This is a genomic window from Novosphingobium sp. BL-S-21 (assembly GCF_055521655.1).
This window is the reverse complement of sequence record NZ_CM145495.1, coordinates 215,001-271,122: the sequence shown is the minus strand read 5'-3', so window position 1 is coordinate 271,122 and position 56,122 is coordinate 215,001. Positions and strand designations below refer to the sequence as shown.

Here is a 56,122-nt window from a genome sequence, read left to right as displayed (position 1 = left end):
GTAGTGTTCATCGATCCGCCCGGAACCGGCTTTTCCAGCCGCCCGGAAGGGGCAGCCGCGGCGCCCTACAACACCGTGGAGGGCGATGCCAACGCCGCCGCCGACCTCGTGCGGCAATGGCTGCGCGGCCATGACCGCCTGGGGGCGCCGGTCTATATCCTGGGCGAGAGCTACGGCACGATCCGCGCCGTGGCCATGCTCGATGCGCTGGACCGGCAGGGCCTTGGGAAGAACGTGCGCGGGGTGGTCCTGCTGGGCCAGGCGCTCAACATGATCGAGACCTCGCAGCGGCCCGACAACGTGGTGACTTATGCGGTGTCGCTGCCGACGCTGGCCGCCATCGCCTGCTATCACGGCATGGTGAAGGCCCCCTGCACGCCCGAAAGCGTGACGGCGCAGGCCGCCCGCTTCGCCCGCGAGGAATACCTGCCCGCGCTCTACCTTGGCCGCGACCTGCCGCAGGCCGGGCGTGAACGCCTGGCCGCGCGGCTGGCCGAACTCACCGGCATTCCCGCCGGGTTCTACCTCGCCAACGACTTGCGCATCTCCAAGGAGCACTTCCGCGTCGAACTCCTGCGCGCGCAAGGCAAGGTCATGGGTCGCTACGACGCGCGCTACCTGGCCGACCGGCCCGACAACGTCACGACAATGATGCCCGGCGATCCGTCCTCGTCGATCTCCGAGGCTTTCGGCCAGGCGATGAAGGACTATCTGGCCGGCACGCTCAAGGCGCCGGGCGCCGATGCCTACAAGGTGATCGCGCGCTTCGAGGGAAGCTGGAGCTACGGCGCCGAGGATTCGCCTTTCGCGGACTGGCCGTTCATGGCCACCGTGGAGCGCCACGCCGCCAGCAACGCCTGCCTGCGCCTGTTCGTCGGCACCGGGATCTACGACACCACCACCACCATCGGCGCGGCCGACTACCTTTTCGCGCAGTCCAGCCTGCCCCGCGAGCGCTATCGCAACGCCCGCTACGTCGGCGGCCACGTCTTCTACTCCGATGACGGCAGCCGTGCGCGGTTCCAGTCCGACCTTGCCGAATTCATCGCGGCCGACGGCTGCCGGGGGGCGCGCAAGTGAGCGACGCGGAACAGGCCCTGCGCAAGGGCATCGGTCTCTGGGGCGTCGTCTCGCTCGGCCTGGGGACGGCGGTGGGCGTGTCGATCTTCTCCGCCGTATCCCCCGCCACCGGGCTGGCCGGGCCGGGCATGCTGCTCTCGGTCGTGATCGCGGCGCTGCCGATGTACCTGATCGCCGTCAGCTATGCCTATCTCGGATCGGCCGATCCGGTATCGGGCGCCAGCTTCGTATGGCCTTCCCGCTATCTTCATCCCACCCTGGGCTTCTTCATCGCCTGGATGCGCATCATCGCCAACATGGGCGCCATGGTCGTGCTGGCGCTGGTGCTGGTGCGCTATGTCTCGATGCTGGTGCCGCTGCCGGTCAAGCCGACGATGTTCGCGGTGCTGGTATTGGCGCTGCTGGCGAACCTCGTGGGCGTCCATGTCGCCGCCCGCGCGCAGACGGCGATGGTGGCCGCACTGATCGTGCTGTTCGGCCTGTTCGTGGCCTGGGGCGGCTTCACCGCGTCGGAACCGGCGCGGCTGGAACCGTTCCTGCCAAAGGGCTTCCACGGCGCGCTCGCCGCCGCGCCGCTGCTGATGGGCCTGTTCTTCGGTATCGAGGCCGCGACCGAAGCCGGCGGCGAAGTGGCGAACAGCCGCCGCAACATCCCGGCCGGCATCGCGCTCGCCATCGGCTCGGCCACGGTGCTCTACGTGGCCGTCGCCTTCGTGGCGCTCACCGTGCTCGGGCCGGAAGCCCTGGCCGGCAGCGAGGCGCCGATCCTCGACACGGCCAAACGCTTCATGGGGCCCCTGGCCGTGCCGGTGATCATGCTGGCCGCCGTCGCCGCGATCGGCACCAGCCTCAACGCGATCTTCACGATGTTCAGCCGCAGCCTCTTCGCCATGGCCGAGGCGGGCGTGCTGCCGCGGATCATCGCCCGCGTGCATCCCCGCTCGCACGTTCCGCACATGGCCCTGTTCGCCGTCTTCGGCATCGGCTGCGTGGGACTGCTGATGCCGATGGAGCTGACGTTCCTGTTCCTGGCCGTGAACATCCCGAACCTGGTGAAATACGGCAGCATCTGCCTTTCCGCCGCCCGCGTCGCCCATGGCCACCCGCAGCTTCACGAAGGCGCGGGCTTCAGGCCGGCGCGCCGGACGATGGTGGTCCTGGGCCTGGCCGGCGCGGTCTGCGCGCTCGGCCTGATCGCCGTGGGCCTCGAGGCGGACTGGCGGCCCTACGTGCTGCTGCTGGTCTGGGGCGGCATCGGCGCGATCTGGTATTTCGCCCGCCGGGAACGTTGAGGAAGGCGCGGGCAGGCGGCCTATCGGCCCCTGCCCGCGCCCTCTACCGGCTCAGAACGCGAGGTCCTCGTGGGCTTCGGCGCCCGATCCATTGGTCAGCGCCACCGGCTTCGCCTCGGCCACGGGCGCCACGATCCGGGGCGCCTCGGCAAAGGGCTTCACCCCCACCTCGCGCCAGATTTCCGAAGGGAAGTAGACCGTCCCGCCCTTCACCACCATCGCCATGCGATGGATCGCCGACAGGTCTTCCAGCGGATTGCCGTCCAGCAGCACGAAGTCGGCATACTTGCCCTTCTCGACCGAGCCGTAGGACTGGTCGCGGTGCATGTAGCGCTCGGGGCCAAGCGTGCCGATCTTCAGCACTTCGGCTGTGGGCAGCCCGGCCTCGGCATAGATCTGCAATTCGCGGTGGACCGACAGGCCGGTGCCGTCGTCGGTTCCGGGCAGGAGCGTGATGCCGCGCTTGTACATGTCCAGCAGCAGCGCCTTGATCGTCACGAAGGCGCCGTCGTAACCGGCGGCATCTTCGGGCGTCTTGATCGGGGCGATGCCCTGGCGGCGATTGCGCTGCACGCCCACCGGCAAGTGATCGAAATAGCCCGCCACCGCCGGGCTGATCCTGCCATCGCGGCTCATCATCAGCAGTTCCAGCGTCACCGCCGTGGGGTCGAGCGCGATGTGCTTCGCCTGCATCGTATCGAGCGTGGCGGCGACGCGCGGAGAGGCAAGGTCCAGCCCCGCCGTCCGGCGCATGGCCGTGAGGCGCAGCGGCGTGCGGGTGTCTTCCCTGGGATCGAGCACCCAGCCCAGCATGAGCTGGTTGATATGAGTCACTTCGTCATAGCCCGCCGCGATCATGGCATCGGCATTGGTGAAGGCCGGGATGTGCCCGGTCACGCCCATGCCCAGGCGCTTCGCCTCCCGGACCACGCCGGGCACCCATGCGGGATTGAAGCTGTTGTAGATCTTCACCTGCCAATAGCCGCGCGCGCCGTACCAGCGCACCGCGTCCAGCGCTTCCGCCTCGCTGCCCGCGATGAAGCCGTTGCGCGAGCTGTAGGGGCTGCGTCCTTCCAGGAAGCCGTTGCGCACGATGCGCGGCCCGGCCACTTCGCCCGCATCGATGCGGTGCGTCAGGTCGATCAGGAAGGCGTTCTCGTTGCCCATGTCGCGCACGCTGGTCACGCCCGAGGCGATGTAGAGCAGGGCGGACTGCAGCGAGACGTGGGCATGCATGTCGTGCAGGCCGGGAATGACCACGCGGCCCGCACCCTCCACGGTCGCCTCGCCGGGTGAGGCAGGGCTGTCCAGCGGCTCCACCGAGGCGATGCGATCCCCGAAGACCACCACCGAGACCGGATCGCCGATCTTGCCGCTCGCCGGGTCGAAGACGCGCACGTCGCGGATGCGGATCGGTGCGGTATACGTATGCGCGACCTTCTTCTGGATCGCGGCGAAGCGCTCGGCCGAACGCACGGCGGCGATCTTCGCCAGGTCCCCGGCGAACGAGGAAAGGTCCTCGCGCACCGTGGCATTCGTGGGCGAATAGGCCGCGACGAGCGCGCCCTTGTCGTCGAGCAGGATCGCGCTGGGGGTCAGGCCGATGCCCTTGACCAGGAACGCGCGATAGGCCGTGCCGCCCAGCGTGACCGGCGCTTCTTCCTCCAGCGAGAGCGTTCCCCCCGGTGCCGCTGCGAGCACATGATCGGCATCGGCCAGCAGCGCGCGGGCATAGAGGCCGAGCGAGAACGGGCTGCCCTCCTGCGCGACGTAAAGCGTGGGCACCCTGGCCGCCATCGCGCCCTTGCCGGTGGTGTCGACCCAGGACAGCCGCTTGCCTTTGGCCGTGAACTGCTCGTCCACCTTGTTGCCGAACGTCGACGTGCCTTGCAGGGTCCAGCTCGTGGGCAGCCCCTGGGCGCCCAGCACGATCGTCTCGTGCATCGTCGGGCCGCGGCCGTTGCTCTTGACGTCGTGGTCGATCGAGACGGTATCGCCCTCGATATCGGCCAGGACATGGCCGACGTTCTCGCCATTGTCGATCACCGCGAAGCGCTGGGTCTCGGCATGGAGCGCGGCGGCCGAAAGCGCCAGGGCGGAACAGGCGAGCCAGCGCAGGCCGGCGGTCGGTCTCATCGTCATCGGTTCTGGGTTCCGTGGATCTTGTGGCTGTGTGCTTCGTAGAGATGGGCGGCCGATGCCAGGTCCTGCACCGCATGGCCGAGCGACTTGTAGACGGTGATGTCCTCGGCGTTGCGGCGCCCGGCCACCTGGCCCAGCAGGACTTCGCCGATCTCTGCGACAATATGCGCGTCGTCCACCAGGCCGGCTTCTTTCGCCACCAGGAACTCGGCGGCGGCATCGCGGGCGGAGGCCTTGCTGTCGGCAATGAAGCGAGAGGCGACGACCAGCGCATTGTCCACTTCCACCGGCCCCGGTCCGCTGGAGCCGACGACGTTGACGTGCGTGCCCGGTCGCAGCCAGGCGCCCAGCAGGATCGGCTGGCGCGCACCGGTGAGCGTGCAGATGACGTCCGCCTCGCCCGCCGCCGCTTGCGCGTCCAGCGCCACTTCCACCGGCAGGCGGTCCTTCCAGGCGTCGACCACGTCCTGCGCCCTGGCCGGATCGCGTCCCCAGATCAGGATGCGCGAAAAGCGGTGGACCAACGGCAGGGCTTCGAGGTGCGAATGGACCTGCCCGCCCGTGCCCATCAGCAACAGCACTTCGGCATCGTCCCGCGCCAGCGCCGCCGTGGCGACGGCGGTGGCGGCGGCCGTGCGGATATGCGTGATCTCCTCGGCATCGGCCACGCAGACGGGGCGGCCTTCCACGGGTTCGAACAACGTCACCACCCCGCGATGGCGGCGCACGCCGGGATTGCCGGGCTCCGCGAAGACGCTGATGAGCTTGGCGCCGAACATCCCCTGTTCGGACAGCGCTCCCGGCATCAGCCCGAAAGTCCGCCCTTCTCCCATGTGGATCATGGTGCGCAGCAACTGGCGGGTTTCTCCCAACGACAGCGCCTTCATCGCCTCTCGAACAACCGCGATGCAAGAGGGATAGTCGAGCAGCGCGCGCACGTCCTCCGCATCGAAGATCGCCAGTTCGCCTCGTTTCATAGAATGACCCGTCCCTGTTGCCGATTATCGGTTTGCGTCGAGCATCAGTGATAGCGCCGTGCCTGGAAATATCTCCGCCTTTATTGCGCTCGATCGGTTTTGCGTGGCATGTTCAAACCAACAAACCATAACAGGGAGCATAATCTTGCCCGCCGAACTTGACCGGCTCGACATGAAGATCCTCGATCGCCTCCAGATCGACGCCTCGGAATCCTCCAGCGAAATCGCCGACCGCGTGGGGCTGTCGCAATCGCCCTGCTGGCGCCGGATGCAGCGGCTGAAGGAGGAGGGCTACGTGCGCCATACCGTGGCCGTTCTCGACCGCGAGAAGTTCGGCGAGAGCATGTTCATCTTCGCCCAGCTCAAGATGTCCCGCCTGTCCGACGAGGACCGCGACCGCTTCGTCCACGCGGTGGAGGCCACGCCGGAAATCCTGGAAGCCTATACGCTGTTCGGGGAGATGGACGTGATGCTCAAGGTCCTCGCGCCGAACATCGCCTGGTACCAGAACTTCACGTTCCGCACGCTGCTGCGCCTGCCCGGCGTGGAGGACGTGCGTTCCACCGCCACCCTGTCCGAACTGAAGTGCACGCACCGGCTGCCGCTGCCCTCGCTGCCGGGCTGACCGCAAGGCGGAGCCCGCCGCCGATCGCAGCGACGAGCATATTTCATGCGCGCCGGCGGGCCGGCGCCATGCTCTTTGCACATTATCCTTCGGAACGGACTGTTAGCCTCGTGCCATGACCTCGCATCGCATCGCCTTCATCGCCGCGCTTCCCGCCGTCCTCATCGCATCCGCGCCTTTCGCGGCGGCGCGGGCAGACGATGCGCCCGATCTCTCGATTACCCTCGCGCCCGTCGCCGATCCCCGGGGCGCGCTTACCCGCATGGATGTCGCGATCCGTTTCGAGGCCCCGCCGCAAGGCGATGCCCTGGCCGCGATCGCCCTCACCGCGAACACCGTCGAGACGTCTGCCGGCCATATGGAAGCGCTGGCCTTTTCCGATGCGAAGGGCGCCCTGCCCGTGGAAGCGCAGGACGCGGCCAGGGACGGCGACAACCGGGACCGGACGTGGAAACCGCTGCGCCCGGTCGAGGGTGCGGTCACCGTCTCCTACCGGCTGGCGATCGATCCGGCGCAGCCGGAACAGGCCAAGCCGCAGTACGAACTGCGCGCCAGCGACGGCGGCCTGTCCGGCGCGGGCAACGCCTTCCTCGTCCTCCCTGCCGACACCCTGCCGCGCGACCTCGTCGTGCACTGGGACCTCGCGCGCGCCGGCAAGGACGCGCGCGGCGTTTCCAGCATCGGCGTGGGCGACAGCCGCAGCGGCCGTCCCCTGCGCTCGGACCAGATCGCCGGCGGCTACTACATGGCCGGGCAGGTCGGCACATATGCCAAGGGCACGTTCTTCGGCACCTGGCAGGGCCGTTTCGGGTTCAACGGACCGGACCTGATGGACTGGGCCGCCCGGCTCCAGGCCTTCTACGGCACGTTCTTCGACCAGCGCCCCGCCAGCTTCGGCGTCTTCGCGCGGACCAACCACGTCAATCCCGGCAGCGGCATCGGCCTGACCGACAGCTTCGCCTTCACGTTCAGCGAAAAGACCCCGATCGCCGATCTCGAAGGCCTGCTGGCGCACGAGATGGTCCACGCCTGGATCAATTCGCTCAGCGATTCCATGGATGCGCCCGGCGGGCTGGGGCTTTCCTGGTTCGGCGAAGGGCTGGCCGTCCACTACCAGCGCATCCTGCCCTTCCGCGCCGGGCTGATCTCTTCGCAAGCCTTCCTCGACGATCTCAACTCCACGGCGGGCCGCTATTACACCAATGCCCTGATCGCCACGCCGAACGCGCAGATCGCCGAAGGCTTCTGGAAGGACACGCGCATCCGCGTGCTGCCTTACGATCGCGGCTCGCTCTATTTCGCCTCGGTGGACGCGCAGATACGCGCCGCCTCGCAGGGCAAGCGCTCGCTGGACGATCTCGTCCGCCACATGCTGGCGGAGCGGCGCGCAGGCCGGCCGATGGACCTGGCGCTCTGGAAGAGACTGCTCGGCCAGGAACTCGGCGCGCGGGGGCTGGCCGATTTCGACGCCATGCTGGCAGGCGGCACGGTTTTGCCGCCTTCCGATGCCTTCGGTCCCTGCTTCGAACGCGTGACGCGCCCGATGAAACGCTTCGATCTCGGCTTCGATCCGATGATCCTCGTCAACAAGGACCGGATCGTGGCGGGGCTCAAGCCGGGTTCCAACGCCGAAGCGGCGGGATTGCGCAATGGCGACCGCATTCTCAACCGCTTCCCGCAGGACGCTCTCCAGGGCGACCAGAAAGCCGAAGTCACGCTGGAGGTCGAGCGCGGCGGGCAGCATCTGCGCATCGCCTACCTGCCGCGCGGCGAAACGGTGCCCGGCACCTACCAGTGGCAGGCCCGGGCAGGCACCGACTGCGCCGCCCGGTAGCCCCGGCGGCGCTCACCCGGCGAGCAGTTCCTTGAGCGGCACACCCGCATCGGCAAGGCGGTCCACATTCGGCAAGGCGCCCGCTTCCACCAGCTTGCGGCCCTGGACGTAGTCCTTGACCGCGTTCACGCAGTCGAGTGCCAGGACCTTGCCTTCCTTGAGGTAGATCACCGAGAAGCTGCGGTCCTCGGGATTGCCGCGGATCACGGTCTGGTCGAAGCCCAGGCTGATGCCCGCCGTCTGCAGCCGCAAGTCGTACTGGTTGGACCAGAACCACGGAAACGCCTTGTAGGGCTTGGCATCGCCGCAGATCGCCTTGGCCACGCACGTCGCCATGTCGTTGGCGTTCTGCACCGATTCCACGCGCATCACCGTGCCGCCCGCAAAGTCGCAGGCGAAAGCCGCGCAGTCGCCGATGGCATAGATGTCCGGCAGCGAAGTGCGGCAATATTCGTCCACGTCCACGCCGTTGGCTCCGGCCGCGCCGGCCAGGATCAGCGGCCCGACCGCCGGGACGATGCCGATGCCCACGATCACCGCCTCGGCGCCCAGGACTTCGCCGCCGGCAAGCTGCACGCCGGTGACCTTGTGGCCATCGCCCACCAGGCAATCGACCGCGACGCCCGTGCGCAGGTCGACGCCGTGCGTCCGGTGCTCGCCTTGGTAGAATTCCGAGAGCGGCTCCCCTGCCACGCGCGCCAGCACGCGCGGCAGCGCTTCCAGCAGCGTGACCTTGATGCCCATCTTCGAGAGCACTGCCGCCGCTTCGAGGCCGATGTAACCGCCGCCGATCACGACCACGTTCTTCGTGCCCGCATCGATTTCGGCCATCAGCGTGTCGCAATCCTCGCGGGTGCGCACGGCATGGACCCCTGCCAGATCCGCGCCCGAGCACGACAGCCGGCGCGGATCGCCGCCCGTCGCCCAGACCAGCTTGCCGTAGCCGTAAGTCTCACCGTCCGAGAGCGCGAGTTCCTGCGCCGCCGGATCGACTTTGGTCACTTCGGTGCCGAGCTTGAAGGTGATCTCCTTCTCGGCCCAGAACGTCGGCGGGCGGATGTAGAGACGGTCGAAGGTCTTCTCGCGCGCGAAGTATTCCTTGGAGAGCGGCGGCCGCTCGTAAGGATGCTCCGGCTCGCGGCCGATGACGGTGATGGTCCCCTCGAAACCGTTCTGGCGAAGGGCGATCGCGCATTGCGCACCGCCGTGCCCGGCTCCCACGATAACGACGTCTGCACGCTCCGCCATGGTCACACGCGCTCCAGCAGCACGGCCAGGCCCTGCCCGACGCCGATGCACATGAAGGCCAGCGCAAAGCGGCCGCCGGTGCGATGCAGTTCCTCCACCGCCGAAAGCGCGATACGCGCGCCGGACATGCCCAGGGGATGGCCCAGCGCGATGGCGCCGCCGTTGGGATTGACGCGCGGGTCGCCGGGATCGATGCCGAGATCGCGCAAGGTGGCGATGGCCTGGCTGGCGAAAGCCTCGTTCAGCTCGATCACGTCAAGGTCGTCCACGCCCAGCGCATGACGCGCCAGCACCTTGCGCGCCGCCTCGATCGGGCCTGCACCCATGATGCGCGGGGCGATGCCCGCGGCCGCCATGCCGACCACGCGGGCGCGCGGGGCGAGGCCGTGGCGTTTCGCCGCCTCCGCGCTGGCCACCAGCATGGCCGCCGCGCCGTCGTTGAGGCCCGAGGCATTGCCCGCCGTCACGGTGCCGTCCGCCTTCACTACCGGCTTCAGCTTCGCCAGCGCTTCGAGGCTGGTGGCGCGGAGGTGCTCGTCCTGCGCGAAGATCACCGGATCGCCCTTGCGCTGCGGGACCGATACCGGAACGATCTCGGCGGCGAAGCGGCCATCGGCCTGCGCGCGCGCGGCCTTTTCCTGGCTGGCGAGGGCGAAACGGTCCTGCTCCTCGCGGCTCACCTGCCACTGCTCGGCCACGTTCTCGCCGGTCTGCGGCATCGTGTCGACGCCGTAAGCTGCCTTCATCGCCGGATTGACGAAGCGCCAGCCCAGCGTGGTGTCCTCGATCTTCTGGTCGCGGCCGAAAGCGCTGCCGGCCTTGCCCATGACATAGGGCGCCCGGGTCATGCTCTCGGCGCCCCCGGCAATGAGAAAGTCCGCATCGCCGCCGCGGATCGCCTGCGCCGCCATGCCCAGCGCATTGAGGCCCGAGGCGCACAGCCGGTTGACGGTCACGCCGGGCACGCCTTCGGGCATCCCGGCCAGCAGCACGGCCATGCGCGCCAGGTTGCGGTTGTCCTCGCCCGCCTGGTTGGCGCAGCCGAGGATCACATCGTCGATCGCGCCCCAGTCGGCATCCGGGTTGCGCGCCATCAGCGCCTTGAGCGGCAGCGCGGCAAGGTCGTCAGCGCGCAAGGCGGCAAGCGAGCCGTTCAGCTTGCCGATGGGGGTGCGCACGGCGTCGCAGATGAAGGCTTCGGCCATGATCTTCAGCTTTCCAGGAACGAGGCGAGTGCCCCTGCCAGCGCCCCGGGCGCTTCCAGGGGGGCAAGATGAGCAGCTTCGAGCGAGACATGCGCCGCGCCGGGAATGCTCTGGACGAGGTGCTCGCCGTGCCCGGCGAACGGCGTGGAGCTATCGCGCGTGCCGGTGACGACCAGCGTGGGCGCGGCAATGGCGGGGATGCGCGGGCCCAGGTCCATGTCGCGGATCGCCGCGCCGCAACCGGCGTAGCCTTGCGGGTCCATGCCGAGGAGCTGGCGGCGCACGCTTTCAAACAGTGCGGGCGCGGCGGCGTCCGAGAGGAAGCGGCCCATGGCGAGGTCGGCGATGGCGGCCATGCCTTCGGTGCGCACGGTGCCGATGCGGTCGTTCCACGAGGCGCTGTCCATTGTGGCGGAAGTGCAGACGAGCACCAGCTTTTCCATCCGCTGCGGCGCGCGCAGGGCCAGTTCCATGCCGATCATGCCGCCCAGCGACACGCCCGCCGGCGAAAAGCGCGCGATCCCGGCGGCGTCGGCCACCGCCAGCACGTCTTCGGCCAGTCGTGCCATCGAGAAGTCACCCGGCTCGGCCACCGAAGCGCCGTGACCGCGGGTGTCGATGCGCAGCAGCGCGAAACGGTCCTGCAAGTGCGGCAGGACCGCGTCCCACAAGTCCATGTCCGTGCCGATGGAATTGAGCAGCACCAGTGCCGGTGCGTGGTCGCGGCCGTCGCGCTTCCAGTAGAGGCTGGCGCCGGGAACGTGAGTGAAGGCCATGGGTCAATCCTCCGGGGCGATGGCGACACGCAGCCCGTCGAGCGCGGCGGTCATGGCGATCTGGCACGACAGGCGCGACCGGGCGCCGCGATGGTCGGAGGAATCGAGCAGGTCGTTCTCGTCCTCGGACATGGCTCCGGTCGCGGCGGTCCAGTCCTCGTCGACGAAGACGTGGCAGGTGGCGCAGGAGCAGCAGCCCCCGCAGAGCGCCAGCAGTTCATCGAAGCCGTTGTCGCGGATCGCTTCCATCACGGAGCGGCCCTCTTCGGCATGGATGGCGGTTTCGTCTCCCGAACGGTCGACGACGATCAGTCTAGGCACGGAACAGTCCTGTCTTACGCCGCTTCCGGCAGGGCCAGCGGCGCACCGGTCTTCTCGGCGACTTCCGCTTCGGTGACGCCGGGGGCGAGTTCGACCAGCGTCAGCCCGCCGCGAATGCGGTCCACGGCGATCACGGCAAGGTCGGTGACGATCAGGTCCACGCAGGCTTTGCCGGTCAGCGGCAGGCTGCATTGGGGCAGGATCTTGGGCGCGCCGTTCTTCGAGACATGGTCCATGACCACGACCACGCGCTTCACGCCCGCGACGAGGTCCATCGCCCCGCCCATGCCCTTCACCATCTTGCCCGGGATCGTCCAGTTGGCGAGGTCGCCGCGTGCCGAGACTTCCATCGCGCCCAGCACGGCCATGTCGATATGGCCGCCGCGGATCATCGCGAAGCTGTCCGCGCTGGAGAAGAAGCTGGACGTCGGCAGCGCGGTGATCGTCTGCTTGCCGGCATTGATGAGGTCGGGATCGACTTCGTCGTCATAGGGGAACGGGCCGATGCCTAGCATGCCGTTCTCGCTCTGGAGCGTGACCTTGATGCCCTCCGGCACATGGTTCGCCACCAGCGTCGGGATGCCGATGCCCAGGTTCACATAGTACCCATCGCGCAGTTCCTTCGCAGCGCGGGCGGCCATTTCATCGCGGGTCCAAGGCATCAGACCGTCTCCCTTTCACGCACGGTGCGCTTCTCGATGCGCTTCTCGTTGATGGTCGAAAGCACCACGCGGTCGACGTAGATGCCGGGGGTGTGGATGCAGTCCGGATCGAAGGTCCCTGCGGGGACGATCTCCTCCACCTCGGCCACGGTGACCTTGCCCGCCGTCGCCATGTTCGGGTTGAAGTTGCGCGCGGTCTTGCGGAACTGGAGGTTGCCCTCCTCGTCCGCGCGCCAGGCCTTGATGATCGACAGGTCCGCGCGCAGCCAGGTTTCGCGCACGTATTCCTCGTCCTCGAACACCTCGACCGGCTTGCCTTCGGCGACCACGGTGCCGACCCCGGTCTTCGTGTAGAACGCCGGGATGCCCGCGCCGCCCGCGCGAATGCGCTCGGCCAGGGTGCCCTGCGGGTTGAGTTCCAGCTCCAGCTCGCCCGAGAGGTACTGGCTTTCGAACAGCTTGTTCTCGCCCACGTAGGAGGAGATCATCTTCCGGATCTGCCGGCTCTCCAGAAGCATCCACAGACCGAAGCCGTCGGCGCCCGCGTTGTTGGAAATGACCGTCAGGTCCTTCACGCCCGCCGCGCGCACTTCGGGGATCAAGCTCTCGGGATTGCCCGAAAGCCCGAACCCGCCGGACATGATGGTCATGCCGTCGAACAGCAGGCCATCGAGAGCGCTGCGGGGGCTATCGTAGATTTTCGACATCGCGTGTCTCCTTAACCGAGGTCGCCGCCCGCGACGGGCAACACGGTGCCGGTCACGTAGCTGGCCTCGTCCGAGGCGAGGAACAGGATCGGGGCGATCTGCTCCTCAAGGGTTCCGTAGCGTTTCAGGAAGGCGGAATCGGTCACTTGCGCGACCGCCTCGGCCATCCACGCCTGCTCCTGCGCGCTGTCGCCTTCGGCATTCCGGGCGACACGGCGCGGGGGAGCGCTGGTGCCGCCCGGTGCCGTCGCGACGACACGGATGCCGCTTTCCGCATATTCCATAGCCAGGCTCTGGGTGAGGCCGTTGATCCCGCCCTTCGCCGCCGAATAGGGCACCCGGCGAATGCCGCGCGTGGCGTTGGAGGACAGGTTCACGATGGTTCCCGCGCCCTGCTCCAGCATGGTCGGCAGAACGGCATGGCAACAGTAGAGCGTCGGCATCAGCGAGCGGCGGATTTCCGCATCGATCTGCGCGGGCTCGAACTCGGCGTAGGGCCGCATGCGGATCGCGCCGCCGACATTGTTGATGAGAATGTCGATACGGCCGAAGGCTTGGACCGCCTTGGCCATCGCCGCCGCCGCGCCTTCGTAGGTCTCAAGGTCGCAGCAGATGGAGACGGCTTTTCCGCCCGCCGCCACGATGGCGTATTCCACCTCGGTCACGAATTCGGCGCGGTCGACCAGAACCACGCTCGCGCCCTCGGCAGCGGCGCGGGTTGCGACACCGGCCCCGATGCCCTGCGCCGCGCCGGTCACGACCATGACTTTGCCTGCAAAGCGTCCTGCGAAGATCATGACACCGCACCCTTCGTCATTGCGAGCGGAGCGAAGCAATCCAGGGGCGGTTTTGCGCCGCTCTGGATTGCCGCGTCGGCTTCGCCTCCTCGCAATGACGAGGGTTGGGAGGAGGACGATCGCGAAGAGAGTGAGTGAACCGACATGCCCACCTCCTCAGACGTGGTAGATGTCGATGACCTGATGAATGTAGTCGTCCTTCAGGACGATCTTCTTCTTCAGGATCAACGGCGTCTCATCGGCAGTATCCAGCGTCAGGAACGTGGTTCCGAAGAACTGCTGCGTCTGCTGGTAGCGGTGGCTGAGCGTGTGCCAGTTGTAGCGCAAGTCCACCTGCCCATCGCGGCTCTCCAGCACTTCGACATTGCCGATGAAGTGCGCCGAACGCGGCTCGGGCGTGGACGCGGAGGAGCGCTCGGTGTTGAGGCGGTAGACGCGGTCTTCCAGCCCCTGCCGGTTGGCGTAGTAGATCAGCGAGATTTCGGTCTGCGGGTCAGAGCACAGTTCATCGTCGTCGGTCCACGCCGGCATCCAGTATTCCACGTCGGGCGAATAGCATTCCAGCCATTCATCGAACCGGCGATCGTCCAGCAGGCGCGCCTCGCGGTAGAGGAAGGCGCAGATCTCGCGGTAGGAGAGGGTTTCACGGGTCATGTCGAGCGTGCTCATTCCGCCGCCTCCATCATCGACGGCTGATTGGCCGCGTCCTTGGCCAGACCGTCGAGCATGATCTGCGCCCAGAACTCGTGCTGGCGCACGAACAGCCCCTCGTCCTCGCTGCGCTCGCTGGAGAGCAGCGGGTTCATGCCCATGGCCTTGGCATTTGCATCCGCGCCGTGGATCCAGCGGGTGGCGCCGCGGCTGAGGTCGTTCCACAGCTCGCCCGCGCCTTCGTAGGCCTTCTGGCAGGAGCGGAACTCCTCCAGATCGTCGGGCGTGCCCATGCCGGTGACGTTGAAGAAATCCTCGTACTGGCGGATGCGGTGGGCGCGGTCCTCGGCGCTCTCGCCCTTGGGGGCGTAGCAGTAGATCGTCACTTCGGTGGTGTGCACGTCGATCGGGCGGACGACGCGGATCTGGGTCGAGAACTGGTCCATCAGGAACACGTTCGGATAGAGCGCCAGATTGCGCGTCTGCTCGATGATGAACCTGGCCCGATCCTCGCCCAGCCGGGCGTCGAGTTCCGGCTTGTGGTTCCAGATCGGCCGCACTTCGGGATTGATCACCTGCGTCCAGAGCAGGATGTGCCCATGCTCGAAGCCATAGACGCCGCTGGCGGGCGCCTTGGACCAGCCGTTGGCGTCCACTGCCTTGGTGCCGCCCTCGGCCCGGCGACCCATGGTGGACTGGTAGTTTTCGTGAACGGAGCTGACGTGATAGCCGTCGCAGCCGTTCTCCATCTGCATCTTCCAGTTGCCGTCGAAAGTGTAGGTGGAATTGCCGGTCAGCACTTCCAGCCCCTCGGGCGCCTGATCGACCATCTGGTCGATGATGACTTTCGCTTCACCCAGATGGTCTTCCAGCGGCAGGACGTCATGGTTCAGCGATCCGAACACGAAGCCGCGATAGCTTTCTACGCGCACCTTCGTCAGGTCGTGCGACCCTTCGTGGTCGAAGCTGTCCGGATAGGCGCCGGTGCTGGCATCCTTGGCGCGCAGCAGCTTGCCGTCGGTCTTGAAGCTCCAGCCGTGGAACGGGCAGACGAACAGCGGCTGGTTGCCCCGCTTGCGGCGGCACAGCTTGGCGCCGCGATGCGCGCAGGCATTGACCACGCCGTTGATCGCGCCGTCCTTGGCCCGGGTCAGGATCACGGGCGTGCGCCCGATGAAGGTCGTGAAGTAATCGTTCTTGTTCGGAAGCTGGCTTTCGTGGGCGAGGTACACCCAGTTGCTTTCGAAGATGTACTTCATTTCCAGCTCGAACAGCGCCGGATCGGTGAAGACGTCCCGGCGGCAGCGGAACTCGCCGGTTTCGACATCATCGACCACGGCGGTCGAGACCCGGTGCATGAGGCGTTCGTACATGATCCTGTCTCCCGTTTCTCTGTGGTCAGGCCGTTTCTGTTTCGGGCTGCGGTTCGGCTTCGGCCCGGGCGCGGGACGAGAAGTGCTCGTCGTCCGCATCGGCGGCGCGCTGCATCTGGAAGTCGAACTGGATGTAGGCGCTGTCGCCCTGGCGGCTGGGCACCGGCAGCAGACCCGCGCGGGTGCCGAAGGCGAAATCGTCGGCCGCGAAGGGATCGTCGCCGAAGTTGATCTGCGTCGTCAGCGTGCGGTAGCCCGGCGCCTCGATGAAGAAGTGGACGTGGGCGGGGCGATTGCCGTGACGGCCCAGCGCCTGCATCAGCTGGTCGGTCGAACCGCCCGGCGGCACCGAATAACCGCTCGGCTGCTTGGAATGGAACGCATAGCGCCCGTCCTTAGCCAGCTTGATACGGCGGCGGTTGTTGAACGGGGTCTGTTCGCCGGTAGGGTCGAAGTGCGAATACCAGCCCTTCGAATTGGCGTGCCAGACGTGGACGATCGCGTTCTCCACCGCCTCGCCGTCCGGGCCGGTGACACTGCCGGTCATGTGCAGGACGGTGGTGCCCTCATCCTCGTCGACGGAGAGATTCACGTTGCCTTCCACCAGCGGCGCACCGGCGACGTAGAGCGGGCCTTCGATGGTGCGCGGGGTGCCGCCGGAGAGGCCGGCCTCGGCATCCTTGGCATCCATGTAGAGGTCCAGGAAGTGCTCAAGCCCTGTGCCCGGCACGATCAGGCCGATCTCGCCCGCACTGTCCGAAAGGTACTTCATGGCGAGCCAGAACTCGCTTTCGGAAATGTCGTGGCGGACGATCAGCTCCATCACCGATTCGGTAAGGTCGCGCATGATCGCCTTGAGGCGGGGGCTGCCGCCGCTCTCGTTCACGCCGGCGGCGCGATCGAGCAGCTGCTGGATTTCCGGGGTCTTTACGAAGCTGACGTCCATTTTGTTCTCTCCCAAGGACTGTATTCAGTGGCTCCGGCGATCAGCGATCGTCGTCATGGATGGAGGATGGGTGCCGGCAGAGCGGCGTGATTTTCATGGTCATGAAGGGGTAGAGCGGCAGGCCCATCAGCGTGTCGTGCAGCGCTGCATTGCTCTCGACATCGAAGATCGACACGTTCGAATAGAGCCCGACCTTGCGCCAGATGTGGCGCCAGGTGCCCGCCGTCTGGAGCTTCTGGAAATAGGCCTTCTCGGCCGCCTTGATCTTCGCGGCTTCTTCCGCGTCGAAGTCCAGCGGAATGTTGACGTCCATTTCGACCATGAACAGCATGGCTCAGGCTCCTGCGTTTACGGCGTGAAGGCGCGGACCCGAACGGTCACGCCGGAAGAAGTCGATCTTGTCGGGATCGAGCGCGATGCCGAGGCCGGGGCCGGTCGGCACCTTCAGCGAAAAGTCCCCGTAGCCGAGCGGCTCGGTCAGGATTTCCTCGGTCTGCAGCAGCGGGCCGAACAGCTCCGTGCCCCAGGCCAGCTCCGGGACGGTGGCGAAGACATGGGCCGAGGCCACTGTGCCTACGCCGCCTTCCAGCATCGTGCCGCCATAGAGGCCGATCCCCGCCGCCATGCCGATGGCGGCCACTTCGGCGGTGGCGAACAGACCGCCCGATTGCGCGATCTTCAGCGCGAAGACGCCCGCCGCACCGGCAGAGGCGATGCGCAGCGCGGTGCGCGGCCCGTGCAGCGCCTCGTCCGCCATCAGCGGCACGCCGCGCGTGGTGGCAAGGCGGGTCATCGCCGCGATGTCGTCCCCGGCGATGGGCTGCTCGACCAGATCGCAGCCCACGTCCTGAAGCATCGCCATGCCCAGCTTGGCCTGCGCCTCGCTCCAGTTCTGGTTCACGTCCACGCGCACGCTGGCGCGGTCACCCAGCGCCTTGCAGATCGCGCCGACATGGGCGACGTCCGCCCGCACATCGCGCTTGCCGATCTTCAGCTTGAAGATGCGGTGGCGGCGCAGGGAAAGCATCTCCTCGCCCTCGGCAATGTCGCGCGCGGTGTCGCCGCTGGCGAGGGTCCAGGCCACCGGCATGTCGTCGCGCACGCGGCCCCCGCCGATGAGGTCAGAGACCGGCACGCCCAAGCGCTTGCCCGCCATGTCCAGCAGCGCGGTTTCCACCGCGCACTTGGCGAAGTGATTGCCGCGCACGCACTTCGCGACTTTGGCCATCGTCGCGCCGACGCGGGCGATATCGCAAGTCTTCAGGACCGGGACGATATAGGTGTCGATGGCGGACTTGATGCTTTCCGGGCTTTCCTCGCCATAGCTGAGGCCGCCGATGGTGGTGCCCTCGCCGATGCCCTCTACGCCGTCACTGTCGGTCAGGCGCACGATCACCATCGCCTGCGAATGCATCGTGGCCATGGCCAGAACATGCGGGCGGATCGTCGGTACATCGACGATTAAGGTATCAGCTTGGCTCAACAGGGCCATTGCAGCGACTCTCCCGAATGTTTAGCTTTCGATGGGAAAGTTAGGCCTCGGTCGCAGCGGCTGCAAAGATCAATGCGGTTACAGGCCTATACCTGAGAGGTATATTATCGTGATGGACGTGCGCCTTCTGCGCTACTTCGTGGCCGTGGCGGACGAGGGGAACTTCAACCGCGCCGCCGAACGGCTGCACATCGCCCAGCCGCCGCTTTCGCGCGCGATCCAGCAGCTGGAGGCGCATGTCGGCGCGCCGCTGCTCGATCGCGGCACGCGCCCGCTGCGGCTCACCGCCGTCGGCCGCCTGCTCCACGAACAGGCCCTGCAAGTCTTGGCCCGCATGGAGGACGTGGAGGCCATGGTGCGGGCCGCCGCCACCAGCGAGCGGCGGCGGCTGGTGATCGGCTTCGTCGCCTCCACCATCTATGCCCGCCTGCCCGAACTGATCCGCGAATTCCGCAAGGCGGCGGAGAACGTGGAACTGGTCATGGTAGAAGCCACCACGCTGGACCAGATCGCCGCCCTGAAGGACGGGCGCATCGATGTCGGCTTCGGGCGCATCCGCTTCGAGGACCCTTCGGTCCGCCGCATCATCCTGCGCAACGAGAAACTCGTGGCCGCCTTCCCGGTCGACCACCCGCTGGCCAACGGGAGCGGGCCGATCTCGCTGCGCGACCTGGCCGATGAGCCGCAGATCATCTATCCGCGCGCGCCCCGCCCCAGCTATGCCGACCAGGTGATCTCGCTGTTCCGCGACCATTCGATAGAGCCGCGCATCGTGCACGAGGCGCGCGAACTGCAGATCGCCATCGGCCTCGTCGCGGCGGAGGAAGGCATGGCCATCGTCCCGGAATCGGTGCGCCGCGCGCGCAGCCACGATGTCGCCTTCCGCGAACTGGTGGAACCGGCCACCTCCCCCATCATCATGAGCCACCGCCCGGGAGACCGCTCTCCCGAACTGGCGCTCATGGCCGCGGTGATCGCGCGGCAATATGCGCAGTGGGGCTATGACGTGCCCGCCGCGCTGAGCGAGGAATTGTGACCGGCGCGTTTCCGGCGATACCCGCTGCGTATTCGCATCGGACTTAAACGGTATTTGTTGAACCCCTGCAGGTCATTCACTTTCCCGGAAAATCACACAACGTGAAATGGGAGAGGAATCGATATGCAAGGTATCGATGTAAGTCGTCTTGTCGACGAAGCCAGATTCGGAAATCTGCACCTCAAGATAATTATAGCCTGCGCATTGCTGCTTATAGTCGATGGCTACGACGTATTCATTTACGGAGTCGTGCTCCCCAAGCTGATGGAGCAGTGGCAACTTACCGCACCGCAAGCCGGTTCTTTGGCAAGCTGGGCGCTGTTCGGCATGATGTCCGGCGCGCTTCTGTTCGGACCGATGGGTGACCGGATCGGCCGCAAGAAGTGCATCACCCTCTGCTTCACGCTGTTCAGCGCCGCGACCTTCCTGAACGGCTTCGTGACGACGCCGACGATGTTCGGCGTGCTGCGCTTCGCTGCGGGCCTGGGCTGCGGCGGGCTGATGCCCAATGCCGTTGCGCTCACCAACGAATATGCCCCCAGGCGGATGCGCAGCACCCTCGTGGCGCTGATGTTCAGCGGCTATGCCGTGGGCGGCATGGTCGCGGCGGGCCTGGGCATCTGGTTGCTGCCACGGTTCGGCTGGCAGGCGATGTTCCTGGCCGCCGCCGTGCCGCTGGCGCTGCTTCCGCTGATCCTGCGCGGCCTGCCGGAATCGGTCGGCTTCCTGGTGCGCAAGGGCGAGCAGGACAAGGCCCGCGCGATCCTTCGCCAGCTCTCCCCCGAGGCCGCCTCCGGCGCGCCGCTGGTCCTGCGCGAGGCCGACACGGGGCGCGCCTCGGTGGGCGAACTGTTCCGGCATGACCGCACGCTGGGCACGCTGTCCATGTGGCTGTGCTTCTTCTGCTGCCTGCTGATGGTCTATGCGCTGGGTTCGTGGTTGCCGCAGTTGATGCGCAGCGCCGGATACAGCCTGGGTTCCAGCCTTTCGTTCCTGCTGGCCCTCAATTTCGGCGGCATGTTCGGCGCGATCATGGGCGGGCGCCTGGCCGACCGTTTCGGGCTGCCCCGCGTGGTCATGGCCTATTTCGCCCTGGGCGCGCTGTGCATCGCCCTGCTCGGCCTGAACAGCGCCATGCCGGTGCTCTACCTGCTGATCTTCATCGCCGGCGCCGGCACCACCGGCACGCAGATCCTGCTCTATGCCAGCGTCGCGGAGTTCTACAGCCTCTCCGTCCGATCCACCGGGCTGGGCTGGGCCTCGGGAATGGGCCGGGTCGGCGCGATCGTGGGGCCGATGCTGGGCGGACTGCTGCTCGCGGCGGAGCTGCCGATGGCGCTCAACTTCCTCGCCTTCTCCATTCCGGGCCTCGTCTCCGTACTGGCGACCGCGCTTTACATGGTGAGCCGCCGCCAGCAGCGCAGCCGGGAAGCCTACGCCCTCGCGGCGTGAACGGACGATCATGACCACCACCATCGAGACGCTCCCGGCACAAGGCCAGACATCGATGATCCCGGCAATCGTCGCCGGGATCATCGCCACCACCATATCCTATGCCGGACCGCTGGTGATCGTGTTCCAGGCCGCGCAAGGGCTGGAGCCGGCGGTCGTCGCCTCGTGGATCTGGGCCATCTCGATCGGCAGCGGGGTGCTGGGCATCGTGCTGAGCTGGCGCTGGCGCGTGCCGATCGTGGTGGCATGGTCGGCGCCGGGTTCGGCGCTGCTGGTGACCATGCTGCCCCAGACCGATTTCGCGACGGCCGTGGGCGCCTATATCGTCGCCAACCTCGCGGTGCTGGCGGTAGGCGCTTCGGGCGCGTTCGACCGGCTGATGAAGCGCCTGCCCGCCGCGATCACCGCCGCCATGCTGGCCGGCATCCTGTTCCGCTTCGTGATCGACATGATCAGCGCCGTCCCCTCCGCGCCGGTCACGGTGATCGCGATGATCGCCGCCTTCTTCGCCGGACGCGTGCTCGCCCCGCGCTATGCCGTCGTCGCCGTGCTGGTGACGGGCGTAGTGCTGACCATGCTGGACGGCGGCCTTTCGGGCACCATCGGCACCCCCCGCCTGACCGTGCCGGTCTGGACCACGCCCCGCTTCGACTGGGCCGCCACCGCCAGCATCGCCCTGCCGCTGGCGGTCGTGGCGCTGACCGGGCAATTCCTTCCCGGCATCGCCGTGCTGCGCGCCGCGGGCTACGAGACGCCGCCGGCGCGCCCGATCGTCTCGGCCAGCGCCATAGGCTCGATCCTGCTGGCCCCGTTCGGCTGCCACGGCCTGAACCTGGCGGCCTTCACCGCCGCGATCTGCCTCGGCCCGGACGCGCACCCCGATCCGGCGAAGCGCTATCTCGCGGGGATCGCGGGCGGCGTGACCTACCTGATCTTCGGCGCTTTCGCGGCGACGGTGCTGGCCCTGTTTGCCACTTTGCCCAAGACCCTGATCGCCGCGCTGGCCGGGCTGGCGCTGTTTCCGGTCGTCTCCGGCTCGCTCAGCACCGCCCTGCGCGCGGAGCAGGGCCGCGACGGGGCGCTCGTCACTTTCGCCGTCAGCGCCTCGGGCATGACACTGGCGGGCCTCGGCTCCGCCTTCTGGGGACTGGTCTTCGGGCTGGCCGTGCACATGCTCCAGACTTTCGCCGCAAGACGATGACATAGCGGCTGCAACTGGGTCGCCCCCTTCAGAACAAACGAAAAAACGGGAGAGTATCGATGTTCCAGATCATGGCGCATGCCCTGACCGCAGCCACCGCGCAGGTGCCCGCACAAGTCCCCGTGCCGGTATCGGCGCAAGCACCCGCCGAGGCGCCCGCCGCAACACAGACCGCCGCGACCGAGATCGCGGCGCCGCAAAGCCCGAACCGGCCCAAGGCGCCCAAGCCGGCCTTCAAGCCGATCAACCATGACGAGGACTATTCCAGCTTCCGCGCCGTGCGCGACGCCAATCTCTGGACCCGCATCAAGTACATTCCGCTGGCGGGCAATACGTATGCCTCGCTTGGCGGAGAGCTACGCCTGCGGCCCGAACTGCGCATCGGGGAGCGCTGGGGACGCGGTCCGCAGGACGACGACGGCAACTTCCAGCAGCGCACCCGCGTCTGGGGCGACCTCCAGGTCGAGGGCCTGTTCCGCGCCTTCGTGGACCTGGAGCACGCCACCAGCACCGGGCTCGATTCCGTGGTCGCGCCGATCGAGGAGGGCCGGCTGGACTTCAACCAGGCCTTCGTCGAGGCGCATGTGCCGGTCGGCACTGCGCGGATCACCGCGCGCTTCGGCCGCCAGGAAATCGGCATCGGCAACCAGACCGTGTTCGACATGCGCGAAGGCGCCAACACCCGCCGCTCGCTGGACCTCCTGCGCGTGATGGGCACGATGGGCCCGTGGGACGGCGGCTTCCTCACCGGCCACGCGGTGCTGGAAAAGCTGGGCACCTTCGACGACGAGACCAACCACGACTACGACCTGACCGGGCTCCACGCCGGACGCACTTTCGGCGCCGGAAGCCATACCGGCCGGGCCGAAATGCTGTTCGTCTCCTCCGACCGCGCCAGCGTGTCCTTCGCCACCGCACCCGCCGCGCGCGACCGGCGTCGCACGCTTTCGCTGCGCTATGCCGGGAAGGCCGATGCCTGGAGCGTCGATGTGGAGGGCATCCGGCAATGGGGCTCGTTCGGGAACCTCGACATCGATGCCTACTACGTCACCGGCACAATCGCTCACGGCTGGCAGGGCGGCTGGAAGCCCAAGCTGGCCCTGCGCGTGGACGTGGGCTCGGGCGACCGCAATCCCGGCGACGGCAAGGCCGGCACTTACGGCCCGCTGTTCCCCAAGCCGCTCACTTACAATGGCGACCTGGGGCCGCATAACCTGACGATCTTCCAGCCGATGCTGACGCTCCAGCCGAACGCGAAGCTGACGCTCGACTTCTCGGCGGCAGGCCTGTGGCGCACCTCGATCCACGACGGCGTCTATTCGCTGGGCGGGCAAGTGCTGCGCCGCGCCGACGAGACCGATTCCCGCTTCTTCGGAAAGCGCGCCACGGCGGCCGGGCGCTATGCGCTCAACCCCTTCACAACGCTCGGCTTCTACACGATTTACGGCGATGTTTCGGAGAAGTTCAAGCCGGGGCGCGACTTGTTCTATGCCGCCGCCTACCTGACGTTCCGGATCTAGCGGAGCAGTCTAGCGCGCCGGGGGCGACGTCTCTTCGCCCCGGCCGGGGGTGAGCAGGGCATCGAGCCGCTCCAGAGCGGCCAGCATCATGGCCTGCTCCCACCGCTCCAGCGCGCCGAAGCCCTGGCTGAAGCGCAGTTGCAGCGGGAACGGGGAGGCGCGCAGCTTCTCGCGCCCCTCGTCCGTCGCCTGCAGCAGCATCTGCCGCTTATCCGTCAGGCTGCGGGTGCGCGTGACCAGGCCGCCGGCGACCAGCCGGTCGACGATATTGGTGATCGTCGCCTGGCCGAACCGCAGCGCCGTGGCGACCGCACCGGGCGTGATCGATTCGTGCCCGCAGATCTGGCGCAGGACCAGGCCCTGCGACGGGGTGAGACCGGTCGCGGCGGCCATTTTCCGGTTATCCAGATCGGCGGCGTCGATAATTTTTCGCAGCGCCGTCAGCGCCGCTGGCGTGAGGTCCGATTCCATGCCCGACAGCTAGCTTTGACGAGGCTTTGCGCCAAGTGTGAATATGCTTCGGATATGGAAGATTTGTGACACGAAACGGCAGGGTCTCTGGAACCATTCCCCCGGTGGGCTGTTGCAATGCCGCGCCGAATCAGTATGTTTCGCCGCAAGCGCAGTCACTATGAGGCAATAGCCAAGCACAACGATGTGCTTCGGAGGGTGAAGTAATCTTAGATTTGAATGCGAACGAGGCAAGCCTCCGGGATCTTTCCGGGGGCCCCGAGAACGCGCCGCAGGAAGACGTGGCCAAAGCGCCGCTACGCCTGCGTTGCCCCACTGCCGAAGACGGCCCTGCCGTCACGGCCCTGATCGCGGCTTCCCCGCCGCTCGATCCCAACTCGGCCTATTGCAACCTGCTCCAGTGCAGCGATTTTGCCGATACTTGCGTGCTTGCGGAGCGGGATGGGCAGGCCGTCGGCTGGGTCTCCGGCTATCGCCCGCCTTCGCATCCCGAGCGTCTTTTCGTGTGGCAGGTGGCCGTGGCCGCCTCGGCCCGCGGCGAGGGACTGGCAGGACGCATGCTCGATGCCCTGCTGGCCCGGCCCGCCGTGCGCGGCGCCGCCACGCTGACCACCACCATCACCGAGGACAATGCCGCCAGTTGGGCGCTGTTCACGGCCTTCGCGCGCCGCCACGGCGCGCAGCTTTCGAAATCGCCGCGCTTCGAGCGCGACGCGCACTTTGCCGGTGCGCACGACACGGAATGGCAGGCGAGCATCGCGCCCCTGCCGTCCGCCCAATCCTGAACAGGGGAACCCTGACATGACCAAGATGCCCATGCCGAGCGCCGCCGCGCCCGACACGAAAATCTACGAGCGCCGCGAATCCGCCGTGCGTACTTATTCCCGCTCCATGCCGCGCCAGTTCGGCAAGGCGCAGGGCGTGTGGATGCACGACAACGCGGGCGGCCGCTATCTCGACTTCCTTTCGGGCTGCTCCTCGCTGAACTACGGCCACAACCATCCCGTGCTCAAGGCCGCGCTGGTGGACTACATCGCCGGTGACGGCGTGACTCACGCGCTGGACCTGCACACCGACGCCAAGACCGAGTTCCTCCGCACCTTTGAGGATGTCGTGCTGGAGCCGCGCGGGCTGGACTATCGCATGATGTTCACCGGGCCGACCGGCACCAATGCGGTGGAAGCCGCGATCAAGCTGGCGCGAAAGGTGACCGGCCGCGAGATGGTGGTGGCCTTCACCAACGGCTTCCACGGCATGACGCTGGGCGCGCTGGCCTGCACCGGCAATGCCGGCAAGCGCGGCGGCGCGGGCGTGCCGCTCAACCATGTCAGCCACGAGCCTTTCGACGGCTACTATGGCGAGGGCGTGGATACCGCGGACCTGCTGGAACAGCGCCTGTCCGATCCGTCGAGCGGTCTCGATGCGCCCGCCGCCTTCCTGGTGGAGACGGTGCAGGGCGAAGGCGGCCTCAACGCCGCCAGCCCCGGCTGGCTGCGCAAGATCGCCGCGCTCGCCCGGAAGCACGGCGCGCTGCTGATCGTCGACGACATCCAGGCCGGCTGCGGCCGCACCGGCGGGTTCTTCAGCTTCGAGGGCATGGGCTTCACGCCGGATATCGTCACCCTGGCCAAGTCGCTTTCGGGCATGGGCCTGCCCTTCGCGCTCACCCTGATCCGCCCCGACCTCGATATCTGGGCGCCGGGCGAGCACAACGGCACGTTCCGCGGCAACAACCACGCTTTCGTCACCGCCACGGCGGCCTTGCGCGAATTCTGGGCCGATCCCGCCTTTGCCGACGACGTCGCCCGCCGCGGCGGCATCCTCGAAGGCCGGCTGGAGCGCATGGCCGACCGCCATGGCCTCTCGACCCGCGGGCGCGGCATGATGCGCGGCATCGACGTGGGCAGCGGCGAGATCGCCGCCCGCATCACCGGCGCCTGCTTCGATGCCGGCCTGATCATCGAGACCAGCGGCGCGCATGACGAGATCGTCAAGGTGCTCGCCCCGCTCGTGATCGACGATGCCACGCTGAACGCGGGCCTCGACATCCTGGAAACCGCGCTGGCCGAGGCGATCGCCCCGGTGAAGCGCCCGCTCGGCGTCGCTGCCTGAGCACCCTTCCAGATCGCCTCGAACTAGAGGCACAGATTTACAGGAATTGACCATATGATCGTTCGCCAACTCAAGGAAATCCGCAAGTCCGACCGCCACGTCGAGTCCAACGGCTGGCACTCCGACCGGCTGCTGCTCAAGGACGACGGCATGGGCTTCTCGTTCCACGTCACGACGATGTTCGCGGGCGAGGAACTGCACATGCACTACCAGAACCACCTGGAAGCCGTGCTGGTGCTGAAGGGCGCCGGGACCATCGAGGACCTCGGCACCGGCCTGACTCATGAGCTGAAGGCCGGCGTGATGTACGCGCTCAATCAGAACGACAAGCACATCGTGCGGCCCACCGAGGACATCCTCTGCGCCTGCGTGTTCAACCCGCCGGTCACCGGACGCGAGGTTCATGACGAAAGCGGCGCCTATCCCGCCGACGCCAGTGAAGATGCCGGCGAGCCGGCCCTCACGGACTGAGGAGGAAGGCCAGACGATGCAGGATCATTATCCCACGCGCTGCGCTGCGCAGCCGCAGCTCTTTCCCCGCGACGAACCCGTCGCGCGCCGCGAATGGCAGCCCGGCGCACCGCTCAGCGCCGAGCAGATCGCCCAGTTCGACCGTGACGGCTATCTGGTGCTGGAGGACGTGTTCTCCGAGGCCGAAATGGCCGCGCTCCAGGCCGAGACCGGCCGCCTCCTGGGCAACCCGGCGGGCCTGAAGGACGAAACCGTCATCGCCGAGCCGGGCAGCCGCGAGATCCGCTCGATCTTCGAGATCCACGAGCAGAGCGAGACCATGGGCCGCCTGGCTGCCGACGCGCGGCTGGCCGGCGTCGCCAGCTACCTGCTGGACGACGAGGTCTACATCCACCAGTCGCGGCTGAACTACAAGCCGGGGTTCAAGGGCAAGGAGTTCTACTGGCACTCCGACTTCGAGACCTGGCACGCCGAGGACGGCATGCCGCGCATGCGCGCGCTGTCGATGTCGGTGCTGCTGGCGGAAAACACGCCTCACAACGGCCCGCTGATGGTCATGCCCGGATCGCAGCACGTCTTCATCGCCTGCGTGGGCGAGACGCCGGAAGACCACTACCGCGCGTCGCTGCGCAAGCAGGAATACGGCGTGCCCGATGAAGATACGCTGGCCCAGCTGGCGCACCGCCAGGGCATCGTCTCGCCCACCGGCAAGCCGGGGACGGTCATCGTGTTCGACTGCAACACCATGCACGGGTCCAACGGCAACATCACGCCCTTCCCGCGCGCCAATGCCTTCCTGGTCTACAACGCCGTGAGCAACCGGCTGGAAGCGCCCTTCGCCGCCGCCACCCCGCGTCCGGACTTCATCGCCGCGCGCGAGGTGAAGACGATCACGCCGGTTTCCGGCATCCTCGAAGGAGAAGCCGCATGAACCGGACCCATTCCGTCGAGAAGATCGGCGGCACCTCGATGGCGGCCACCTCCACGGTGTTCGACAACGTGCTGGTCGCCGGCCGCAAGGGCGCGGACCTCTACAACCGGATCTTCGTGGTCTCGGCCTATGCCGGGATGACCGACCTGCTGCTGGAGCACAAGAAGTCGGGCGAGCCCGGCGTCCATGCCCATTTCATCCGCAACGAAGTGCCCGGCGCCTGGCGCTCCGCCCTGGCGGACGTGATGGGCGCGATGTGGGCGCGCAATGCCGAGATGTTCGCGCGCTCCGCCAGCCGGGAGGAAGCGGATGCCTTCGTGGCCATGCGCATCGCCGCGCTGGAAACCTGCCTGGACGATCTCGACCGCCTGCGCGCGCATGGTCGCTTCTGCCTGAAGGACCAGATGACCACCGTGCGCGAGATGCTGGCCGGTCTGGGCGAGGCACATTCGGCGCACTCCACCGCGCTGATGCTGCGCGACCGGGGCGTGAACGCGGTCTTCGTCGACCTGACGCTCTGGGACCACGCGGACATGCGCAGCCTGGACGAGCGCATCGTCGAGGCCATGGCGCCGATCGACCTTGCCGGGCAGATGCCCATCGTCACCGGCTATGCGGGCTGCGAGGGCGGCATGGTGCGCCGCTATGCGCGCGGCTATTCGGAAATGACCTTCTCGCGCATCGCCGTGCTGACGCAGGCGCGTGAGGCGATCATCCACAAGGAGTTCCACCTTTCCAGCGCCGATCCGCGCCTGGTGGGCGAGACGGTGGCGCGCAAGATCGGGCGCACCAACTACGACGTGGCGGACCAGCTTGCCAACCTGGGCATGGAAGCCATCCACCCGCGGGCCGGGCGGGGCCTGCGCCAGTCCGGCATCCCGCTGCGGGTGCGCAACACGTTCGACCGGCACGACGGCGGCACGCTGATCTGCGGCGACTACGTTTCCGACCGTCCGCGCGTGGAGATCGTCACCGGGCTGGCCTCGGTCCAGGCGCTGCAGGTGTTCGAACAGGACATGGTCGGCGAGAAGGGCTACGACGCCGCGATCCTGGAGGCGCTGACCCGCCACGGGGCGTGGATCGTCAGCAAGAGCTCCAACGCCAACACCATCACGCACTACCTCTCGGGCACCAGCCCGGCGCAGATGGCCGCCATCGTCGCGGACATCGAGGCGCACTGGCCCGGCGCCGCCGTGACGGTGCAGCCGGTGGCGATGGTCTCGGTGATCGGCAGCGACCTTGCGGAGCCGGGCCTGGTCCCGCGCGCGCTGATGGCGATGGCCGAGGCCGGAATCGGCATGGCCGCGATGCAGCACCAGATCCGCAATGTCGACGTGCAGTTCATCGTCGCGGTCGAGGCCTTCGACCAGGCGGTGCGGGTGCTGCACAAGGCGCTGGTCGAAGGCGGTGCCGCCGCCCCGGTGGGCGGAACCCCGGAACCGGCCGGAACCCAGGAACTGGCTGCCGCCTGATCGCTTGATTGATCATGCTGAAAGCCATCCTCCCCGTGCGCAGCCTGCTGCTCGCCATCTTCGTGCTGATGGCGGGCGGCGGCTTCATGAACACGCTCGTCAGCGTGCGCCTGGAGCGCGGGGGGTCTGGCACCCTGGCGATCGGCCTGGTCGGCACCGCCTATTTCGCAGGACTGGTCGCAGGCTCCATGCGCGCGCCGTCGCTGCTGCGCCGCATCGGCCACATCCGCGCCTTCGCCGCTTTCGTGGCCGTGCTGAGCGCCAGCACGCTGGCTTATGCCATCCACCGCGACGTGCCGTTCTGGGGCCTGCTGCGCTTCACGGACGGAATCTGCCTGGCAGGCATCTACGTCTGCCTGGAAAGCTGGCTGAACGAACGGGCCGAAGGCGCCGGGCGCGGCAGCGTGCTGGCCGGCTACATGATCGCACTTTACGGCGGGCAGGCGATCGGGCAGTTCACGCTCAACCTCGGCGGCGCGGCATCGACGATGCCGCTGATGGTGGGATCGATCCTGATCTCGCTCGCCGCCGTGCCCGTGGTGCTGACCCGCATCGCCGCACCCGCACCGGGGGAAGCCTCCTCGCTCTCGTTCCGCGAACTCTACGCGGTCTCGCCGCTGGGGATCGTCGGCGCTTTCCTGACCGGGATCATGCTCGGCGCCTTCTACGCGATGGGCGCGGTCTATGCCCGGCGCTCGGGGCTGGACCTTTCCGCGACCGCGCTGTTCATGAGCGTCGTCATCATGGGCGGCGTGGCGCTGCAATGGCCGCTAGGCCGCCTGTCCGACCGGATGGACCGGCGCATGGTGATCGTCATGGCCTTCGCCGGCACGCTGGCCGCCAGCCTGGCCATCGCCCTGACCGAGGGCAACCTGCCGCTGCTGACGTTCGGCGCGCTGTGGGGCGGCCTCAGCTTCGCGCTCTATCCGCTCTGCGTCGCCCATACCAACGACCACCTCTCGGCCGAGCAGCGCGTGGCCGCCAGCGGCGGGCTGGTGCTACTCTATTCGCTGGGCGCCGCCATCGGCCCCTCGCTGGGGGCGCTGGCGATGACCCTGCTGGGAACGGCCGGGCTGTTCCTCTTCGTTGCCGCCTGCGCCGGCGCCGCGCTGGCATTCGGCCTGTGGCGACAGGTCCGCTCCGAGCCGGTCCCCGGCCATCTCCAGGAAACCTACGTCGTGCTGCCGCGCACCACGCCCATGTCCGCCGCGCTCGACCCGTTGGCCTCGGACGAAAGCACTCTTGAATGACCGACCAGACTTCGCCGGCCGTACTGCACCGCGCCATCGCCGCATCCGCGATCGGCAATGCCACCGAATGGTTCGACTATGGCATCTATGCCTATGGCGTCAGCTATATCTCCGCCGCGCTGTTCCCCGGCGAGGCCGCCGAAGCGACGCTTTTCGCGCTGGCGACATTCGCGATCTCGTTCCTGGTGCGGCCGCTGGGCGGCTTTTTCTGGGGTCCGCTGGGCGACCGCTACGGCCGCAAGGCGGTGCTGGGCATCACCATCGTGATGATGGCGGCGGCCACGGTGGGCGTCGGCCTCATCCCCTCCTACGCGGCGATCGGCCTCTGGGCACCGGCGCTGCTGGTGGTGCTGCGCATGGTGCAGGGCTTTTCGACCGGCGGCGAATACGGCGGCGCCGCGATCTTCATGGCCGAGTATGCGCCCGACCGGAAGCGCGGCTTCTATGGCAGCTTCCTGGAAGTCGGCACGCTGGCGGGCTTCTGCGGCGGCGCCCTGCTGATGCTGGGCTTCTCGCTGCTGCTGGGCGATGCCGCCATGCGCGACTGGGCCTGGCGCCTGCCGTTCCTGCTGGCCGGACCGCTGGGTTTCGTAGGCGTCTACTTGCGGGCACGCATGGAAGAGACGCCGCTGTTCCGCGAAGCGGAAGAGAGCGGCCAGAACGCATCCGCCACGCCGCTGCGCGACCTGATGCGCCGCCACCGCCGCCCGCTGCTGGCGATGAGCGGGCTGGTGATCGCGCTCAACGTGGTGAATTACACCCTGCTCAGCTATATGCCGACATATCTGGAGCGCCGGCTGGGCCTTTCGACCGACGCCGCGCTGGCCGTGCCCATCGCCGGCATGCTGTTCATGATGGTGCTGCTTCCCTTTGCGGGCGCCCTGTCGGACCGGGTGGGGCGCAAGCCGATGTGGATGGCCTCTCTGATCGGGCTGATGCTGGCGGTGGTGCCGCTCTATCACTTCATGGATACCGGCCTTGCCAGCGCGGTGATCGGCTATGCCCTGCTGGGGCTGCTCTACGTGCCGCAACTGGCGACGATTTCGGCGACGTTCCCCGCCTTCTTCCCCACCCCGGTGCGCTTTGCCGGTTTCGCCATCGCCTACAACCTCTCGACCTCGCTGTTCGGCGGCACCGCTCCGGCGGCGAACGCCTGGCTGATCGACCGGACCGGCGATCCGCTCACCCCCGCCTACGTGATGATCGCCGCTTGTCTCGTCGGGCTGGTGGCGCTGCATTATACCGAGGAAACCGCCGGCAAGCCGCTGCGCGCCGTCTGACTGCCTAACCGAGGATTCCCTTTGAAAACCGATGCTTTCGCCGCCCTGGCTGCCCCCGGAACAAGCGGGCCCTGGGCCATGGGGCCCTGGGCCTCCGAGCCCTGGATGCACACCGGAATCGCCCTGCTGCTCCTGGCCGCCGCCGCCTGGCTGGCCAACTGGATCGCCAAGCGCATCGTCCTGAGCGGCATGATGCGCCTGCTGCGGCGCACGCCCTTCGATGTCGAGGCGGGGCATATCGGCGCCATCGTCGCGCGCCTGTCGAACATCCTGCCCGCCGTGATCGTGCAGGGCGGGATCGGCACGGTGCCCGGCCTGCCGCCCGCGCTGGTCGGCTTCGTGCACAGCCTTTGCGCGGCCGTGGTGATCCTGACGCTCGCCCTGGCCCTGTCCGGGGCGCTGACCCTGGCCAACGACGTGTACCAACGCCGCCCGGAAGCCGGGCACCGGCCGATCAAGGGCTATGTCCAGGTGGCCAAGCTGCTGGTCTACGGCGCCGCCGCGATCCTGGTGCTGGCCGCGCTGATGGACCAGTCTCCGCTGCTGCTGCTGTCCGGGCTGGGCGCCATGGCGGCCGTGTTGCTGCTGGTGTTCAAGGACACCATCCTCTCGCTGGTCGCATCGGTGCAGATCACCTCCAACGACATGGTCCGCGTGGGCGACTGGATCGAGATGCCCAAGCTCGACGCCAATGGCGACGTGATCGACATCGCGCTGCACACGGTGAAGATCCAGAACTTCGACAAGACCATCACCACCGTGCCGACTCACCGGCTCATCACCGAGAGCTTCCGCAACTGGCGCGGCATGTCGGAATCGGGCGGGCGGCGCATCATGCGCTCGCTGATGATCGACCAGAACAGCGTGCGCTTCCTGACGGCCGGGGAACTGGAGGCGCTCTCGCGCTTCACCCTGCTGCGCCAGTACCTGGCGGAGCGCCGCGGCGAAGTGAACCGCTGGAACCAGGACCACGCGCAAGGCGAGATCCTGGACATGCGCCGCCTGACCAATATCGGCACTTTCCGCGCCTATGTGCACGCCTACCTGACCGCGCACCCGGACATCGCGAAGGACAAGACCCTGCTGGTGCGCCAGCTCGAACCCGGCGAATACGGCCTGCCGCTGCAGATCTACGCTTTCGCCTCCACTACGGCCTGGGCCCAGTACGAAAGCATCCAGGCCGATATTCTCGACCACCTGATCGCGATCATCCCCGAATTCGACCTCCGCGTTTTCCAGCGGCCCACCGGCCTCGACCTGGCGGGCGCGGTCGCGCGGTCGGCATCCTCGCCGGACGCCGTCCTGCCCCCCGCTCCCTCCCTTCCCGTTCAGGACCCTGCGTGACATGAAGGCCGCCTTACCCATGCCTGCCGCCCGCCGCCTTTCCGCAGTCTCCGCCGTGGCGGCCGCTGCCCTGCTTGCCCTGACGCCCCCACCCGCCGCCGCGCAGGGAGGGCTCTCTGCTGCGCAGGCGGGACTCTCTGCTGCGCAGGCGGGGCCAACCGATGCCGACGTGGTCTCGCTCGCGAAACGGGCGGATATGGTCGTCAGGGCGCAAGTCGCCGGCGTGACGCGCGTGAACACCGCAAGCCAGCGCATCCCCGCGCCCGGCCATGCCCGCTATTATGTCGAGGCCACAACCGGCGCGCTGCTGTTCGGCGCCGCGCCGATCGGCGGATCGCTGCGCTATCTGGTGGACCTGCCCCAGAATGGCCCCGCGAACGGCGTCATGACCGGAATGGGACCGGCGGAACTGCCCGGCCGCGATGTCATCCTGTTCGCCTCCCCGGTGCCGGGCCGCCCCGAGGACCTGAAACTTATCGCCCCCACCGCCCAGATCCTCTGGACCCCGGACGAGGAAGTGCGCCTGCGCGCCGTCCTGCGCAGCCGGGTCGCCCGCAATGCGCCCAGCAATGTCACGCGGGTGCGCGAAATGCTCTACGTGCCCGGCAACCTCGCCGGGCAGGGACGCACGCAGATCTTCCTCGACACCGAGGGCGGGCGCAGCGCCTCGATCACGGTCCGCCATGAACCGGGCCAGGCGCCCGCCTGGGGCGTCTCGTTCTCCGCGGTGGTGGCAACAGCGGGCCGCCCACCCGCGCGCGGCACGCTGGAATGGTACAGCCTGGCCTGCTTCCTGCCGCCCGCCCCGGCCGAACGCGCCAATATCTCCGCCACCTACGAGGGCAAGATGCAGGCCCTCACCGACTACCGCATGGTGCTCGCCGCACTGGGCAGCTGCCCGCGCACCATGTCCTGAGCGCCGGCTTGCGCGGAACGGCGAGAGGGCCGATTTCGTGCCAGGCGGAAACCGAAGGGCGCGCGGAGGGTTGTTGCCGGACCGCGGATCGGGCCGGACTGCAGACAAGGAGGTAACGGGGTTGGAACAGGCAGCAGGGGCGGAAAGCCCAAACAGCGCCATGCAGGACCGGTTCGAGCAGATCGCGCTCTATCGCTGGTGGCGGCGCTCGGTCGTCGGGCGGGTCGATCACGAGAGCGTGATGGCGCGCATCACCGAGGATTCCGGGTGGTCGCCGCGCTATGCCTTCATGGTGATGATGTCCGCAGGCATCGCCGTGCTCGGCCTGCTGCTCTCTTCGCCGGCCGTGGTCATCGGCGCCATGCTGATCTCGCCACTGATGAGCCCGATCCTGGGGCTGGGCTTCAGCCTGGCCCTGTTCGATTTCTCCGAGATGCGCCGCTCGCTTACCGCCCTGGCGGTGGGCGCGGTGGCAGCGGTGATCTTCACCGCGCTGATCGTGGCCCTCTCCCCGCTGCAGGCGCCGACCAGCGAGATCATCGCCCGCACCCGGCCCAACCTGTTCGACCTGGCAGTGGCGCTGTTCGCGGCCCTGGCAGGGACTTTCGCGATCATCCGCGGGCGCGGCGACACGATCGTCGGCGTCGCCATCGCCACGGCCCTGATGCCACCGCTCGCAGTGGTCGGCTTCGGTCTGGCGACATGGAACATGCCCGTGCTGGGCGGCGCTTTCGCCCTGTTCGTCACCAACTTCGTGACCATTGCCCTCTCCGCCACGGCCATGGCGCGCTTCTACGGGTTCGGCCACCATCTCACCAGCCAGCAGAGCTGGACGCAGACGTTCGTCCTGCTGTTCGTCTTCGTCGCCATGGCCATTCCGCTGGGCATTTCGCTCAAGCAGATCGCCGGGGAGGCAGTCACCGTCAACCAGACGCGCTCCTTCCTGTCCGAGCGTTTCGGCGCCGACGCGCGGGTGACCCAGCTTGAGATCGACTTCGATGCCGATCCCGTGGTGGTGCGCGCCGTGGTCATCACCCCGCGCGGGCGGATGCAGCGCACCGCGGCCCTGCAGGAAGACCTCACCAGCCGCCTGGGCAAGCCGCTGCGCCTGCGGCTGGACCAGGTGGTGCTCGAACCCGGCGCCGGCGCCATCGAGGCCCAGCGCGAGGAAATCCGCCAGGCGGGCGACGCCGCTGCCATCGAGACCCAGCGCATCGCCGCGCTCTCGCAGATGCTGGCCCTGACCGCCGGGACCACGGCGGACGGCGTCACCGTGGACCGCGACCATCACCGCGCCATGGCCGATGCCGTGCCGCTGCCGGGCGCCTCGCTGGCCACCTACCGGGTGCTGGAGCAACGCGCCGCGGCGCAGGCGGACGGCTGGGACGTGGTGCTGACCCCGCCGCAAATGGCCACGCCGATGATCGCCTTCACCGGCAGTGCGGACACGCTCGATGCCCCCGCGCGGGAAGCGGTGCTGGTCAGTGCCTGGGCCGCGCGGCGCTGGAACGTGCGCAGCCTGGGCGTTCCCGGACTGCCCCCGGCATCATCGGAGCAAGCCGCGGAGGAGGCGCCGGAGAAGCCCACGCTCGTCCAGCGGCGCGCGCTGGCGGTGGCTGCGCTGCTCCGCGAGAACGGCATAGCGCCTCTCCCGGCCCCGGCCGCGGGCAGCCGTTTCGCTCTGCGCCGCATCGATGAGGGCGAGACCCAGCCTTGAGCCCCGCCGCCCTCAGCGCCTTCATCCTGCTGGGCGCGCTCGTTCTGTTCGTATCCGAAAAGGTGCGGCACGATCTCGTGGCCTTCCTGGCCCTGATCGCCTGCCTCGTCACCGGTCTCGTCGCGCCGGGCGATGCCTTCTCGGGCTTCGCCGATCCGGCGGTGATCGCGGTGGCGGCCGTGCTGGTGGTGGGCCGCGCCATCGAACTCAGCGGCGCCGCCGGGGCCGTGGCGAACCGCATCATCCCCGCCCGCGCGCCTTTCGCGATGCGTCTTGCCTGCCTGCTGCTGGTGGGCGCGCTGCTCTCCGCGTTCATGAACAATATCGCCGCGCTGGTCATCACCATGCCGATCGCCGCGGAGATCGCCCGCTCGGCCAAGCGCTCGGCCGGCGCCACGCTGATGCCGCTGGCCTTCGCGACGATCCTGGGCGGCATGACCACCCTGATCGGCACGCCCGCCAACCTGATCCTCTCCTCGGTGCGCGAAACGCGGCTGGGCGCGCCTTTCGGGTTCTTCACGATGACCCCCGTGGGCGTGGCGGTGACGGTGGTGGGGCTGGCCTATCTCTGCGTGGTCGGCTGGCGGCTCCTGCCGGCGCGGCGCGGCGATGCGGCGGACGGCAAGCCGCCCTGGCGCGTCTACGAACTGGTCGTCCCCGACGAGCGGCTGGACGCGGCCCAAGTGCGGGCGCGCCTGCGCGGCGCCGGTGGACGCCTGCTGGCCGCCTTTCGCGGCATCGACCGGATCGGCGCGCAAGGCGCCTTGCAGGCGCAGGACCGGCTGCTGGTCCTCTCGCGCAAGAACCAGTGGTCGGTCGGGACCACGGCCGGGCTGGTTTCGGATCTTTCCGTCGATCACGTCCCCGATGCCGTCACCGTGCGGGTCGCGGTGGCGCATGGATCGCCGCTGATCGGGCTGGGCTATGACGAAGTCCGCACCCGCAGCCGCCAGCAATTGCAGGTGGTGGCGGTGGGGCCGCGCGTGGCGCGGGAGCGGCGGCAACTGGCGGACATGCGGATCAGCGCAGGAGACCAGCTCTACATTCGCGGTCCGCAGGCGGAACTCGGCAGCTTCAGCGCCGGCGCCCGCGTGCTGGAGATCGACCGCCACGATCCCGTTCCCACCGCGCGGGGGCGCGCCTCGGGTATCCTCGCGGTCTTTGCCGCAGCCATCGCCTGCATCGTCGGGCTGGGCATGTCCCCGGCGCTGGCCTTCACCGGCGCGGCGGTGCTGATCGCGGCGCTGCGGCTGCTGCCGCCGGAGGAAATCTACCGCTCCATCGACTGGAGCGTCATCGTCCTCCTGGCGGCGATGATCCCGGTCGGCCAGAGCTTCGAGGACAGCGGCGCGGCGGCCATCGCCGCGCAGTGGCTGGGTCATGTCCTGGCGGGAATGCCGCTGGTGGCGGTGCTGGCGGCGCTCTGCACGGTGACGCTGCTGCTCTCGATCTTCCTCAACAACGTCGCGACCGCGATCATCATGGGGCCGCTGGCGATAGACGCCGCCGGCCTGCTGCACGTCAGTCCGGACGCTGCGTTGCTGGCGGTGCTGATCGGCGCGTCTTCCGATTTCCTCACCCCCATCGGGCACCAGAACAACCTGCTGGTCATGGGGCCGGGCGGCTATCGCTTCAGCGACTACGCCCGCATGGGCGCGCCGCTGGTGGTGGCGGTGGTCGCCTGCGCGGCGGTGACGCTCTCGGTTCTTTATGGGTAGGGGTCCGGCTGCGGGGAACAGCGACCGCCGCGACGCGTTCCGGTTCGTCTGCAGATATGCGTTAGGGCAACCATGATCGAAAGCCGAATGAACCGGCGGGTATTCTGGGGTGCCTCCGCTGTCATCCTGGCCATGCTCTCCGCCGCCCTGGTCGCCCCCGGCGCCTCCGACCTGGTCTTCAAGGCCGCGCAAAGCTGGGCGATCGACACGTTCGGATGGCTCTACATCGCCGCGGTCGTCGGTTTCCTGGTCGTGGTGCTGGCGCTCGGCTTCGGCCCGGCCGGCCGGTTGAAGCTCGGCCCGGAAGATGCCGAGCCCGATTTCCCCTACGTATCGTGGCTGGCTATGCTCTTCGCGGCCGGCATGGGCATCGGGCTGATGTATTTCGCAGTGGCCGAGCCGATCCAGCATTACAGCGCCCCGCCCGAAGCACAGCCCGGCACCATCGACGCCGCGCGCGAGGCGATGGCCATCACGTTCCATCACTAAGGCGTCCATGCCTGGGCGATCTACGCGCTGGTGGGCCTGAGCCTTGCCTATTTCACCTATCGCAAGGGCCTGCCGCTGACGCTGCGATCCGGCCTCTACCCGATCCTGGGCAAGCGCATCCGCGGACCGATCGGCGATGCCATAGACATCTTCGCGGTCTGCGGCACGGTGTTCGGCGTCTCCACCTCGCTCGGCTTCGGCGTTTCGCAGATGACCGCCGGCCTCGCCTACAACTACGGCCTGCCCGACAACACGACGATGAAAGTGGGCGTGATCGTCCTGGTCATGGGCGCTGCGACGCTATCCGTGCTCAGCGGCGCGGACCGCGGGGTGCGGCGGCTTTCCGAACTGAACCTGGCGCTGGCCGTGCTGCTCATGCTCTTCGTGCTGGCGGAAGGGCCGACGCTGTTCCTGCTGCGCGCGCTGGTGCAGAACTTCGGGCTCTATCTCGACCATTTCTTCGAACGCAGCTTCAAGCTCTATGCCTATGAGCCGCGGGCCTGGATGGCGGACTGGACGCTGTTCTACTGGGCCTGGTGGATCGCCTGGTCGCCATTCGTGGGCATGTTCATCGCGCGTATCTCGCGCGGGCGCACGATCCGCGAATTCGTGATCGGCGTGCTCTTCGTGCCCACCGCCTTCACCTTCCTGTGGATGACCGTGTTCGGCAACTCCGCCATTGCGCTCGACCTCGGCACTGCGGGCGGCCAGATCGCGCATGCCGTGCAGGAGAACCTCTCCACCGCCCTGTTCAAGTTCCTGGAGTATCTTCCCGGCTCCGGCTTCACCTCCACCCTGTCGATCGTACTGGTGGCGGTGTTCTTCATCACGTCGGCCGATTCCGGCGCTCTGGTGATCGACACCCTGGCATCGGGCGGCGAAGAGGATACGCCGCGCTGGCAGCGGATGTACTGGTGCCTGCTGCTGGGCGCCACGGCCACCGCGCTGCTCATCGCCGGCGGGCTGGGCGCCTTGCAGACCGCCACCTTGCTGGCCGCGCTGCCGTTCTGCTTCGTGATGATCCTGCTCGCCTTCGGGCTGGTCCGCCAGACCAGCGCCGACCTTGCCGGCATCACCATTTCCGACGACGAGCCCGCGACCGTCAGCGAAAGGCTCAAACGCCTTTTCGTGCCTTCCAGCAAGGCGCAGATCGTCCGGCAACTGGCGGAGCGCGGCGCCCCCGCGCTGCGATCCGTCTGCGCAGCCATGCTGGCGGAAGGCTGGGCCGACAGCCATGTCACCGAGGGCGAGGGGCAGGCCGCGCTCACCATCACGTTCGGGCCGGAGAGCCGGTTCGTCTACAGCCTGGGCACCCGGTCGCGCCCCCTGCCCGCCTATACCGCGCTGGAAGCCTCGGAAGGCCGCCGCAGCCTGACCTGGATGCTGACGGGACAGGTCGCCACCGAGCGCCACCGCGACCTTACCGGCCTTACCGAACAGCAGATCGTGAACGACGTGCTGACCCAGCTCGAACGATGGCGGCCTGCCGCCTGAACCGCGCGCGCTATTTCAGCGGCAGGAACAGCTCTGCCACCGCTTCGTGCTCCGGCACTTCCGGGAAGAAGCGCAGGCGCTGGCAATAGAGCGGGAAGTCGCGGACGTCCTCGCCGCTGCCGGGAAGCCAGTCGCGATAGAGAAAGAGCGCCGCCGGCTCCAGGTTATCCGTATGGCCGACCTGCCGCAGCACCGCGCAGCGGCCGCCGGGTATCTCGCCGATCCGCACCGCCTCGCCATCGGCCGCGACCGGCCCCTCGATGCCCGCGCAAAGGTCGATACCATAATCGGCTGGTGCGGCGGGGCGGCGCTCCGACCGCCAGATATTGAATGTCGCGCTTCTGGAGGGATGCAGACCGGCGCGGCGGCGCCAGGCGATGAAGCGCTGGATGGTGCCTCCCAACCCGGCCGGGTCGCCCCGGTGCTCCATGATCGCCACCAACTGCTTCGGCACCTCGCGGATAACGACGTCTTCCTGCGTGAATGTCCTGTGCATGAACTTGCTCCTGGCTGTGTCGAGAGGCTCGAAGGCCGAAAGCCACGGCGCCCAATCGGGGCTCTTGCGGAACGAGGAGGGCGATTGCCCGAACCTCTGCCGAAACGCGCGGGCGAAAGCGTCCGGCGCCTCGTAACCGGCATCCAGCGCTATGTCGGTCACGCTCTGCCCCTCGCGATAGACCAGCCGGTGCGAGGCGCGCTTCATGCGGGCCAGCTGGACATAGCGATGGACGGAGATCCCGAACATGGCCGTGAACTGCCGGTGGAAGTGGAACTTCGAAAAGGCAGCCACGCGGCTAACCGTTTCGAGGTCCAGTGCCTTGTCGAGGTGCCGGTCGATATGGTCCAGCGCCCGCAGCATCCGGGCATGGTAGGTATCGAGCGCCGCCTTCATCGTTCCTTCCTCCGTGACGCTCTCCGTTAGCCACGGATCGCGGATACCTGCTCGACCGATCTTGCGCTTCGGCATGGATCGGCGGCGGGATTCGGGCAAGTGCCACCAGGCCTCCCCGCCATTCCCCCAGCGCTGATCCAGCTGATCCCGGCAGGCTCGCCTCCACCTTGACAGGGTATCGCGCGGCCAACATCCTGTCCGGCGGGAAGACAGGGCCGATGACACGGCCGGCGGGAGGAGGCAATCGATGCAGGCGGCAATCGAGGCGTTCGACAGGATAGCGGCGGGGACCTACATCGAGGGCCTCGCGATCGACCATCTGCGCGACATCGTCTGGTACAGCGACGTCATTGCCGGCGGCATCCACGGCGTGAAGCCCGACGGCACCCGGGTCGCGACCTTCAACCCCGATCGGCGGTGGACCGGCGGCGTGACGATGAACGCCGATGGCGCAGTGCTCTCCACCGGCGAGGGCGGCATCATGTGGAACGACCCCGAATCCGGGCGATCTGGCTGGTTGCTGCGCGAAATCGACGGCCAGCCGATCAACGGCATCAACGAGATGGCGCCGGACGGCCGGGGCGGGCTGTTCTTCGGCACGCTCGACATCGCCAGCGTCATCAAGGGCGAACCTGCCCGGCCGACGGCGATCTACCGCATGACCGCTTCCGGCGAAGTCATCCAGGTCGCCGGGGACATCGGCTTCACCAATGGCCTGATGTTCGACGCCGGACGCCGGCGCCTCTACTGCAACGACACGTTTCGGGGCACCTGGGCCTTCGACGTGGCGGACGACCTCACCGTGTCCAACCGGCGCATGATCCTCGACAAGGAGGATGCCGACGGCATGGCCCTCGACGCCGATCACAACCTCTGGATCACGGGCTTCCGCTCGAATGCCCTCACCCGCCTCGCGCCGGACGGTACCCGGCTGGCGGACTGTCCCACTCCGGGCGGCGCCATCACCCAGGTGCGCTTCGGCGGCGCCGACATGCGCGACGTCTACGTCAATTCCGTGCCTGCCGATGGCGGCGACACCCTGAAGGAAGGGGGCGAGATCACTGCCCGGAACTCCTTCCTCTATCGCGGTCGTTCGGACACGCCGGGTCTCAAGCTGGACCTGCCGCGCTTCAGGCTGGACTGAGCGTTTCGGGCGGGGCGCCGCGGCTGTCGGCGGGCATCGCCGCAGCGGTTTCAGGGCCCTTGGGAAGCTGCGAAACAGGATAGTGCGCGCTATCCACCTTCTGCGCGGCGTATCGGGGTGATAGGTCACGACACAAGGCGAGTCCGGCTCCAGCAGCGCGATCGGACCGGACCATGGCGAAGGGATTGAGCATGCAGAACCTCGACGGGCTGGGATATCGGGACAGGACAGTCGTGGTCACCGGCGGGTCGTCCGGCATGGGCGAGCAAGTCGCGCGCATCCTCGGCGAACTCGGCGCCAAAGTGCACATCGTCGACATCCAGGCGCCCAAAGTGCCGCACCTCAGCTTCCGGCAGTGCGATCTCTCCGACTTCGACCAGGTCCGCGCCGCCGCCGCCGCGCTGGCGGCAGAAGCGCCGATAGACTTCGTGTTCCCCTGCGCCGGCCTGCCGCCGCACATCAAGGGGCCGATGTATTGCATGCGCGTCAACTACATAGGCACGCGTCTGTTCGTGGAAGAATTGCTGCCCTCTGTCCGCGACGGCGGCGGGATCGCGCTGATCTCTTCCGATGCGGCGATGGGCTGGCAGGGCAACCTCGCCCAGTCGCTGGAGATGCTGGCGATTTCCGACCCGGACGAAGCCTATGCCTGGTGCGAGGCCGATCCCGATGCCCGCGTCCGCGACGGCTATACCAGCTCGAAGGAGATGCTGGTGGTCTGGGTCGCCAACAAGGCGGTCGAATACGGCAATGCCCGGCGCATCCGCTTCAATGCGATCGGCCCCTGTCCCACCCGCACCGCCTTCATGGACGAGCAGGAAAAGCTGCTGCCGGAAGGCTTTCTCGACGCCTGGCCCTATCCCTCGCTGGGGCGCATGGCCACGGCGGAAGATCAGGCCTGGCCGCTGGTCCTGCTCAACAGTCCGCTCAACGGCGCGGTTACCGGCAGCTTCCTCTACACCGACCAGGGCTTCGCCAGCGGCGTGTTCACCGGCGCCATCAACCCCGCCTTCATGAAAGGCGAGGTCGCCTGAACGCGATCGCGGTGACAACCATGGAGACGCATTCGTGAAAGCGGCCATCTATCCCGGGCAGGGCCAGCCTGTCGTCATCGAGACGTTGCCCGATCCGGAGCCCGCGCCCGGCGAAGTGCTGATCAGGGTCAGCCGCTGCGGCATCTGCGGCACGGACCTGTCGATGACCAAGGGCGCCGGCTGGGATTTCGGCGCGGGTTCGCAGTTCGGCCATGAATATGCCGGCGAAGTCGTCGCGCTCGGCGCGGGCGTCTCCACCCTGGCGATCGGAGACCGCATCGCCGTGCTGCCCTCGGTCGCCTGCGGGGAGTGCCCGGGCTGCGCGCATCAGAACAACGTGCTGTGCCAGGCCTCGCCCGGCAGCGCGATGCATGGCTTTGCCGAACTGGCGCGGGTGCCGGCTGCCGTGGCCACCCGGCTACCGTCCGTCCTCACGCTCACCGACGGCGCCCTGATCGAACCGATGGCGATCAGCCTCAACGGCGTGAAGCACGCACGGATCCAGCCCGGCGACAAGGTCGTGGTGCTGGGCGGCGGCACCGTGGCGCTTTACGCGATCTACTGGGCGCGGCGTCTTGGCGCGGGCAGGATCGTCGTCATGTCCCGTTCCGCCCGCCGCGCCGACCTGGCGCTGCAGATGGGCGCCGACCGCTTCATTCCCTATGGAAACGACGAAATGGGCGAAGTGAGGGAAGCGCTCGGCGGCGTGCCGGACGTCGTGTTCGAATGCGTGGGCGCGGAAGGGATGCTGGGCAAGGCGATCCTGCATGCCGGGCCGTTCGGCCGGGTCGTCTCGCTGGGCTTCTGCACCTCGCCCGACCCGGTGATACCCGCCCTCGCCTCCTACAAGTGCGTGAACGTGCAGTTCCTGGTCGGCTACTCGATGAAGGAATTCCTCTACATCGCCGACCAGATGGACAAGGGCCACGTCGACCCCAAGGCGATCGTCACCAGCACCGTGCCGCTGAAGGCCCTGCCCGAGACGATGGCGATGCTGCGCCGCCCGAACGAGGAAACCAAGGTCCACGTCACGATGACGTGACAGGATGGCGTGACAGGATGGCGTGAGACAGCTTGGCGTGGGACCGGACCCGATCCGGTCCGCATCCCTACGCCCATCGACGCCCAGGGCTACGCGGGGTCCGCGTAGATCCCGTCCATCACGAAGCGCGTGGTCGCCGCGCGCAGGGTCTCGTCGTCGGCCATGCCTTCGGGATAGAGCCAGTCCTTGAACAGCACGCAGCCCAGCAGCGAGGCGAAGCTGATGCGGACCATCAGTTCGGGCGGCAGCTTGTCCGTGCCCCCGGTACGGCCGCGCACGACTTCGGCGCCGCGCGCGAAATATTCGTGCAGGGCATCGACCGCGGCCATGCCCTGCACTTCGCCGCTCTTCCCGGTTTCCGCCATGATGAGCGAGAGGAACATGCGCTGGTGCTCGGCGATGAAGTCCTGCAACTCGGCGATATAGGTCTTGGCCTGCGTTTCCAGCGGTGCATCGCCGCTGGCGGCGGAGACGTTCGACATGAAGTTCTGGAGGTGGCTGTCCAACGGGCGCTGGATCGCTTCGCGGAACAACTCGGCCTTGGAGCTGAAGTAGCGAAAGATCTGCGTCTCGGTCGTATTGGCGCGCGCCGCGATGGCCGCCGTGGTGGCGCCCGAGAAACCATAGCGCGAATACTCCGCTTCCGCGGCGCGGAGAATTTCCTCCCGAACTTGCGCGGGAGCGCGCCTTTGCCGCGGCCTGTCGTTCTGCCTGCCCAAACTCTGCTCCGCCAAACACCGCCTCACCTGCGGCCGTCCTATAGCGCCGCCACGGCTTTGGCCACTCCTGGCGCCAAGGCGCGGTTTCACCAGCGCCGGCGGCGCTGGCAGGCCCGCACGCGCCGGGCGATCTCTTCGCGCCGCTCGGCGGGGGTGACATGGGGCGTGTCTTCGGGAAGGTGATCGCGCAGCTCGGCCAGCTTGACGCGCCGGATCGTCGGCGTCGGCTCCGCGCTGCAATCGTACCAGCGGCCATAGATGCCGCCTTCGGTGTAGCCGGCCGGGTCCAGCCAGTTGGGCACGCCGGGGTCGGTCAGCGCGATCACCGCCCGAAACCGTCCGTCCGACGAAAGCCTGGCCATGGCGCCATTGGTGCTGGACAGCCGGTAGACATATTCCAGCGCATTGAAGAGCGGGTCGTTGAGCTGGATGTTCCAGTAAGGCGCCCGGTCGGGAATCTCGGTCTCGATGATCAGCGCCTCGTCTTCCGCGAGCTGGAAGCAGGCCGGCCAGTAGACCTGCTTGACCAGCGCGCCGGGCATGCGGACCGGCTCGAAGACGTTGAAGCCCACGCGGTCCTTCACGCCGTTCTGCATGGGGTAGTAGAGGTTCGTCTTGCGCGCCGGGAAGCGCGCCATCTCGCCGATCCGCGCCAGGATATCCTCGGGCGAGAGCCGGGGTTTGGGCGGAACCGGGTCCAGGCACTCGATCGAGAGCTGCGGATCGGTCTCGTTCTCCCAGTCATACATCCGGTAGCGCAAGTACATGCCCCGTGCCTCCGGATCGATCGGTGCCCAGTGCCCGGCATGGCCCTCCGGCCGCACGGCGCTGAACAGGATCTCGAAGTCCTCGCCCAGCCCGATGCCCAGATCGTCGCAATCCACCTCGTTATGGCCATTGGGCCGGGGCATCTCGTCTACCGTGCCCGAAAGCGCCTTCTGCGTGGTGAACGAGAGGATGCGGCAGGTCCCGCGATTGCCCGAGACCCGGTAGCGCAAGTCCCCCCGGATCGGGCTCTGCACATAGATATCGTCCGGGTTGGGCTGAAGCGTGAAGACCGGGTTCCACAGCGGCGCCCAGTCCGGATGCTCGGCATCGGCGTGGAAATACATGAAATAGGCATAGGACAGGCTGGTCATCGTCTGGCGGTAGACATCGGCGCGATAGGCCGGGTCTTCGGGCCGCCAGCTCATCGCCAGATTGTCCACCGCCTGTTCGAGATCGCCCAGGTAATCCAGGATCGAGGTTGTCTTGGTGGCCACAATGCGTCTCCAGTCGGAATGGTCGGTCTCGGGGGCGGAAGAGCCTTACCAGCGGCGCCGGCGCTGGGCCGCGCGCACGCGGCTGCGCAGGGCCTGCTCCCTCTCGGCGGGGGAGACCGTGGCCGTGCCGGGCGGCAGGTGCGCCTTCAGGTCGGCCAGCTTGACGGTCGTGATGGTGGGGATCGGCAGGCTGGAGCAATCGTACCAGCGCCCGTAAAGCGTTCCCTCGGTATAGCCCGCAGGGTCCAGCCAGTTGTGCACGCCGGGATCGGTCAGCGCGATGACGATGCGAAGCCTGCCGTCGCCGTCGATGATCGCGGTCGATCCATTGAGGCTGCTCTGCCGGTAGACATATTCGACCGCGTTGAACAAAGGGTCATTTAGCTGGATGTTCCAGTAGCGCGCGACCGCCGGCATCTCGGTCTCGACGATCAGTGCCTCGTCCTCCTGGAAAGAGAACACGGCGGGCCAGTAGAGCTGCTTGTCGAGGCCGGGCAGCCGCACCGGATGGATCCTGTTCTGGCCGACCGCCTCCAGGATCTGGTTCTGCATCGTGTAGAACAGCCGGTTCTGGTTGCGGGGAACCGCGGCCTGACGCCCCAGGCGCGCGGCGATCGCTTCGGGCGAGAGACGCGGCTTCATCGGCACTTCGTCCAGGCATTCGATGGTGAGCTGCGGATCGACCTCGCAGCTCCAGTCGATCATGCGATAGCGTACGAAGATGCAGTCGGCCCCGCTTTTGAGCTGCGACCAGTCGCCCTCGTATCCCTCGGGCCGCACGGCGCTGAACACGATATCGATCCGCCCGTCGGGGCCGACGGTGAAGTCCGAATCGTCGAAACTGCTGGCCGCGCCATATTCACCCACCGTTTCGAGCGTGCCGGGAATCCCGCGCTGGGTGACGAAGATCAGCTTGCTCACGGTGCCCCTGTCGCCGCTGACGCGGTAGGTCAGGTCATCGCGCAGCGGGCTGAAGAGGTAGATGTCGTCGGGATTGGGCTGGCACAGGAACACCGGGTTGTAGAGCGGGCTCCAGTCCGGATGCTCCGCATCGGCGTTGAAATGGACGAAATAGCCGTAGGACAGGTTCATCAGCGCCTGCCGGCAGACTTCTGCCCGATAGGCCGGGTCTTCCGGGTGCCAGGTGTTCGCCAGCTCCGCGACTGCTTCTTCGAGAGGGGCCAGGTAGCTGGCGAGCGGTTCTATTGAAGGACCCATACGATATCCTCACCCATTCCCTCCGCGCCCGCCCGGGGGTCTTCGCGGCATGGATTTCTGCTGAAAGCGTCCGGTTGTCCGGTCCCGTCGAAGTGCGGCCGTCCCGGCACCGCGTCGGGCCGGGCATCGCGCCGAGGAAAGCATGCACTGTCATAGTGCGACGCTGCAAGTCTTCTGGCGGGAGCAGCCCCGCCACATCGCAGGCAGGATATCGGCCCGGCCAAGCTAGATAGTCTTGACTGTCTTGAATCGCCGATCGAACATGGTGCCTCGCGCAAGAACGGCCGCGGGCGAGGATGATTTCGAATGGACCTGACGTACGATCCCCCCAGCGCATTCCGCCATGCCGGCGATGCCCTGCACGAACTCGTCGCCGCGGAGATCGGCAGCAGCGACTTCGGCCCGGACGATTATCGCCCCGGGCTGAACGCCTACCTTCATGCCATGGACTACGACCCCCGCTTTCACGAACAGGGACGGCGCGCGGCCTGGGGCCAGATCGTGGCCATCCTGCGCGGCCGGGCACATGCCTATCGCGCGATGAAACAGCATCCCGGTTTCGACCGCCATCCGGTGGTGAGCCCGGTCGTCATCACCGGCGTTCCGCGCACCGGCACCACGGCGCTGCACCGCCTGATGGCCGTGGACCCCCGCTTCCAGGGGCTTCAGACCTGGCTGATCGATTCCCCGATGCCCCGCCCGCCGATCGAGACCTGGGCCGACTATCCGCAGTTCCGCAAGACCATGGCCGGCATCGATGCCCAGCACGCCGCCGCGCCCGATCACCAGGCCGCCCATTTCCGCGCGGCCGAGGAAGTCCACGAATGCTGCATGATCCTGTGGCACGGCTTCACCTCGAACATCCTGGCCTGCGCCGGGCCCTCCGCGCAGACTTACGACGCCTGGTGGCGCAGCCAGTCCGAATCGGCCTCCTACGATTACTTCCGCGCCTGCGTGCAGCTGATCGGCAGCAACGAGCCGCATCGCCGGTGGCTGCTCAAGAACCCGGGGCATATCGAGAACCTCGACCTGCTGCTTGCGGTGTTCCCCGATGCGAAGATCATCCAGACGCACCGCGATCCCGGCAAGGCGATCCCCTCGCTCGTGTCGCTCATGGCGAACCTTCACCCGCTCTTCGAGGAAGGCCGCCGGCAGGAGCGGTCGGAAAACATGCTGATCCGCGAAGTGGCCAAGTGGTCCGAGGCGGTCGAGAAGGCCCAGCGGGTTCGCAGCCGCTTTCCCGGGCAGGTCCTCGATGTCGTCCATGCCGATTTCCACGCCGATCCGATGGCCGTCCTCGAACGCATCTACGCCTTCATCGACATGGACATTTCCGAAACCCTCCGGCCGGGGCTGGCGAAGCGGATTGCGGAAAAACCCGAACTCGCGCGCGGGACGCACAAATATGACATCGCCGATTTCGGCATGACCGCGGACCAGGCCCGCGAGCCGTTCCGCGACTATATCCAGCGCTACGATCTCCTGGAGAAGGCCCGCTGACGGCGCCGCCAGCCGCCGCTTGAAAAGGTCTCGTCCCGGCCTCTGGCATCGCCCCTGCGCGCTCTGGGATGCCCGCATTGACAAGCCCCGCCGCCCGCTCGCAAATCGGCGGACACCGCGCAGGCCGGGGCGGGAACGGGAGAACGCAGGACATGTCCGATAGCAGGATCGAAGACCGGCTGCTCATCCGCGAAGTCTACGGGCGCTATGCCATGGCCGTCGTCCGCCAGGAGGGCGCCGACTGGCTGGACTGCTGGTCCGCGGACGCCACCTGGAAAACTCCCCAGTTCGAAGTCGCCGGCCATGCCGCGCTGGAGCAGATGTGGACCGCGACCTGGACCGATTTCCGCAGCGTCACGCCTTTCAACGAGATCGGTCCGATCGCCTTCACGCAGGACGGCGCCAGCGTGCTCTCCACCGTGCTGGAGACCATCGCGCTGAAATCCGGAAGCGGCATGACGATGATCGGCCTTTATACCGACCGCCTCGTGCAAGAGGGCGGCGAATGGCGCTTTGCCTACCGCGCTTATACCCCCATCGGGCAGCCAGCCTCGCTGGCCGGTCGCGCGGCCTGAGGGAGAACGGCACATGACAGAGCGAACCATCGCCATCGTCACCGGCGCCAGCAGGGGTGCCGGACGCGGGATTGCCATAGCGCTGGGCAGCCACGGATGCACCGTCTACGTCACCGGCCGGTCGGAACGGCAGGGCGATCATGCCCTGCCCGGCACCATCTACGAAACTGCCGAGGCGGTGACGCGCGCCGGGGGCAAGGGCATCGCCGTGCGCTGCGATCATGGCGACGACACCCAGGTGGAGGCGCTGTTCGATCAGGCCCTGGCGGACGAAGGCCGGATCGACATTCTCGTCAACAATGCCGCCGCCGTCTACGACGAGCTGTCCATGCCCGGGCAGTTCTGGGAAAAGCCGCGCAAACTTGCCGACATGATCGATGTCGGGATACGCAGCAGCTACGTGGCGAGCTGGCTGGCGGCGCCGGGCATGGCCGCGAAGGACCATGGGCTGATCGTCTTCACCTCGGCCTCGGGCGCCGCGCATTACGCGATGGGTCCTGCCTATGGCGCGCACAAGGCCGGGATCGACAAGATGGCCTTCGACATGGCGGTGGACTTCAAGGCGGCCGGTACCCGCGTCGCGGCCCTGTCGATCTGGATGGGGGCTTTGGCGACCGACAGATTGCTGGCCATGATCGCCGCCGATCCGGAAAAGTACGGCTATCTTCGCGGCCAGATCGAAACCCCGGAATTTACCGGCCATGTGATCTGGGCGCTCTACAACGATCCCGAATTGGCCGCGCTCAACGGAGAAACGGTGATCGGGGCCGAAATGGCCGTGCGATACGGGCTGACCGACGAGGGCGGCCGCCAACCGCCGTCATACCGCGATACCCACAAGGTGGCGCCGCACCGCCACCACCCCCTGATTATCCGCTGATTTCCGGCAGGAGGGCACCCTTCCCAGCCCCCTCCGCCGATGCGCGCCTCACCAGCGCGTACCTGCCGCGCCCACTGCGACCGGGCGGTCGTAGGAAAGATCGTCCCGGTCGCGCCGTCCCTTGAGGAAGCCCTTCACGGCCGGTGTCTGCAACCACGAGGCATCGCCCTGCATCGCGGCCTCCACCGTCGAGCGACGCCACAGGATCCGCCACTCGCCGTCCCGCCGCTCCATCTGGTCCATGTAGCGACCCGCCGCCATCGTGCAGGTCAGGCCGTCGTGCGAAAGCAGGGTGCCGATGACGTAAGTCTCGCAATAGGCGGTGTCGCCGTCGATCTCGCAGGAATGGTTGGCCAGGTTGTGCTGGTTCATCGCGAACATCGCAGCATGCCCGCGATTGGCCTTCGCGGGATATTCCGTTGCGGGCAGCGGCACGGGGCCGTGTTCGTCCGCACCCTCGGGCCAGTAGCAACTTGCCGTCAGCGCCTCGTCGTGGCGGTCCCGCCCCCGCGATTCCCGGACGATGACATCGAGGATCTCCTGCCGGTCCCTGATGTGCTGCACGCTGCGCCTGAGGGCCGCGACTTCGCTTTCCAGATCCATTGCCGGCACCTCTCCACTGTTGAACGGATGTTTAGCGCAGCGGCGCGCGCAGGGTCAATTTCCGCCCGCCGGACATCGGCGCAGGTGCAGCCCCGGCACGCAACCATCGCTTGGGCGTTGAAGGATTTCCCGGCCGCTCCTCATGCGAGAAGCCGGCGTGCCGCCGCCAGGCAGTGCGCCATTCTGGCATCGAGGGAGACCCCGGCAGCGCCTGCCGATCGTTGCGGCACCTCGATCCCCACCACCCGGTCCGTGGGAAGCTGTGCGAGCGCCTCTGCCAGGGGGAACTCGCCTTCCCCGGGCACGGCCCGCTCACACACCGCTTCTTCCATGTAGTCCGCGATGACCGGCGTGAAGGGCGCGTCGCATAGCTGGATATAGCCGATCGCCTGCGGGTCGATTGCAGCAATGTCCTGCGTTCGCCCGCCGGTGCGGAAGAAATGCATCATGTCGAACGTGAGCCGGCAATCCCTGCGGCCGACATGGCGGATCGCGCGCATCGCCGTCTCCACGTCGCGGATCGGGAAGATCGGGACGAATTCGATCAGGGTGTCGATGGCGAAGGAACCGGCCATTTCGCTCAGCCGCCCAAGCTGGTCGAATGTCCGCGCAAGGTCGGCATCGAGGCTCACCACATTGATCCTGGGAATGCCCAGTTCGGCCATGATTTCGAGGTCCCCGGCGTAGAGATCCCGAACATCGCGGCCGGGCAGCACGGCGATGCCTTCCCCGGGGGCGATCGTGACGCCGGTGTCGGTCATCGCCGCCAGCAGGTCCCGCCGCAGCGCCGCGTCGCTGCGCAGCGAGAAATGCGGGTGCCCCTCCAGACTTTCGCGGAACGGTTCCAGCACGGTGCTGACATGCTGATAGCCGAGCCGCGCCGCCAGTTGCACGGACTCTACGGGCGGCAGTCCGAAGGTGCTGACGAATTCAAGACTTACCGGCCGCATCCTGGTCCCGATCGAGCGTGCGCAGCGGACCGCCCGGCGCCGCTGCGGAGGTGAAAGGCAGGCGCCGCTCCATGAGAGCGCCGACTGCCTTGGCGGCCTTCCGGGGTGGCGGCGAAACAAGCCGAGGTAAAGCGCCCTGACCGCGGCAAGGGAGACATCGCACCGGCGAATAGCGCCGCGAGCGCGGTGGATCCGGCCTGCCCGGCATCGACAGTGCGCACTTTCTTGTGAACAATCGGCGGCGGAAATGCGCCGCTGGCGTCAAGACTACGGAGCCGGCCCGCTCCGCGGAGAATCGTGCATGAAGACCATCCCAGCCATCGTCGTCGGCACCGGTTTCGGCTGCCGCATTCATGTTCCGGCCTTGCGCGCCGCTGGGTTCGAGGTAGCCGCGCTGGTCGGGCGGAACGAGGAAAGGCTCGCCCGCAAGGCCGCCGACAGCGGGGTTCCCGCCTGGTTCACCGATCTCGATGAAGCGATCACCGCCACCGGCGCGGAAGTGGTGACGATCGCCACCACGCCCGACACGCATGCAAGCCTGGCCCACCGGGCCATCGCCCGCGGATGCCATGTCCTTTGCGAAAAGCCCTTCGCCTTGAATGCGGCCGAAGGCGCCGCCCTTCTGGACGCCGCGGACGAACGGCAGATCGTGCACATGGTCTCGCACGAATTCCGCTGGCTGCCCGAGCGGGCGCTGTTCGGCCAGACCATCCGGGACGGCCTGATCGGCGAACCGCGCTTCCTGGTCATGGACCAGTTCATTCCGTTTTGCGCGGATCCTGCCGCCCGGCTCCCGCGCTGGTGGTTCGACGCGGACGCCGGTGGCGGCTGGCTGGGCGCCGGGGGCTCCCATCTGATCGACCAGGTCCGCGCCTGGTTGGGCGACATCCACGCGCTGAGCGCGAACCTCCTGACCGTGTCCGACCGAAAGGACGTGGCCGAGGATTCCTACTCGGTGCGCTTCGTGACGAAGAGCGGTGTCGAAGGTTCGATGCAGCAATCGGCGGGCGCCTGGGGCCAACCGGCGAGCCTCTGCCGTTGCGCGGGATCGAAAGGCACCGTCTGGATCGATGGCGGCAAAGTGTTCCTGGCCGACAGCACCGGCACCCGCCAGCTTGAGGTGCCCCCCGAACTGGCGCTCCCGCAGGCTCCCGCCCCGTCCGATCCCGCCGCCTCCGGTCGCGCCCCGCCGTTCGAACTGGCGCCTTTCACCCGTCTCGCCGAGGCGCTGAAAGCGCGGATCACCGGCCAGGCCCAGGCGGGCGGCGTGGCGGCGCCGACATTCCGAGACGGCCTGGAATGCATGCGGATCATGGACGCCATGCGCGCGTCCGCAGCGCAGGGCGGCGCCTTGCAAAAGCTGGCGTGACCACGCGCGCGGTTAGCCGGGGTGGGGCATCGTCCGCCCGGATAGCGGTGGAAACCCCGAGATCGTTCGCCAAACAGGGCTGCTAGGGTTGGGGCCGCCAATCCTATGGACGGTCCCGAAACATGCGCAGCGCAGCAGTTCCTTTCGCTCTCCTCCTGATGCTCGCCGGCACGCCCGCATGGGCCGACGAGGCCTATGTCGAAGTCACGGGCGGCGTGAACTGGAACGACGAGGAAACCGATGCCATCACCGGCGTGGCCCTGGGCTACGATGTCGATCTGAACGAGACCTTCTTCGTCGGCGTCGAAGGCACGGCCGAGAAGCTGCTGACGGACGGCACCCGCGTCGCCTGGGGTATCGGCGGCCGCGCCGGAGCGGAAGTCCTGCCGCAAAGCAAAGTCTTCGTGGGCCTGAACTGGCAGTCCAAGGATTGCCGGGACTGCGGCAATGCCGTCGGGCTCGGAACCGGCTGGGAGCAGAACCTGACCGAAAAGCTCTATGCCAAAGTGGAATTCAAGCACCTCTTCGTGGGCAACGGGGAACCGAACGCCAACGTGGGGATCCTGGGTCTCGGCGTGATGTTCTGACGCCATCTGGCGGACATCGCGGGCCAGGCGCTAGAAGGCCTCGGCAATGCCGAGATAGACGGCCTGCGAATCCTTCCCCACCGCAAGGTCGAGCCGGAGGTTGATGTTGGTGGCCCGCGAAGGCTGAAACCGCAGCCCGACGCCCCCGGCCGGCAGGAAATCGGTCCTGCCAAGCTGCGCAAGACTGGGAGCGATCCCGCCGATCCCGCCGAAAGCCACCATCCCCACGCGGCCGAACAAGTGCCGCCGCCATTCCGCCTGAAGTGCCCAGCTCATGCCGTCGCGGTAGCGCCCGGCCTTGTACCCCCTGAGATCGTTCTTCTGCCCATAGAGGCACAAGTCGAAGTAAGGCAGATCGCCCGCGGCATCGCAGAGACCGGCATGGAACGCCCAGACCGTCCTGGTGCCCGAGGGAACGTAGACGCTGGCGCCCGCCGTGAATTTCCCGCCCTTGTAATCGCTGCCCAGCGCCTTGATCCCCCAGAGCCATTCGGCATGCAGGAATGCGCCTTGCCGCGGGTTCAGGCTGTCGTCGCGCCGGTCGTATGTCACGGCGGGGCCGAGCTGGACGAGGGTACTGTTGCGCTGGTCCTGGGGAATGGCCAGATCCGGAAAGGCCGGGTCCGCATCCCGCGGGTTCACTTTCACATGCATGGCCAGGGCGCGCACGCCGGCATAGAGCCCGGGCAGCACCCGCATCTGGGGCTGCAGCCGCAGCGCGACGGTCTTCTCGTCCAGTTGGGCGGCAACGTCCCGGTCTCCGGCAGCGTCGCCGGTTCCGTAGTAGTCCGTGACGAGCTTGCCGGCACCGACGGCGGCGGTGAAGCGAAAGCGGTCGTCTGCCAGCGACATGCTGTGAAAGCCGCCCAGCAGCCAATTGTCGTTGTTGGTCTTCATCGCCGCGGCGCCGCTGATCCAGGGCGAAGGCGCGCCGTTCGGATTGTAGAACACCACGCCGGCCACGACGAGGCCGACGCCCAGCACCGGGCTGGTGATGGGCAAGGGCACGGCCAGCACGTCCTTGTCCCCTTTCTTCCCGGTGCCGGCCCTGGCAGCCTCGGCCACCGCGGTCGCCTGCTCGTCGATCTCGTCCATCTGGTCGTTCGGACCGGCGGCGATGGCGGTCCCGGTCGCAAGGCTCAGCCCAAGGGGCAGGAGCAGCGCCGTCATCCAGAGCCGCCCCCACGGCTTCCGGCTACCGCAGGACGCGCCGCCGGGTGAGCCGGACAAGGAAGCAGGCGGGGCCATTTCGCTTTCGAGAATGGCTAGATTCCCGGGTCGCCGGAATGGGCACTTACCCCGAGTTCAGGGCCGCCCGATCAGGACCCGCGCGACGCCGGGCCAGTGGCAAGGCCGGCGCAGAGCGGCACCAGCAGCAGCATCGCTGCAAGGATCCAGAAGGCGTTCGGCAGTCCGATGCCTTGCGCCACGAAGCCCACGGCGGCCGGGCCGACCAGGATACCGGCATAGCCCACCGTCGTGACCGAGGCGATGGCCAGGCCCGACGGCATCGCCTTCTGCGCCCCGGCCAGTCGGAACAGCACCGGCACCGTGTTCGATGCACCAAGACCGATCAGCAGGAAGCCCGCGAAAGCAAGCGGCGCGACCGGCGCTGTCAGCAACACGACATAGCCGGCAATGGCGAGCAGTCCGCCCCAGAACATGGTGCGCCGATCGCCAAGCCGCGCCACCACGGCATCGCCGGTCAGGCGGCCGAACGTCATCGCTACGGCAAAGACACTATAGCCGATCCCCGCCTGCGCTGCCGGCATCAGCCCCTTGCCGCTCAGCAGGAGCGCGCCCCAATCGAGGATCGCGCCCTCGGTCAGGAAAGTGAGCGCGGCCAGCAGAGAAAGCAGGACGACGATGCTGCGCGGCACCACAAGGAGCGGTGCCTCCTGCGCGCGGGGCGTCGCGATGAATCGAGGCGCCGCCAGGATCAGCGCCGCGATCATGAGCGCCGCGGCGACGATCGCGCCGGTCACGGCCGCCAATCCGGCCGAAAGCGCAAGCGTCATCATCGATGCGCCGACAAAGCCGCCCACACTGAAGAGTCCGTGGAAACCCGACATGAGCGGACGATCGGCGCGCTTCTCGACTTCCACCGCGTGCACGTTCATGCCCACTTCGATCACGCCAAGAAAGCCCCCGAACAGCAGCAAGGCCAGCGCCATCGATCCGACGCCGGGCGCATAGGCCAGGAAAGGCAGCAGCACCGCCTGCCCCGCTCCGCCGACGATCACCGCCGGACGAGCGCCCATGCGCGAGGTCAGCGGGCCGGCAAGTTGCATGGCGGCGACCGAGCCCAGTCCCAGGCACAGGAGCAGCAGGCCCAGCGTGCCATCGCTCACGCCAAGGCGCGCCTTCGCCAACGGGACGAGCGGGGCCCAGCAGGCAAGGCCGAAGCCGGCCACGAGAAAGGCGGCACGGGTCGCGAACCGGGAGCCGGCATCGTGTGTCATGATCGGTGATTTTCCGTTAGTTCGCCTGCGGTGCCGCAGCGCGCAGGATTTTTGCCCCGGCCCGCTCAAGCTCGGCAACCTGGGAGGAGGGGGCGTCGTGGGACAGCACGATGTGGTCGATGCTGTCCAGATCGGCAACCGTGAACGGCGCCGTTGCGGTCAGCTTGTCGTTCGAAACAAGCACGACCGTGCACCGGCTTCTCCCGACAAGCGCGCGCTTGAACGCCGCGTCGGCCGCGTCGAAAGCGCTTGCGCCGCGCTCCGCAGAGACCGCACAGGCCCCCAGCAGGCAGAGATCGATGTTCAGACGCGACAAGGCTTCGATGGCCGTGCCGTCGACGCAGCCGCCGATCGCCAGGTCCACGCCGCCGCCGAGCAGGACGAAGGGCACGTCCTGGCGCGTCGCCAGCCTTGCCGCCGCATGGACGGAATTGGTCGCGACCGAGAGTTCGGCATCGTCCGGCAGGAACTCCGCGGCCAGCACATTCGTGCTTCCATTGTCGATAAAAACGAAGCTTGCCGGCGATATGAGCGTCATCGCCGCCTTGGCCAGAGCACGCTTCTCTTCCGAGTCCTCGCTCAAACGCGCTGCGATCGGGGTGCTGCCCGCGCCTATGGGCACGGCGCCGCCATAGACCCGCCGACATGTGCCCTGCGCCGCCAGCGCCCGCAGATCGCGCCGCACCGCATCTTCGGAGACCGCGAATTCGCTGGCAAGCGCCGTACTGCTGACGGCTTCCCCGGCCAGAAGCCGGGACGCGATCAGCTCGCGCCGGGCGGAAGGAATCTCTTTCGTCATAGGCGCCGCCTACAGGATCGGCTGGCGCAAAACCAGGACAAATGAGAATAGATCATGCAATAACGTGCAGATCGTTTCGCCAGC

The 56,122-nt window shown here is 67.6% G+C and carries 51 protein-coding genes and 1 pseudogene (1 of these 52 running past the window's edge); 28 read left to right on the top strand and 24 right to left on the bottom strand.

The genetic code is table 11. The annotated features are described in order from the left end of the window. Both ACZ1J6_RS01125 and ACZ1J6_RS01120 read left to right on the top strand, forming a co-directional pair. Nucleotides 1–1,080, top strand: the 3' portion of a protein-coding gene (locus ACZ1J6_RS01125) for a S10 family serine carboxypeptidase-like protein (RefSeq protein WP_134095934.1). The gene continues 456 nt to the left of window position 1, outside the view; 1,080 of the gene's 1,536 nt are visible here — the last part of the coding sequence; its start codon lies beyond the left edge, outside the window; the stop codon is at nt 1,078–1,080. After that, nucleotides 1,077–2,372 (top strand): APC family permease, encoded by a 1,296-nt coding sequence (locus tag ACZ1J6_RS01120; protein ID WP_134095933.1) that lies wholly within the window; start codon nt 1,077–1,079, stop codon nt 2,370–2,372. The genes ACZ1J6_RS01125 and ACZ1J6_RS01120 overlap by 4 nt, the downstream gene beginning before the upstream one ends. 51 nt (nt 2,373–2,423) lie before the next feature. Here the strand turns inward: ACZ1J6_RS01120 and ACZ1J6_RS01115 are convergent, their stop codons facing one another. Beyond that, nucleotides 2,424–4,508, bottom strand: a complete 2,085-nt coding sequence (locus ACZ1J6_RS01115; protein ID WP_134095989.1) for an amidohydrolase family protein — start codon at nt 4,506–4,508, stop codon at nt 2,424–2,426. A 2-nt stretch (nt 4,509–4,510) separates the two neighbouring features. Next, entirely contained in the window at nt 4,511–5,491 is a 981-nt protein-coding gene (locus ACZ1J6_RS01110; RefSeq protein ID WP_134095932.1) for an ornithine cyclodeaminase family protein, read from the bottom strand. A 145-nt stretch (nt 5,492–5,636) separates the two neighbouring features. On the opposite strand from ACZ1J6_RS01110, the gene ACZ1J6_RS01105 reads away from it, so the two are divergent. Together ACZ1J6_RS01105 and ACZ1J6_RS01100 are read left to right on the top strand one after the other, a co-directional pair. Then, the gene (locus ACZ1J6_RS01105; protein ID WP_243654400.1) at nt 5,637–6,116 is read left to right on the top strand and encodes an Lrp/AsnC family transcriptional regulator; all 480 of its coding nucleotides are present in this window, start codon (nt 5,637–5,639) and stop codon (nt 6,114–6,116) included. A gap of 115 nt (nt 6,117–6,231) precedes the next feature. Beyond that, entirely contained in the window at nt 6,232–7,950 is a 1,719-nt protein-coding gene (locus ACZ1J6_RS01100; RefSeq protein ID WP_134095931.1) for a M61 family metallopeptidase, read from the top strand. A gap of 12 nt (nt 7,951–7,962) precedes the next feature. On the opposite strand, the gene ACZ1J6_RS01095 is transcribed toward ACZ1J6_RS01100, so the two are convergent. From ACZ1J6_RS01095 to ACZ1J6_RS01040, 12 genes are all read right to left on the bottom strand, one after another. Beyond that, a complete protein-coding gene (locus ACZ1J6_RS01095; RefSeq protein WP_465127376.1) occupies nt 7,963–9,198 on the bottom strand; it encodes an NAD(P)/FAD-dependent oxidoreductase in 1,236 nt (411 codons plus the stop codon). A gap of 2 nt (nt 9,199–9,200) precedes the next feature. Continuing rightward, nucleotides 9,201–10,403, bottom strand: coding sequence for a 3-oxoadipyl-CoA thiolase (gene pcaF / locus ACZ1J6_RS01090; protein WP_134095929.1), 1,203 nt, complete (start codon nt 10,401–10,403; stop codon nt 9,201–9,203). Nucleotides 10,404–10,408: 5 nt separating this feature from the next. Then, nucleotides 10,409–11,179: a 3-oxoadipate enol-lactonase gene (pcaD, locus tag ACZ1J6_RS01085; protein ID WP_134095928.1), complete on the bottom strand. Its 771-nt coding sequence runs from the start codon at nt 11,177–11,179 to the stop codon at nt 10,409–10,411. Nucleotides 11,180–11,182: 3 nt separating this feature from the next. Then, on the bottom strand, nt 11,183–11,500 hold the full coding sequence (locus tag ACZ1J6_RS01080; RefSeq protein WP_132268905.1) for a 2Fe-2S iron-sulfur cluster-binding protein: 318 nt from the start codon (nt 11,498–11,500) through the stop codon (nt 11,183–11,185). 14 nt (nt 11,501–11,514) lie between these two features. Next, nucleotides 11,515–12,162, bottom strand: coding sequence for a 3-oxoacid CoA-transferase subunit B (locus tag ACZ1J6_RS01075; RefSeq protein WP_134095927.1), 648 nt, complete (start codon nt 12,160–12,162; stop codon nt 11,515–11,517). Then, nucleotides 12,162–12,869 (bottom strand): CoA transferase subunit A, encoded by a 708-nt coding sequence (locus ACZ1J6_RS01070; protein ID WP_134095926.1) that lies wholly within the window; start codon nt 12,867–12,869, stop codon nt 12,162–12,164. Before ACZ1J6_RS01070 ends, ACZ1J6_RS01075 begins: the two co-directional genes overlap by 1 nt. Before the next feature lie 11 nt (nt 12,870–12,880). Further along, a complete protein-coding gene (gene benD, locus ACZ1J6_RS01065; protein ID WP_134095925.1) occupies nt 12,881–13,666 on the bottom strand; it encodes a benzoate diol dehydrogenase BenD in 786 nt (261 codons plus the stop codon). 156 nt (nt 13,667–13,822) lie between these two features. Next, nucleotides 13,823–14,335 carry a benzoate 1,2-dioxygenase small subunit gene (gene benB, locus ACZ1J6_RS01060; RefSeq protein WP_134095924.1) on the bottom strand — a complete coding sequence of 171 codons (513 nt, stop codon included), beginning with the start codon at nt 14,333–14,335 and terminating at the stop codon, nt 13,823–13,825. Continuing rightward, complete coding sequence (locus ACZ1J6_RS01055; RefSeq protein WP_134095923.1) at nt 14,332–15,690, bottom strand: SRPBCC family protein; 1,359 nt, start codon at nt 15,688–15,690, stop codon at nt 14,332–14,334. The genes benB and ACZ1J6_RS01055 overlap by 4 nt, the downstream gene beginning before the upstream one ends. 25 nt (nt 15,691–15,715) lie before the next feature. Then, on the bottom strand, nt 15,716–16,636 hold the full coding sequence (locus ACZ1J6_RS01050; RefSeq protein WP_134095922.1) for a dioxygenase family protein: 921 nt from the start codon (nt 16,634–16,636) through the stop codon (nt 15,716–15,718). A 40-nt stretch (nt 16,637–16,676) separates the two neighbouring features. Beyond that, a complete protein-coding gene (gene catC, locus ACZ1J6_RS01045; RefSeq protein ID WP_134095921.1) occupies nt 16,677–16,967 on the bottom strand; it encodes a muconolactone Delta-isomerase in 291 nt (96 codons plus the stop codon). Between the two features lie 3 nt (nt 16,968–16,970). After that, nucleotides 16,971–18,128: a muconate/chloromuconate family cycloisomerase gene (locus ACZ1J6_RS01040; RefSeq protein WP_134095920.1), complete on the bottom strand. Its 1,158-nt coding sequence runs from the start codon at nt 18,126–18,128 to the stop codon at nt 16,971–16,973. Between the two features lie 112 nt (nt 18,129–18,240). Here ACZ1J6_RS01040 and ACZ1J6_RS01035 point away from each other — a divergent pair, with 112 nt between their 5' ends. From ACZ1J6_RS01035 to ACZ1J6_RS01020, 4 genes are all read left to right on the top strand, one after another. After that, nucleotides 18,241–19,164: a LysR family transcriptional regulator gene (locus ACZ1J6_RS01035; RefSeq protein ID WP_132268978.1), complete on the top strand. Its 924-nt coding sequence runs from the start codon at nt 18,241–18,243 to the stop codon at nt 19,162–19,164. A gap of 204 nt (nt 19,165–19,368) precedes the next feature. Next, on the top strand, nt 19,369–20,616 hold the full coding sequence (locus ACZ1J6_RS01030; protein WP_243654401.1) for an MFS transporter: 1,248 nt from the start codon (nt 19,369–19,371) through the stop codon (nt 20,614–20,616). A gap of 10 nt (nt 20,617–20,626) precedes the next feature. Next, the gene (locus ACZ1J6_RS01025; protein ID WP_243841234.1) at nt 20,627–21,817 is read left to right on the top strand and encodes a benzoate/H(+) symporter BenE family transporter; all 1,191 of its coding nucleotides are present in this window, start codon (nt 20,627–20,629) and stop codon (nt 21,815–21,817) included. Between the two features lie 59 nt (nt 21,818–21,876). Next, complete coding sequence (locus ACZ1J6_RS01020) at nt 21,877–23,337, top strand: alginate export family protein (protein ID WP_134095919.1); 1,461 nt, start codon at nt 21,877–21,879, stop codon at nt 23,335–23,337. A gap of 9 nt (nt 23,338–23,346) precedes the next feature. On the opposite strand, the gene ACZ1J6_RS01015 is transcribed toward ACZ1J6_RS01020, so the two are convergent. Then, a complete protein-coding gene (locus tag ACZ1J6_RS01015) occupies nt 23,347–23,808 on the bottom strand; it encodes a MarR family winged helix-turn-helix transcriptional regulator (RefSeq protein ID WP_134095918.1) in 462 nt (153 codons plus the stop codon). A gap of 344 nt (nt 23,809–24,152) precedes the next feature. On the opposite strand from ACZ1J6_RS01015, the gene ectA reads away from it, so the two are divergent. From ectA to ACZ1J6_RS00955, 12 genes and pseudogenes are all read left to right on the top strand, one after another. After that, on the top strand, nt 24,153–24,593 hold the full coding sequence (ectA, locus tag ACZ1J6_RS01010) for a diaminobutyrate acetyltransferase (protein WP_243841243.1): 441 nt from the start codon (nt 24,153–24,155) through the stop codon (nt 24,591–24,593). A 16-nt stretch (nt 24,594–24,609) separates the two neighbouring features. Continuing rightward, the gene (gene ectB, locus ACZ1J6_RS01005; protein WP_134095917.1) at nt 24,610–25,920 is read left to right on the top strand and encodes a diaminobutyrate--2-oxoglutarate transaminase; all 1,311 of its coding nucleotides are present in this window, start codon (nt 24,610–24,612) and stop codon (nt 25,918–25,920) included. Nucleotides 25,921–25,974: 54 nt separating this feature from the next. Beyond that, on the top strand, nt 25,975–26,391 hold the full coding sequence (locus tag ACZ1J6_RS01000; protein ID WP_132268927.1) for an ectoine synthase: 417 nt from the start codon (nt 25,975–25,977) through the stop codon (nt 26,389–26,391). Nucleotides 26,392–26,407: 16 nt separating this feature from the next. Continuing rightward, nucleotides 26,408–27,322 carry an ectoine hydroxylase gene (gene thpD, locus ACZ1J6_RS00995; protein ID WP_132268929.1) on the top strand — a complete coding sequence of 305 codons (915 nt, stop codon included), beginning with the start codon at nt 26,408–26,410 and terminating at the stop codon, nt 27,320–27,322. After that, nucleotides 27,319–28,794, top strand: a complete 1,476-nt coding sequence (locus ACZ1J6_RS00990; protein WP_134095916.1) for an aspartate kinase — start codon at nt 27,319–27,321, stop codon at nt 28,792–28,794. The genes thpD and ACZ1J6_RS00990 overlap by 4 nt, the downstream gene beginning before the upstream one ends. Nucleotides 28,795–28,808: 14 nt before the next feature. Next, on the top strand, nt 28,809–30,044 hold the full coding sequence (locus tag ACZ1J6_RS00985; RefSeq protein ID WP_134095915.1) for an MFS transporter: 1,236 nt from the start codon (nt 28,809–28,811) through the stop codon (nt 30,042–30,044). Next, nucleotides 30,041–31,324, top strand: a complete 1,284-nt coding sequence (locus ACZ1J6_RS00980; protein WP_134095914.1) for an MFS transporter — start codon at nt 30,041–30,043, stop codon at nt 31,322–31,324. Before ACZ1J6_RS00985 ends, ACZ1J6_RS00980 begins: the two co-directional genes overlap by 4 nt. Nucleotides 31,325–31,402: 78 nt before the next feature. Beyond that, a complete protein-coding gene (locus ACZ1J6_RS00975; RefSeq protein ID WP_134095986.1) occupies nt 31,403–32,668 on the top strand; it encodes a mechanosensitive ion channel family protein in 1,266 nt (421 codons plus the stop codon). A 1-nt stretch (nt 32,669) separates the two neighbouring features. Next, on the top strand, nt 32,670–33,584 hold the full coding sequence (locus ACZ1J6_RS00970) for a hypothetical protein (protein WP_134095913.1): 915 nt from the start codon (nt 32,670–32,672) through the stop codon (nt 33,582–33,584). A gap of 160 nt (nt 33,585–33,744) precedes the next feature. Further along, the gene (locus ACZ1J6_RS00965) at nt 33,745–35,301 is read left to right on the top strand and encodes a DUF389 domain-containing protein (protein ID WP_134095985.1); all 1,557 of its coding nucleotides are present in this window, start codon (nt 33,745–33,747) and stop codon (nt 35,299–35,301) included. Beyond that, complete coding sequence (locus tag ACZ1J6_RS00960; protein ID WP_134095912.1) at nt 35,298–37,019, top strand: SLC13 family permease; 1,722 nt, start codon at nt 35,298–35,300, stop codon at nt 37,017–37,019. Before ACZ1J6_RS00965 ends, ACZ1J6_RS00960 begins: the two co-directional genes overlap by 4 nt. Before the next feature lie 72 nt (nt 37,020–37,091). Further along, a pseudogene (locus ACZ1J6_RS00955) lies at nt 37,092–39,002 on the top strand (BCCT family transporter). 10 nt (nt 39,003–39,012) lie between these two features. On the opposite strand, the gene ACZ1J6_RS00950 reads toward ACZ1J6_RS00955, so the two are convergent. Then, nucleotides 39,013–39,894: an AraC family transcriptional regulator gene (locus ACZ1J6_RS00950; RefSeq protein WP_465127375.1), complete on the bottom strand. Its 882-nt coding sequence runs from the start codon at nt 39,892–39,894 to the stop codon at nt 39,013–39,015. A gap of 247 nt (nt 39,895–40,141) precedes the next feature. Here ACZ1J6_RS00950 and ACZ1J6_RS00945 point away from each other — a divergent pair, with 247 nt between their 5' ends. From ACZ1J6_RS00945 to ACZ1J6_RS00935, 3 genes are all read left to right on the top strand, one after another. Beyond that, nucleotides 40,142–41,038 carry an SMP-30/gluconolactonase/LRE family protein gene (locus ACZ1J6_RS00945; RefSeq protein ID WP_431567422.1) on the top strand — a complete coding sequence of 299 codons (897 nt, stop codon included), beginning with the start codon at nt 40,142–40,144 and terminating at the stop codon, nt 41,036–41,038. A 191-nt stretch (nt 41,039–41,229) separates the two neighbouring features. Beyond that, nucleotides 41,230–42,072 carry an SDR family oxidoreductase gene (locus ACZ1J6_RS00940; protein WP_465127374.1) on the top strand — a complete coding sequence of 281 codons (843 nt, stop codon included), beginning with the start codon at nt 41,230–41,232 and terminating at the stop codon, nt 42,070–42,072. Nucleotides 42,073–42,106: 34 nt separating this feature from the next. Next, complete coding sequence (locus ACZ1J6_RS00935) at nt 42,107–43,114, top strand: alcohol dehydrogenase catalytic domain-containing protein (RefSeq protein ID WP_465127373.1); 1,008 nt, start codon at nt 42,107–42,109, stop codon at nt 43,112–43,114. An 89-nt stretch (nt 43,115–43,203) separates the two neighbouring features. Here the strand turns inward: ACZ1J6_RS00935 and ACZ1J6_RS00930 are convergent, their stop codons facing one another. From ACZ1J6_RS00930 to ACZ1J6_RS00920, 3 genes are all read right to left on the bottom strand, one after another. After that, a complete protein-coding gene (locus tag ACZ1J6_RS00930) occupies nt 43,204–43,833 on the bottom strand; it encodes a TetR/AcrR family transcriptional regulator (RefSeq protein WP_431567419.1) in 630 nt (209 codons plus the stop codon). An 86-nt stretch (nt 43,834–43,919) separates the two neighbouring features. Next, nucleotides 43,920–45,095, bottom strand: a complete 1,176-nt coding sequence (locus tag ACZ1J6_RS00925; protein WP_207913072.1) for a hypothetical protein — start codon at nt 45,093–45,095, stop codon at nt 43,920–43,922. Between the two features lie 45 nt (nt 45,096–45,140). Continuing rightward, complete coding sequence (locus ACZ1J6_RS00920; RefSeq protein ID WP_431567418.1) at nt 45,141–46,313, bottom strand: DUF1214 domain-containing protein; 1,173 nt, start codon at nt 46,311–46,313, stop codon at nt 45,141–45,143. 306 nt (nt 46,314–46,619) lie between these two features. Here ACZ1J6_RS00920 and ACZ1J6_RS00915 point away from each other — a divergent pair, with 306 nt between their 5' ends. The 3 genes from ACZ1J6_RS00915 to ACZ1J6_RS00905 all read left to right on the top strand — a co-directional run bounded on the left by ACZ1J6_RS00915 (nt 46,620) and on the right by ACZ1J6_RS00905 (nt 49,268). Continuing rightward, nucleotides 46,620–47,813 carry a sulfotransferase family protein gene (locus tag ACZ1J6_RS00915; protein WP_431567417.1) on the top strand — a complete coding sequence of 398 codons (1,194 nt, stop codon included), beginning with the start codon at nt 46,620–46,622 and terminating at the stop codon, nt 47,811–47,813. A 152-nt stretch (nt 47,814–47,965) separates the two neighbouring features. After that, nucleotides 47,966–48,388 carry a nuclear transport factor 2 family protein gene (locus ACZ1J6_RS00910; RefSeq protein WP_431567416.1) on the top strand — a complete coding sequence of 141 codons (423 nt, stop codon included), beginning with the start codon at nt 47,966–47,968 and terminating at the stop codon, nt 48,386–48,388. Nucleotides 48,389–48,401: 13 nt separating this feature from the next. Beyond that, nucleotides 48,402–49,268 carry an SDR family NAD(P)-dependent oxidoreductase gene (locus tag ACZ1J6_RS00905; RefSeq protein ID WP_431567415.1) on the top strand — a complete coding sequence of 289 codons (867 nt, stop codon included), beginning with the start codon at nt 48,402–48,404 and terminating at the stop codon, nt 49,266–49,268. 48 nt (nt 49,269–49,316) lie between these two features. On the opposite strand, the gene ACZ1J6_RS00900 is transcribed toward ACZ1J6_RS00905, so the two are convergent. Both ACZ1J6_RS00900 and ACZ1J6_RS00895 read right to left on the bottom strand, forming a co-directional pair. Continuing rightward, nucleotides 49,317–49,871, bottom strand: coding sequence for a nuclear transport factor 2 family protein (locus tag ACZ1J6_RS00900; protein WP_132268953.1), 555 nt, complete (start codon nt 49,869–49,871; stop codon nt 49,317–49,319). Between the two features lie 140 nt (nt 49,872–50,011). Next, the gene (locus ACZ1J6_RS00895; RefSeq protein ID WP_431567414.1) at nt 50,012–50,821 is read right to left on the bottom strand and encodes a sugar phosphate isomerase/epimerase family protein; all 810 of its coding nucleotides are present in this window, start codon (nt 50,819–50,821) and stop codon (nt 50,012–50,014) included. A 301-nt stretch (nt 50,822–51,122) separates the two neighbouring features. Here ACZ1J6_RS00895 and ACZ1J6_RS00890 point away from each other — a divergent pair, with 301 nt between their 5' ends. Next, on the top strand, nt 51,123–52,190 hold the full coding sequence (locus tag ACZ1J6_RS00890; protein WP_465127372.1) for a Gfo/Idh/MocA family protein: 1,068 nt from the start codon (nt 51,123–51,125) through the stop codon (nt 52,188–52,190). Between the two features lie 122 nt (nt 52,191–52,312). Next, complete coding sequence (locus ACZ1J6_RS00885; protein WP_132268958.1) at nt 52,313–52,777, top strand: outer membrane beta-barrel protein; 465 nt, start codon at nt 52,313–52,315, stop codon at nt 52,775–52,777. 30 nt (nt 52,778–52,807) lie between these two features. Here the strand turns inward: ACZ1J6_RS00885 and ACZ1J6_RS00880 are convergent, their stop codons facing one another. The 3 genes from ACZ1J6_RS00880 to ACZ1J6_RS00870 form a co-directional block, all read right to left on the bottom strand. Beyond that, nucleotides 52,808–53,947, bottom strand: coding sequence for a BamA/TamA family outer membrane protein (locus ACZ1J6_RS00880; protein ID WP_465127371.1), 1,140 nt, complete (start codon nt 53,945–53,947; stop codon nt 52,808–52,810). 149 nt (nt 53,948–54,096) lie between these two features. After that, a complete protein-coding gene (locus ACZ1J6_RS00875) occupies nt 54,097–55,239 on the bottom strand; it encodes an MFS transporter (RefSeq protein WP_465127370.1) in 1,143 nt (380 codons plus the stop codon). Nucleotides 55,240–55,255: 16 nt separating this feature from the next. Next, on the bottom strand, nt 55,256–56,038 hold the full coding sequence (locus ACZ1J6_RS00870; RefSeq protein WP_465127369.1) for a DeoR/GlpR family DNA-binding transcription regulator: 783 nt from the start codon (nt 56,036–56,038) through the stop codon (nt 55,256–55,258). Between the last annotated feature and the right edge of the window lie 84 nt (nt 56,039–56,122).

What these genes read in the sequence shown, in the direction of transcription:
- ACZ1J6_RS01115 (WP_134095989.1), bottom strand. Translation starts at nt 4,508, where the DNA reads ATGAGACCGACCGCCGGCCTGCGCTGGCTCGCCTGTTCCGCCCTGGCG.
- ACZ1J6_RS01110 (WP_134095932.1), bottom strand. Translation starts at nt 5,491, where the DNA reads ATGAAACGAGGCGAACTGGCGATCTTCGATGCGGAGGACGTGCGCGCG.
- ACZ1J6_RS01100 (WP_134095931.1), top strand. Translation starts at nt 6,232, where the DNA reads ATGACCTCGCATCGCATCGCCTTCATCGCCGCGCTTCCCGCCGTCCTC.
- ACZ1J6_RS01095 (WP_465127376.1), bottom strand. Translation starts at nt 9,198, where the DNA reads ATGGCGGAGCGTGCAGACGTCGTTATCGTGGGAGCCGGGCACGGCGGT.
- pcaF (WP_134095929.1), bottom strand. Translation starts at nt 10,403, where the DNA reads ATGGCCGAAGCCTTCATCTGCGACGCCGTGCGCACCCCCATCGGCAAG.
- pcaD (WP_134095928.1), bottom strand. Translation starts at nt 11,179, where the DNA reads ATGGCCTTCACTCACGTTCCCGGCGCCAGCCTCTACTGGAAGCGCGAC.
- ACZ1J6_RS01075 (WP_134095927.1), bottom strand. Translation starts at nt 12,162, where the DNA reads ATGCCTTGGACCCGCGATGAAATGGCCGCCCGCGCTGCGAAGGAACTG.
- ACZ1J6_RS01070 (WP_134095926.1), bottom strand. Translation starts at nt 12,869, where the DNA reads ATGTCGAAAATCTACGATAGCCCCCGCAGCGCTCTCGATGGCCTGCTG.
- benD (WP_134095925.1), bottom strand. Translation starts at nt 13,666, where the DNA reads ATGATCTTCGCAGGACGCTTTGCAGGCAAAGTCATGGTCGTGACCGGC.
- benB (WP_134095924.1), bottom strand. Translation starts at nt 14,335, where the DNA reads ATGAGCACGCTCGACATGACCCGTGAAACCCTCTCCTACCGCGAGATC.
- ACZ1J6_RS01055 (WP_134095923.1), bottom strand. Translation starts at nt 15,690, where the DNA reads ATGTACGAACGCCTCATGCACCGGGTCTCGACCGCCGTGGTCGATGAT.
- ACZ1J6_RS01050 (WP_134095922.1), bottom strand. Translation starts at nt 16,636, where the DNA reads ATGGACGTCAGCTTCGTAAAGACCCCGGAAATCCAGCAGCTGCTCGAT.
- catC (WP_134095921.1), bottom strand. Translation starts at nt 16,967, where the DNA reads ATGCTGTTCATGGTCGAAATGGACGTCAACATTCCGCTGGACTTCGAC.
- ACZ1J6_RS01040 (WP_134095920.1), bottom strand. Translation starts at nt 18,128, where the DNA reads ATGGCCCTGTTGAGCCAAGCTGATACCTTAATCGTCGATGTACCGACG.
- ACZ1J6_RS01035 (WP_132268978.1), top strand. Translation starts at nt 18,241, where the DNA reads ATGGACGTGCGCCTTCTGCGCTACTTCGTGGCCGTGGCGGACGAGGGG.
- ACZ1J6_RS01025 (WP_243841234.1), top strand. Translation starts at nt 20,627, where the DNA reads ATGACCACCACCATCGAGACGCTCCCGGCACAAGGCCAGACATCGATG.
- ACZ1J6_RS01020 (WP_134095919.1), top strand. Translation starts at nt 21,877, where the DNA reads ATGTTCCAGATCATGGCGCATGCCCTGACCGCAGCCACCGCGCAGGTG.
- ACZ1J6_RS01015 (WP_134095918.1), bottom strand. Translation starts at nt 23,808, where the DNA reads ATGGAATCGGACCTCACGCCAGCGGCGCTGACGGCGCTGCGAAAAATT.
- ectB (WP_134095917.1), top strand. Translation starts at nt 24,610, where the DNA reads ATGACCAAGATGCCCATGCCGAGCGCCGCCGCGCCCGACACGAAAATC.
- ACZ1J6_RS01000 (WP_132268927.1), top strand. Translation starts at nt 25,975, where the DNA reads ATGATCGTTCGCCAACTCAAGGAAATCCGCAAGTCCGACCGCCACGTC.
- thpD (WP_132268929.1), top strand. Translation starts at nt 26,408, where the DNA reads ATGCAGGATCATTATCCCACGCGCTGCGCTGCGCAGCCGCAGCTCTTT.
- ACZ1J6_RS00990 (WP_134095916.1), top strand. Translation starts at nt 27,319, where the DNA reads ATGAACCGGACCCATTCCGTCGAGAAGATCGGCGGCACCTCGATGGCG.
- ACZ1J6_RS00985 (WP_134095915.1), top strand. Translation starts at nt 28,809, where the DNA reads ATGCTGAAAGCCATCCTCCCCGTGCGCAGCCTGCTGCTCGCCATCTTC.
- ACZ1J6_RS00980 (WP_134095914.1), top strand. Translation starts at nt 30,041, where the DNA reads ATGACCGACCAGACTTCGCCGGCCGTACTGCACCGCGCCATCGCCGCA.
- ACZ1J6_RS00975 (WP_134095986.1), top strand. Translation starts at nt 31,403, where the DNA reads ATGGGGCCCTGGGCCTCCGAGCCCTGGATGCACACCGGAATCGCCCTG.
- ACZ1J6_RS00970 (WP_134095913.1), top strand. Translation starts at nt 32,670, where the DNA reads ATGAAGGCCGCCTTACCCATGCCTGCCGCCCGCCGCCTTTCCGCAGTC.
- ACZ1J6_RS00965 (WP_134095985.1), top strand. Translation starts at nt 33,745, where the DNA reads ATGCAGGACCGGTTCGAGCAGATCGCGCTCTATCGCTGGTGGCGGCGC.
- ACZ1J6_RS00950 (WP_465127375.1), bottom strand. Translation starts at nt 39,894, where the DNA reads ATGAAGGCGGCGCTCGATACCTACCATGCCCGGATGCTGCGGGCGCTG.
- ACZ1J6_RS00945 (WP_431567422.1), top strand. Translation starts at nt 40,142, where the DNA reads ATGCAGGCGGCAATCGAGGCGTTCGACAGGATAGCGGCGGGGACCTAC.
- ACZ1J6_RS00940 (WP_465127374.1), top strand. Translation starts at nt 41,230, where the DNA reads ATGCAGAACCTCGACGGGCTGGGATATCGGGACAGGACAGTCGTGGTC.
- ACZ1J6_RS00920 (WP_431567418.1), bottom strand. Translation starts at nt 46,313, where the DNA reads ATGGGTCCTTCAATAGAACCGCTCGCCAGCTACCTGGCCCCTCTCGAA.
- ACZ1J6_RS00915 (WP_431567417.1), top strand. Translation starts at nt 46,620, where the DNA reads ATGGACCTGACGTACGATCCCCCCAGCGCATTCCGCCATGCCGGCGAT.
- ACZ1J6_RS00910 (WP_431567416.1), top strand. Translation starts at nt 47,966, where the DNA reads ATGTCCGATAGCAGGATCGAAGACCGGCTGCTCATCCGCGAAGTCTAC.
- ACZ1J6_RS00905 (WP_431567415.1), top strand. Translation starts at nt 48,402, where the DNA reads ATGACAGAGCGAACCATCGCCATCGTCACCGGCGCCAGCAGGGGTGCC.
- ACZ1J6_RS00900 (WP_132268953.1), bottom strand. Translation starts at nt 49,871, where the DNA reads ATGGATCTGGAAAGCGAAGTCGCGGCCCTCAGGCGCAGCGTGCAGCAC.
- ACZ1J6_RS00895 (WP_431567414.1), bottom strand. Translation starts at nt 50,821, where the DNA reads ATGCGGCCGGTAAGTCTTGAATTCGTCAGCACCTTCGGACTGCCGCCC.
- ACZ1J6_RS00890 (WP_465127372.1), top strand. Translation starts at nt 51,123, where the DNA reads ATGAAGACCATCCCAGCCATCGTCGTCGGCACCGGTTTCGGCTGCCGC.
- ACZ1J6_RS00885 (WP_132268958.1), top strand. Translation starts at nt 52,313, where the DNA reads ATGCGCAGCGCAGCAGTTCCTTTCGCTCTCCTCCTGATGCTCGCCGGC.
- ACZ1J6_RS00880 (WP_465127371.1), bottom strand. Translation starts at nt 53,947, where the DNA reads ATGACGGCGCTGCTCCTGCCCCTTGGGCTGAGCCTTGCGACCGGGACC.
- ACZ1J6_RS00875 (WP_465127370.1), bottom strand. Translation starts at nt 55,239, where the DNA reads ATGACACACGATGCCGGCTCCCGGTTCGCGACCCGTGCCGCCTTTCTC.
- ACZ1J6_RS00870 (WP_465127369.1), bottom strand. Translation starts at nt 56,038, where the DNA reads ATGACGAAAGAGATTCCTTCCGCCCGGCGCGAGCTGATCGCGTCCCGG.